Below are 57,671 nucleotides of genomic sequence, written 5' to 3' on the forward strand. Positions count from 1 at the left end.
TAACCTTGTTTTCGAAGGTAAAGCAGTAATGTTCGAAAAAACCGTCTTCCCTAGTATTAATATAACCCAAATAGATGAAACCTTTAGACCAGACCAATGGGCAAAAATAGAAGGAGACCTCTCCAATACCGATGACACAAGAGCATTGCTCATCCTAAGAGGTAGCAAAGAAGGTTTCCCTAAACAATATGGATACAGCGAAGGATATAAAATGGTCCAAGCATACCTCGATGTTAATCCAGATGCTACTGTTGAAGAGTGGACAGGAAAGTCCGCGGATGAAATTTTTGAAGAAGGTAATTATCAAGCAAACTATCAATAATAGATAAATAGGATAGAAAAAGCGCTATTGAAAAGGGGCTGGGACAAAAGAATATTTTTTTAGTTTGGTTGTTTAAGTCTGATTTTTAGATAACCTAGCTGTTGATTGGAGCACAAGGCGAAGACTCCTGCGGGAGATAGCGTTTTGTGGAGACCCCACAGGCAAAGCCGAGGAGGCTCCACAAGCGCCCCGCGGAAAGCGAAGCCTAGTGCGGAAATCAACAGCGGTGTTTAACAGATCCTTTATAGTAAGGCTCTCTTTAGGTTAAATTCGTAAATGAAGCTGGGAATTTAATTTATGTCCCAGCCTCTTTTCCTTTTTTATAGCTAAATAACTATAGTTAAAATCCCTTTTATACAAATCCCTCCACTAAAAACAATTCCAGCAGATAAATAAATGTACGCCTCTGTTTTGTTTTTTAATTGCAAGTTATTAATTCCAAATAAAGCCATCGATATTCCTAAAATAAATATAGCAATATTGTAATTAATAAACACTGCCCCGATTGAAATTATGGCAGTTAACAGCCCCAAAAGTCTCATATAGTGTTTATACCTCTTCTCTTTAAAAGCTATAATACTACGATTTTACCATCTAAATCCATTATAGTATTCTCTTCTTTCACTAAACTTCCCGTTTCAACAGGATCAATTACTTAATCAGTCTTAGAAACTTAAAATCAAATACAAAAAAACCTTAGGATAAATTATTCCTAAGGTTTGGACAGTACATTTATATTTATACAATAAGACGAACTACCTTTAAAAATAGACAAAAAAAATACGAAACACATTGTTTCGTTGTAATAAAAATGGCGGTCCCGACCGGGATCGAACCGGCGATCTCCTGCGTGACAGGCAGGCATGTTAACCGCTACACCACGGGACCTATTTGGTTGCGGGGACAGGATTTGAACCTGCGACCTTCGGGTTATGAGCCCGACGAGCTACCAGACTGCTCCACCCCGCGATAATAATAACTAACCTTTGATTCTTATGCTCTTTTATACCGACTGTCCCGACCTCTGAAAGCATATTCATAGGTGTGAATCGATCGGTACAACTCGAAGTGATTACAAGAAGCTTGTGCTCGTTGCTCCACCCCGCGACAATAATATATATAGATTTTAGAAAAACTATATGCCTGGCAACGTCCTACTCTCACAGGGGGACAGCCCCCAACTACCATTGGCGCTGAAGAGCTTAACTTCCGTGTTCGGTATGGGAACGGGTGTGACCTCTTCGCTATCGCCACCAGACAAATATTATTATACTATAGTTTTTAGAAAAAAACAAGCATTTTTTGCTATATTCTTTCAAAACTAGATAACGTATTTTCATATCAAGATTCACTAAGTATCGTTCATTGTTTTTGGGTTAAGTCCTCGATCGATTAGTATTCGTCAGCTACACATGTCGCCACGCTTCCACCTCGAACCTATCTACCTGATCATCTTTCAGGGATCTTACTAGCCGAAGCTAAAGGAAATCTCATCTTGAGGGGGGCTTCATGCTTAGATGCTTTCAGCACTTATCCCGTCCGCACGTAGCTACCCAGCTATGCCTTTGGCAAGACAACTGGTACACCAGAGGTGCGTCCATCCCGGTCCTCTCGTACTAAGGACAGCTCCTCTCAAATTTCCTGCGCCCACGACGGATAGGGACCGAACTGTCTCACGACGTTCTGAACCCAGCTCGCGTACCGCTTTAATGGGCGAACAGCCCAACCCTTGGGACCGACTACAGCCCCAGGATGCGATGAGCCGACATCGAGGTGCCAAACCTCCCCGTCGATGTGGACTCTTGGGGGAGATAAGCCTGTTATCCCCGGGGTAGCTTTTATCCGTTGAGCGATGGCCCTTCCATGCGGAACCACCGGATCACTAAGCCCGACTTTCGTCCCTGCTCGACTTGTAGGTCTCGCAGTCAAGCTCCCTTGTGCCTTTACACTCTACGAATGATTTCCAACCATTCTGAGGGAACCTTTGGGCGCCTCCGTTACTCTTTAGGAGGCGACCGCCCCAGTCAAACTGCCCACCTGACACTGTCTCCCAGCCCGATAAGGGCTGCGGGTTAGAATTTCAATACAGCCAGGGTAGTATCCCACCGACGCCTCCACCGAAGCTAGCGCTCCGGCTTCTCAGGCTCCTACCTATCCTGTACAAGCTGTACCAAAATTCAATATCAGGCTACAGTAAAGCTCCACGGGGTCTTTCCGTCCTGTCGCGGGTAACCTGCATCTTCACAGGTACTATAATTTCACCGAGTCTCTGGTTGAGACAGTGCCCAGATCGTTACGCCTTTCGTGCGGGTCGGAACTTACCCGACAAGGAATTTCGCTACCTTAGGACCGTTATAGTTACGGCCGCCGTTTACTGGGGCTTCGGTTCAAAGCTTCGCTTGCGCTAACCTCTCCCCTTAACCTTCCAGCACCGGGCAGGCGTCAGCCCCTATACTTCGCCTTACGGCTTCGCAGAGACCTGTGTTTTTGCTAAACAGTCGCCTGGGCCTATTCACTGCGGCTCTCTCGGGCTTTAACACCCTAACAGAGCACCCCTTCTCCCGAAGTTACGGGGTCATTTTGCCGAGTTCCTTAACCAGAGTTCTCTCGCTCACCTTAGGATTCTCTCCTCGCCTACCTGTGTCGGTTTGCGGTACGGGCACCATACTCCTCGCTAGAGGCTTTTCTTGGCAGTGTGAAATCAGGAACTTCGGTACTATATTTCCCTCGCCATCACAGCTCAGCCTTATATGAGAAGCGGATTTGCCTACTTCTCAGCCTTGCTGCTTGGACGCGCATATCCAACAGCGCGCTTACCCTATCCTTCTGCGTCCCCCCATTGCTCAAACGGAGTGGAGGTGGTACAGGAATATCAACCTGTTATCCATCGCCTACGCCTTTCGGCCTCGGCTTAGGTCCCGACTAACCCTGAGCGGACGAGCCTTCCTCAGGAAACCTTAGGCATTCGGTGGAAGGGATTCTCACCCTTCTTTCGCTACTCATACCGGCATTCTCACTTCTAAGCGCTCCACCAGTCCTTCCGGTCTAGCTTCAACGCCCTTAGAACGCTCTCCTACCACTGTTCAAAGAACAGTCCGCAGCTTCGGTGATACGTTTAGCCCCGGTACATTTTCGGCGCAGAGTCACTCGACCAGTGAGCTATTACGCACTCTTTAAATGGTGGCTGCTTCTAAGCCAACATCCTGGTTGTCTAAGCAACTCCACATCCTTTTCCACTTAACGTATACTTTGGGACCTTAGCTGGCGGTCTGGGCTGTTTCCCTCTTGACTACGGATCTTATCACTCGCAGTCTGACTCCCATAGATAAGTCTTTGGCATTCGGAGTTTGACTGAATTCGGTAATCCGATGAGGACCCCTAGTCCAATCAGTGCTCTACCTCCAAGACTCTAACATATGAGGCTAGCCCTAAAGCTATTTCGGAGAGAACCAGCTATCTCCAGGTTCGATTGGCATTTCACCCCTACCCACACCTCATCCGCTCACTTTTCAACGTGAGTCGGTTCGGGCCTCCATTCAGTGTTACCTGAACTTCACCCTGGACATGGGTAGATCACCTGGTTTCGGGTCTACGACCACGTACTCATTCGCCCTATTCAGACTCGCTTTCGCTACGGCTCCGTCTCATCGACTTAACCTTGCACGGGATCGTAACTCGCCGGTTCATTCTACAAAAGGCACGCTATCACCCATTAACGGGCTCTAACTACTTGTAGGCACACGGTTTCAGGATCTATTTCACTCCCCTTCCGGGGTGCTTTTCACCTTTCCCTCACGGTACTGGTTCACTATCGGTCACTAGGGAGTATTTAGCCTTGGGAGATGGTCCTCCCTGCTTCCGACGGGATTTCTCGTGTCCCGCCGTACTCAGGATCCACTCAGGAGGGAACGAAGTTTCAACTACAGGGTTTTTACCTTCTACGACGGACCTTTCCAGGTCGCTTCATTTACCCCGTTCCTTTGTAACTCCATGTTGAGTGTCCTACAACCCCAAGAGGCAAGCCTCTTGGTTTGGGCTAATTCCGTTTCGCTCGCCGCTACTCAGGAAATCGCATTTGCTTTCTCTTCCTCCGGGTACTAAGATGTTTCAGTTCCCCGGGTCTGCCTTCAGTACCCTATGTATTCAGGTAAAGATACTACTCCATTACGAGTAGTGGGTTTCCCCATTCGGAAATCTCCGGATCAAAGCTTACTTACAGCTCCCCGAAGCATATCGGTGTTAGTCCCGTCCTTCATCGGCTCCTAGTGCCAAGGCATCCACCGTGCGCCCTTAATAACTTAACCGTTGACAAACTTAATTGTCGTGTTTTTCGATAACAGCGATGTTATCTAAAAGAAAATTACTAAGATGAACGATACTTGTGAATGTATCTTGATATTACTTACGTTATCTAGTTTTCAAAGAACATACATAGCGACTGATTTCCATCATATTAAGGAGGAATTTCAGTGCGTATATAATCATTTGAGAGAATGCTCTCTCAAAACTAAACAAAACAAACAGCGTCTTTTTCCTTAGAAAGGAGGTGATCCAGCCGCACCTTCCGATACGGCTACCTTGTTACGACTTCACCCCAATCATCTGTCCCACCTTAGGCGGCTGGCTCCAAAAGGTTACCCCACCGACTTCGGGTGTTACAAACTCTCGTGGTGTGACGGGCGGTGTGTACAAGGCCCGGGAACGTATTCACCGCGGCATGCTGATCCGCGATTACTAGCGATTCCGGCTTCATGCAGGCGAGTTGCAGCCTGCAATCCGAACTGAGAACGGTTTTCTGGGATTGGCTCGACCTCGCGGTTTTGCTGCCCTTTGTACCGTCCATTGTAGCACGTGTGTAGCCCAGGTCATAAGGGGCATGATGATTTGACGTCATCCCCACCTTCCTCCGGTTTGTCACCGGCAGTCACCTTAGAGTGCCCAACTGAATGCTGGCAACTAAGATCAAGGGTTGCGCTCGTTGCGGGACTTAACCCAACATCTCACGACACGAGCTGACGACAACCATGCACCACCTGTCACTCTGTCCCCCGAAGGGGAACGCCCTATCTCTAGGGTTGGCAGAGGATGTCAAGACCTGGTAAGGTTCTTCGCGTTGCTTCGAATTAAACCACATGCTCCACCGCTTGTGCGGGCCCCCGTCAATTCCTTTGAGTTTCAGTCTTGCGACCGTACTCCCCAGGCGGAGTGCTTAATGCGTTAGCTGCAGCACTAAAGGGCGGAAACCCTCTAACACTTAGCACTCATCGTTTACGGCGTGGACTACCAGGGTATCTAATCCTGTTTGCTCCCCACGCTTTCGCGCCTCAGTGTCAGTTACAGACCAGAAAGTCGCCTTCGCCACTGGTGTTCCTCCAAATCTCTACGCATTTCACCGCTACACTTGGAATTCCACTTTCCTCTTCTGCACTCAAGTTCCCCAGTTTCCAATGACCCTCCACGGTTGAGCCGTGGGCTTTCACATCAGACTTAAGAAACCACCTGCGCGCGCTTTACGCCCAATAATTCCGGACAACGCTTGCCACCTACGTATTACCGCGGCTGCTGGCACGTAGTTAGCCGTGGCTTTCTGGTTAGGTACCGTCAAGGTGCGAGCAGTTACTCTCGCACTTGTTCTTCCCTAACAACAGAGCTTTACGACCCGAAGGCCTTCATCACTCACGCGGCGTTGCTCCATCAGACTTTCGTCCATTGTGGAAGATTCCCTACTGCTGCCTCCCGTAGGAGTCTGGGCCGTGTCTCAGTCCCAGTGTGGCCGATCACCCTCTCAGGTCGGCTACGCATCGTTGCCTTGGTGAGCCGTTACCTCACCAACTAGCTAATGCGCCGCGGGCCCATCCATAAGCGATAGCCGAAACCATCTTTCAATAAAGAACCAGGAGGTTCTTTATATTATCCGGTATTAGCTCCGGTTTCCCGAAGTTATCCCAGTCTTAAGGGCAGGTTGCCCACGTGTTACTCACCCGTCCGCCGCTAACTTACAAAAGCAAGCTTTTGTAAGTCCGCTCGACTTGCATGTATTAGGCACGCCGCCAGCGTTCGTCCTGAGCCAGGATCAAACTCTCCAATAAAGAGTTTGAGCATTTGCTCAAAATTTAACTAGCTTGTGTTACTTTTTCGTTCTTTGTTAATCATTATAGATTAACGTGGACGCTGTTGTTTTGTTTAGTTTTCAAAGATCATTCGTAAATGTTTTATGGAGCGGGTGATGGGAATCGAACCCACGACATCAGCTTGGAAGGCTGAGGTTTTACCATTAAACTACACCCGCAATATTTCAAATCGGGAAGACAGGATTCGAACCTGCGACCCCTTGGTCCCAAACCAAGTGCTCTACCAAGCTGAGCTACTCCCCGTTCAATTTATATATTGGCGCGCCCGAGAGGACTCGAACCCCTAACCTTTTGATCCGTAGTCAAACGCTCTATCCAATTGAGCTACGGGCGCTAATTAAGTTTTTGTTGTTCGTCGTTGTTTAACAGCGACTCAACTATCATATCAAGTGTTCAACTTCATGTCAACACTTTTTTTATTTTTTTGAATTACATTTGAGAGGGTTGGAGATTTCACGGAATTAACCTTCCGTTTATCCTTGTCCTACTCGGATGAAAATTCTCAAGCGAAATCTACTGCTCAATGGCTTATCCGATTTCGTTAATCGCTACTTACTAACGGCGACTAGACTTATATTAAAGCATGAGGCTTAGTATGTCAACATTATATTTAAAAAAAGTTAAAACTTATTATAAAATACTCTTCCTACATAAGAAAACAAGGTTATTGCTCAGCAAGACCTACAATGAACCAGTAGTAATCAAGCGGTCGCAACCTCACTAATCCACTAAATAATCTGCATCAATGGTCTTCCTACTATTCATTCCTCTATGCAAAAGCTCTTTTTTAATCCCCCGTTCTAATTCACTTTTTTTAAACATACTTTACATATTTCTATTCTTATATACAGGCTTCTTTGTAGACAGTTAGAATTTCCACTTCATTAATTATTTTCATATATAATAGATAAGCCTTTAATTAAAACACCTCTTTCTTTTGGAGTTAACTCCTCATTCCATATTCCCGCCCAATTAGATCCCTTTATCAAAGCAAAGTAACCACCCTAAAAAAAACACATCCTAAGCAATAAAGTTTATATTCACTAGAAAAGAACAAACTTTGATTGTGCTCTCTTTCTGGGTTTTTAGCGATTCGAGGACTTTAATATTTTCTAGACAACAAAAAAGACCTCTACAAATGTAGAAGTCTTGAATTATATGTATTTGGTGCGGCCGAGAAGAGTCGAACTTCCACGGGGTTGCCCCCACTAGGCCCTCAACCTAGCGCGTCTGCCATTCCGCCACGACCGCATATATCGACTAAATATTGTATGGTGCGGGTGAAGGGACTCGAACCCCCACGTCAAGGACACTAGATCCTAAGTCTAGCGCGTCTGCCAATTCCGCCACACCCGCATTATATTAAATAGTAAGAATAAAATTGGCTGGGCTAGCTGGATTCGAACCAACGCATGTCGCAGTCAAAGTGCGATGCCTTACCGCTTGGCTATAGCCCAATGAATAATCATCATGAAGCTTCTTCCGTGAAATCACTTCATGAAATCACACCGCAGACATTATTTTGACTATTTCAGAAGGAAATAGACGAAATAATATCGACTCCGAAATTCCTGAAGAAAGTTTTAAATGCAGTACACATATAAATACATGCTACCATTTCAACTTCCCACAAAACCCTTTCCACCTAAAATTAGATGAACATAGGACCGAAGTCTCTATACGTAATAAACGAAATAAAATCGACTCCAAAATCTCAGAAGAAAGTTCTCGATAAAAAGGAAATCAATAGTTCTTTCTGGTGGAGGATGACGGGATCGAACCGCCGACCCCCTGCTTGTAAGGCAGGTGCTCTCCCAGCTGAGCTAATCCTCCAGGATAGAAATGGGAAGCAAAACAATATGTTCTGCATCCCACTTTGTAGTGACCCATACGGGATTCGAACCCGTGTTACCGCCGTGAAAGGGCGGTGTCTTAACCGCTTGACCAATGGGCCTTATTTATATGGCGGAGAAGGAGGGATTTGAACCCTCGCGCCGCTTACACGACCTACACCCTTAGCAGGGGCGCCTCTTCAGCCACTTGAGTACTTCCCCGAATATGGCTCCACCAGTAGGATTCGAACCTACGACCCTTCGGTTAACAGCCGAATGCTCTACCGCTGAGCTATGGTGGATTAATAATATAATATCCCTAACGTATTTTTCTGCACGGGTATATGAACGTCCCGATTTCAGAAGGAATACTCGAGATGCGGCTCAATCGGTACGCTGTAGATAAATCGAAGTTGATTATTCGATCGTGCTCTACCGCTGAGCTATGGTGGAATAATGTTACCGACTGTTTTAATTTTAATAAGCTTGTATTAAAAAGTCAAGTATTTTTATAATGATAAAAGATATAGCATATTGCCACTTCGTAAAACAGCGACTTTAATAAATTAACACAGATGTCAACAAACTGTCAATACGGTTCATCGACTTCCTTTAGTTCCCCTCTACATTTCCCACAACGGTATTTTTTCAAATTAACCCTTCTTACTCTTTTATACAGTAGGTGACAATCCTTACATTTGTAGAAACGGTAGCTACTTGGAGAACTAGCAGGCTTTTTAATAGGTGAACAAAATCTAGGTGCCCCTACTTTTTTTAATAATATTTTAAAATCTTGGTCTCTATGCTTGTACCCTAGACCTCTTTGATGAAGGTGGTAATGGCACAATTCATGTTTGACGATACCTAATAATTCATCCATCCCAAATACATCGTAGTATTTTTTATTTATCTCAATGTTTCCTGTGAAGGTTAAGTATCTTCCACCTGTAGTTTTTAGTCGAGGGTTAAAAGTAGCCCTATGGACAAAGGGAAGTTGAAAATAAGTTAACGAGATATCTTCAATTAATTGCTGCAACTGTTTGTCATCCATTTACTCATCTTCCTTTCCTTCGAACCAACACAAGTATACTGCATAAACTAGATACAAATAAACCTAAAGTTAGCTAATTAAGTCCAAAAGGAGGTATGATGTGTGCCCTCTTGGTTTAAAAAACAAATACAACGTGCTTATCTAGAAAAAGACAGATATCAAATTAAAATGCTCAATCAGTGTTGGTTTTTTTATTATAAAAGGAATGTGTAGCAACGATTAGTTTTATTATTAGCAGATCTAGAAAAAACTTAGATATACAAAAACCCCCTAGTTTTCAACCAAGCAAAACTAGGGGGTTCTTCTATTATACTTCTTGTTTTTCTGGAGTTAACATCGTGAGAGAGACTCTCCCTTTGTTCACTTCCACACCTTCTACCCACACAGTAACAATGTCTCCAACAGAGACAACATCGAGTGGATGTTTCACGAAACGGTTGCTTAGTTTAGATATATGTACTAGGCCGTCTTGTTTGACTCCAATATCAACAAATGCACCAAAGTCAACGACATTTCGGACCGTTCCTTCTAATTCCATTCCTTTTTTCAAGTCTTCTAGCTGTAAGACATCTTGCTTTAGTAATGGAGTTGGCATGTTATCTCGAGGATCTCGTTCGGGACGAATTAACGAACTGATAATATCCTGTAATGTTAGATCCCCAATACTTAGGTCTGCCGATAGCGTTTCTACGTTGACACCTTTTAAAGCCTCTTGCAGTTTTTCGCTACCAATTTCTTTTTCAGATACTCCGAGTTGTTTTAACAACTTTTTCACATCTGGATATGTTTCTGGGTGAATATCAGTACGGTCAAGTGGTTGTTTCCCGTCAATGATACGCAAGAAACCGATACACTGTTCATACGTTTTAGCACCTAATCTTGGAATTCCCTTTAATTCTGATCGACTTGTAAACTTCCCTTGTTCTTCCCGTTTTTTCACGATGTTATTAGCTACAGTTTTGGATAAACCTGCAACATATTGAAGAAGGGAGGACGAAGCTGTATTTACGTTCACTCCTACTTGGTTTACTACTGTTTCGACAACGAAATTAAGGGATTCTGCTAATCTTTTCTGCGTCACATCATGCTGATATTGACCAACACCTACTGATTTCGGATCTATTTTCACAAGCTCAGCAAGTGGATCTTGTAGTCGACGTGCAATAGAAACTGCACTTCTCTCTTCAACTTGAAGATTAGGAAACTCTTCTCTCGCTAGATCGGATGCAGAATATACACTTGCACCAGCCTCATTTACAATTAAGTAAGAGATACTTTGTCCACATTGCTGGATTACTTCGGCAATTAATTGCTCAGTTTCTCTTGAAGCTGTACCATTCCCTACCGCTACTACCTCGATCTTATATGTTTTAAGAACATCTAGTAACTTTTGAACAGCATCGGTTTTTTTATTGACTGGAGCATGCGGATAAATAACCCCGATGTATAAAACCTTTCCAATTTCATCAACCACTGCTAATTTACAGCCTGTTCGGTAGGCAGGATCGACTCCTAGAACTACCTTGCCTTTTAATGGTGGTTGCAGCAAAAGATTACGTAGATTCTCGGAAAAAATATGGATAGCTTGCTCTTCGGCCTTCTCCGTTAATTCTTTTCTTAATTCACGTTCGATTGCTGGTTCAATTAATCGTTTATAGCTATCTTCTACCGCTTCTTTAATAATCGCAGTTACTTGTGATTGTTCTTTTTTTATTAGTTGTCGGTTTAAATAAGTGATTATTTTATCTACAGGTGCTTTTATTGCAGCACGCAAGATTTCTTCTTTTTCTCCACGATTTACAGCAAGAATTCTATGAGGCAATACCTTATTAATTGGCTCTTCGTACTCATAATACATCGCATAAACTTGTTTTTCGTCTTTTTCTTCATTTTTAACAGTGGAGACGATTTGTCCCTGTTTAAATGTAAGCTCTCGGATATATTGACGATATGCCGCTTCATCAGAAATTGTCTCAGCGATGATATCATTAGCCCCTTCGATAACTTCTTCTATTGTTGCGACTTCTTTCTCTTCCGACAAGAACTCTTGAGCTTTCTCTTCTAATGTAGGGGATGCCGGAAAGCTTAATAACCATAATGCAAACGGCTCTAATCCTTTTTCCTTTGCTATGGTCGCTTTTGTACGGCGTTTTTGTTTATAAGGTCGATAGAGGTCCTCGACTTGTTGTAGCTTCGTTGATTTTAAGAGACTTGCTCGTAGCTCTTCTGTTAACTTACCTTGTTCCTCTATTAATCTAATGACTTCTTCTTTTCTATTTTCAAGGTTTTGTATGTATTGCCATTTTTCCATGATTGCTCTAATTTGAACTTCATCTAATGACCCTGTTTGTTCTTTTCGGTACCTTGCGATAAAAGGAACTGTATTCCCCTCTTCCAAAAGTGAAATTACCTTTTTGGCTTGTACCTTTGTGACTTCCACATCTTTTATAAGCAAATTGACTAACTGTTCGTTTTTTTCATTCCATTCCACGATCTTTTGCCTCCCAACATAAAGTCCCATCTTCTATTTTACCAAAGTTTATCAAAAAAAAGAAAAGGACCAACGATAATTCTCGTTAGCCCTTTTAAACTATTTTATGTTATTTCACCCGAAATGATTGTTACATCATCCATCCCAGCTGTAAAAATTGCTGCAATTTCTAGCAAGGAATTTGCAGATGGAATATCCTTAATGTATTTTCGTACAGAAGGAATATTCAACCCGTCAGAGTATACGAAAAACTTCATATTAGACGTAAAGGGAAATCGATGAGTTTTTATAATTTGAGGTTTACCAGATAAATAACCTTTTACCGGAAGGGGATAAATCAGCTTTTCTGACGGAGGGTAGAGGAAAAAGCGGATATTTCCTACACAACTGTACACTACCTCTTGATTATCATAGTCCACTTTTAGAACTGACACTGCAGCTCCCCGCTTATTTTTCATGGCTTCGTTACAAGCCTTCATAATCACTGAAACATCTTCCTTTTCGCTGACTTTAGCAGCAGAGATTACTGCTTGTGAAGCATCATGAGCAAATTCCCCACTACCTAAGCCGTCAGCTACCACACATATAAAATACTCATCTGTTGCATTAACATAATAGCTATCTCCACAAAAATACATTCCATTTTTCGGATTTTGATAGGCATTCACTTGCACTTTCTCATGCTTGAATTGTTCAATCATGAAAATATCTCCGCGCTAGAGTTGTCCGCTAGAAAGGCTTGTTTTAATTTCGTTAACGCTTTTCTTTGTAGCCTTGATACATGCATTTGTGAAATACCTAGCTTTTCGCCTGTTTCCTTCTGACTCATATTATGAAAGAATGTGCATTCTATTATTTGTTTTTCTCTCTCAGATAGCACATGGAAAATTTTCTTTAATAAAAGTTGCTGATCCACCTGTTCGAAACCGGAATCTTTATTTCCGACGATGTCCAGAATCGTTACCGTACTCCCATCCGAATCTGCCTCAATTGCATTATCAACAGATAGGGCTTGGTAGTTCTGACTCATCTCCATCGCTTCTAATACTTCTTCTTCTGTCACTTCAAGAAATTCGGCAATTTCAAATACTTTAGGTGAGCGCTGAAGTTCATTTGTCAGTTCTTCTACTGCCGATTTAATTTTCGGACCAATTTCTTTAATCCTGCGGGGAACATGGACGCTCCATGTCTTGTCCCTTAAGAATCTTTTAATCTCACCTATAATAGTCGGAACAGCAAATGCTTCGAAACTTCTTCCAAAGCTTGGGTCAAAACGCCTCATGGCCCCGAGCAATCCAATCATCCCTACTTGAGATAGATCTTCATGAAAGGCCTTTCCTCGTGAATACTTACGAGCGATGGATTCAACAAGTGCAGTATAATGCTCGACTAATTGCGATTGCGATACTTTACAGTTTTCAAGCTGGTACCGCTCTAATAGCATATTAACATCCAATTTATTGGACGGAGATTGATTCTGCATCCCTTTCCACCTGCTCTCCTTGTACATACTTTGTCATGAAGACTGTTACGCCTTGGTTACTATGCACTTTCACATCATCCATTAGCGTTTGGATTAAAAATAATCCTAATCCTCCTTCCGGCAAAGTCTCTACTGGTTGTGATTCTGTATAAGGGCCAAGCTCTTCTTTTACTTTATCGAAATCGAAACTTTTCCCATTATCGGCTACAACTAGTTCAAGTCGATCTTTGTAAATTCCAAATCCGATTCTAATATTTCCTTCTTCATCTTGCTTATAAGCATGGTCAACTGCATTTGTACATGCTTCACTGATAGCGATTTTTATGTCTTCTATTTCATCATAAGAAAATCCCATTCGATTTGCTACTCCAGATAAGGTAAGTCGAATTACTCCAACATATTCAGCCTTAGCTGGGAAAGCCATTTCTATATAATCATAAGCCCGGTTCATTGTTCCCCCACCTTTAGTGAACTTATTTAATTTCCATTATTCCTGCTAAACCAGTAATATCAAACAATCTTTTTAATCGATCAGAAAGTCCAATTAACCGAAAGACCCCATTATTTGTTTTTACTGTTTTAAAGAAACCTACAAACATCCCTAAACCTGTACTATCCATATAATTAACGTTCGTTAGATCAAACACGATTTCTCCACTGAAACCTTCTAGCATCGGGGCAACCTGTTCCTTAACCTTTGGAGCAGTATAGGCATCGATTTCCCCCTCTAATACAACTATCGTTTGGTTTAAATCTTCTTTTATTTGAATTTCCATATCCATAAACATCTTCACCTCAACATGAATTAGAATTCCATTTTTGGTTATCCCATTACTTAATACCCGATTTTCAAACTATTAAACATTTCTTTTTAAAATTATTAATGTAAAATCATCTCTTAATTGAAAATCTTGAATTTTTTCTAAATCCCGAAATACTAATTCCACTATCGCTTGTGGAGGTAAGTGGATATACGATCTAATTAAGTCAATTATTTTATCCACCTCAATAAACCCATCTTCTGTTCGGCATTCTGTTACACCATCCGAGAACAGAATAATCATATCGTTGACACAAATCTGCTTCTCGTACTGTTCGTATGTCGCATGTCGATCAATCCCCAGTACAAGCCCTCTTGCATCAAGCTCGTAGAATTCATCTGATTGAGCATCGTAATACAATGGCGGCTCATGACCTGCTGATGCAAAAGAAAATAGATGCTTCGTTAAATCATACATGCCGTAGAACATTGTGATAAACATACTAGCATCTACGTTCTGTTCCACCACTCTATTTAAATTACCAAGCACATAACTTGGTGCCACTCTTATATCCGGCAAACTATCCATCGCATATTTTATCATAGACATACACATAGCAGCCGGAATGCCTTTCCCTATGACATCCGCGATAGCAACACTAAACGAGTCATTTTCACTATGTACAAAATGATAATAATCTCCACTCATATGTTTAGCAGGTACACTTATAGCACCTATTTCCACACAATCCGTTTCTGGTATTTTTGTTTCTAACAGTGTTTGCTGCACATTAGCCGCAATTTCAATTTCTGTTTGAATTTCTTGTTGACGGTGACGCAAACTTTGATGTTCTCGATAAGCAATGCCGTATCCAATCATTACTTCAAGCAAAAAATCAAGTGAATGCAAAATATCTTCCGGAATATCTGGAGATAAATGTTGAAGCATCCCTTTATGAACACTTATTATTTCTTCTGGAGAGACCTTTTCTGCAAGTAATTTACGACTAAATTCTTGCCCCTTATACAGGGCTTCTTCCGATTGTCGGTTTAAATAAGCCGACAAAATCTCTTTATATTTTGTTTCTAGTTCCTCATAATTCATGGGTTACCCTCCCTTTAACGAACCCACTTTACAGCATCGATAGTCGTCCCTCGACCAGATTCCGAGTCGATTTGGAATGAATCCATTAACCGCTTCACACCAGGTAATCCAGCTCCTAGTCCACCTGATGTGGAAAATCCATCTTCCATCACTTGCCTTATATCGGTAATTCCAGGTCCATCATCTGTAGCAATAACTCTCAGTCCTGTTTTTCCATATTCTCTCATCTCTTCGATGCAAATTTGACCTGTGCCTGCATATAAATATATATTTCTCGCCAATTCCGAAATAGCTGTCGTAATTCTTGCTTGGTCTACTGTTCCGAAACCTAATTCTTTGGCAACATTCCTGCCCATTTGTCTGGCAGCTACAATGTCCCATTCGTTTCTTATTTTTACACAGGATTGGACAGTCATTTTTTACTCCCCCAGTTCCTGTTGTAATTTCTCCAGACCTTTTTCTAAATCTAGTGCTGTAAAAACCTCGTCCAACTGAATACCTAATTCAACTAACGTTATGGCCACAGCAGGTTGGATTCCAGTTAATACAACTTGTGCACCCATTAGTTTTGACATACTGATTACATCCCCAAGGACTTTAGCAATGAACGAGTCAATCATATCAACAGACGTTAAGTCAATTACCACTCCATTTGCCCCTGTTTCATGGATTCGATTTAGAAGATCTTCTTGAAATTGTAAGGCTGTTTGGTCATCTAATTCCCATTGAATAGAAATAAGAAGACAGTTATAAAGCTTTAATATTGGAATTCTCACTCAGGATCCCCCACAGTCACAATTTTTCTATTCGTAATTTCTAATGCAGTTTCAATACCTTTTTTCAAGGAGTTCTTCGTAATAATCTGATCAAGATTAATACCTAAGTTGACAATGGTTTGCGCAATCTCTGGTCGGATACCTACTAGTAAACATCTTGCTCCTACTAAACGAACAGCTTCTGCAGCTTGAATAATGTGGTGTGCAACCATCGTGTCTACAACAGGAACTCCTGTAATGTCAATTAGAACTACTTCTGCACGATGCTTTACGACACCTTGCAATAAATTTTCCATGATTTGTCTAGCGCGTTCCGTATCAATCGTTCCCACTAGTGGCATCACTGAAATCTTGTCAAACACAGGAATTAAAGGTGCAGCTAATTCTTGAAGGGCAATTTTTTGCATCGATACCGTATGCTCCCAAGTACCTGTATACGTCTTTACAATCTCATTATTAACAGGACGGAGCCATTTATCAAATTCATACATTAAAGCCAGTTTCTGCGTATCATTTTTATCTTCTGCCATGCTTTCAAAAACTAATTTTCCGAACAACGTAAGGCCTTCGGTTACATATAGAAGCGGCCAGCCAAAACGAACGATTTTTTCAGCAAAATCTGTTAACTTTGTAGACAGGTCATCAATATCGATGCTGATATTATTAAGCAATAAATTAATGTATTCACGACTTGTGCTTAAATAGACCTTGTCAGAAATTGCCTTATACTCTTTCTTCTCACCAATTTTGTCCATACCTTCAATCCAATCATTGAAGATAGATTCTCGATTTTTTTCAATGTAACTAAGTATATCTCGATTCATTTTCCTGGCTCCTTTTTAGGTGAATAATTAATAAATTCGACAATAAAATAATAATTCCGCTATTTATATCATAAATTTATATAATTTCCCCTGTCAAATATGTTCCATTACGCCTTATTTAAAATCGCGGTTTCATTTACCTATAATTCGTGGTATTAAAGAAGGAAGTTAACGCTAAGAAGAATTTTAGAAGTCTTATGGTAATAATACATAAAATAGAAATTAAAAAAGCTACTCACTCTTTTGTGAATAGCTTTTAATAAGAATCTCTTCTTAAACTTTACTGGATTAAATTAAATGATCTTAAGATGGGATGCTTCGAAATACGGGATAATTCGCGTATAAACAATAGTTCGAAAATAACCCTCAAACGAAAAAATACAAAATATTAGAAGTCAATAAGTCCTAAACTTATTTGAAGCGCCTCATCCACTTTGTCCATCATTTCCTCATCAAGATGAGTTATTTTGTCCGTCAATCTCTGTTTATCAATTGTTCTAATTTGTTCGAGCAAGATAACCGAGTCACGTTCAAAACCATAGCGCTTTGCATCGATTTCTACATGGGTAGGAAGTTTGGCTTTCTGAATTTGAGCAGTAATTGCAGCTACAATAACGGTCGGGCTAAAGCGATTTCCTATATCATTTTGGATGACAAGTACTGGTCGAACGCCTCCTTGCTCAGACCCAACTACCGGGGATAAATCAGCAAAATAAACGTCACCGCGTTTGACAATCAAATGATTACCCCCCGCTAACTAAGCGTTCAACCGTATGCTCCGCCTCATATTCTGCAAGAAAAGCTTCAGATGCAATGTTTAAATTAATTTTAGACATTTCCATGTAGCCACGTCTCATGGACTCGCGAATTTGACGCTTTTTTCGCTCGCGAAGATACATCTTTGTTGCTTGATAGATTAATTCGTTTCGATTGCCGTTTTCTTGTTTTACCAAACCATCTAACTCCGATACTAAGTTTTGAGGTAATCGAATTAAGATTTCAGTTGTTGCGCTGGATTCAGACACAGCATACACCTCCAAGAACTACAGACACATATAATACTATTCCATATTCCATAATACCATCAATGCTAGAAATTGCAAAGTCAATTTGCTGAATTCCTCTCTATTATCACATCAATTAAACTTTTTTATGCAGAATCTTACCTTTTATCCATTATTAGTTTGTCTTGCAAATAATTTCTCACTTCCATTATACTCCTGTTTCTTAAAAACATGCGTGGAACCCTGTAACTTATCATACAAGGGATTTCATAGTTTATTGTCTCTAACCTTTTGGCAACGTCATTAGAACTAATTTCTAACCCTTTTTGCTTTCCTATTAGTGTAACGACCGTTCCCAAAGGAAGTTCATAAGGTAACTTAATCATAAATTGATCCATGCAAACTCTACCAACTATTGGCGCAAGCTTACCATCAACAAGAACATCCATTCCTTGTAGCTTACGAATCCACCCATCAGCGTATCCAACTGGCACAGTACCTATCCATTCTTCCTCATTTGTTTTATAGGTTCCTCCATAACTAACCTGTTCCCCTTTTGGTAATTTTTTTACATGCACAAGTTTCGTATGGAGAGAAAAAGCCTCCTTTAGTTTAAATGGTAAGGTTGGAATCATTTCAGGAGAAGGTGTCAGCCCATACATCGCAATCCCTAGTCGAACCGCATTAAATATTCTTCCTGGAAACCTTAATGTGGTAGCGCTATTACCACAGTGTATCATTGGAGGAGAAATCAACTGTTGAATCTCATGTAATAATTCAGAAAACCGCTCAAACTGCGTTTCTACATACCTTGATTGTAATTCATCCGCTGTTGCAAAATGAGTATAAACCCCCTCAAGCAAGAAGCAATCTGACTTCATTATTAGGCTAACTACATCTAATACCTCATTTTTTGTTCGAGCTCCAATTCTCCCCATACCCGTGTCTAACTTTAAGTGTAAACGGACTTGTTTATTCCCTTTATATATTCTTTCCGCTTCTTGCAACCACTCTTTTTGAAAGACAGTTAACGTAATATTCTCCTTCGCAGCAAGCCCAACATCACTCATCCGCGAAGCACCCATTACTAAAATAGGCGCCTTGATACCTTGCCTTCTCAAAGAAATTGCCTCATCCAAAAAGGAAACAGCTAAATAACTTGCACCCGCTTCTAGCGCCACATTCGCAACTTGAGCATCCCCATGACCATATGCATTCGCCTTCACCACAGCTATAACCGAAACATCCTCAGTTACATGCTTTTGTATCGCACTAACATTCTCATAAATACAATCTAAATCAACCTCGACCCAAGTATCACGATGAAAGCTCTCCATATCCCAAAGCACTCCCCTAACCAATATCAAAATTCTCCCTATATCATAGCGAAAAACACCCGAAATGTCATGAAACACTACTCCTAAAACAAAAAAATACAGGCCCCCTAAGAGCCTGCTTTCCTCATGAACATATGCTATTTAACTGCAGCACCCTGTACAGAACGTGCAACCATCATCATTTCATCTTGGGATAAATCTTGTGAAGCTAAAGTGAAATCTACCCCTTGGTAGTGCCAAGTGAGTGTATTTTCTGTTAAAGCACCTACTGTAAATCCTAAATCCACTGGCTCACCACTAATAAAGGAGGATGTACTAACATCTGAATAGCGAGCCCTTTCTTGGACAAGAGTGAAAGATTTATCTCCACTAAACGTCGTAACAACTCGTTTACCGTTCTCTGTCGCCACTTCTTTTTGTTCCTTCATTTCACTACCTGCTGGAATATCACCAGGAATCATTACACTAAATGCATTATCTTTCTCATCGCTTACTTGGCCAGATGTCGGAAGCTCCAACTGAGCACCTGTCATGTTTTTCTTCACATCAAACGCATCTCCGTCAAAGCTAGCGTCGAATTTAAAACCCGAAAATTCAACTAATACCAAAGGCTTTTTATCTGGATCCATTACTTTCACACTGACAGGAGATAAGTCCTTTTTATTTAAGGTGATTTCTTGTGTAGGCAATAGCTTATTGTTTTGATAATTTGTTTTCGTCTCAAACACATAGTGCTCTTCTGTCGCCGTAAACGTGGCGTCTGGATCTTTATTAATATCATTAATTAATGATTCATAAAGATACGCTTGGCTACTATTTTGTGGCCACTCACTATGAAAACGGAAACTTTTATTAAGTGCTGGCGTTAAAACAAACACACCTTCTTCGTTACGAATGATAATTTGACTCTGATCCTTTTGTGCATTTTTCAGATTAACTCGATAAAGTGCAGGTTTTTTATGACCGATTTGCACTTCATACACTTGTGGCTCCGCACCTGTTTGTAGCGTCATTTTCGCATTAGATTCATAGCTCTTCATCTCTTCTACCTTTTTACCTAATGCTGTTGTTACATCTTCTTTCGATTTTGTGCCGCACCCAGCAAGAACAAGGATACTCACAATACTCACCATTAACAAAAGCCATGCTTTTCTCAATTTTTTCATCCCCTTTGCCTTAATTACATGATTGTTTTAGAGAAAAGTGAGAATGTAGAGATAACAGTTGATACCTCTTACTTGTACACCTTGTCTCCTTTCTGAACTATGTATATGAGGCAAGCTTTGGGAATATGCAGACTAGCTTTCTAAGCTTTCAATAATTACGTGAGCAATTGCATAGTGCTCGCTATGTGAAATCGATAAATGGACATTGCTAGAAATAGGTCTTGTGAAAAACGGTTTCCCCTTCTCAGTAGTAGCAATATTCATATCTTGAAAACTTAAATCTTTGCCAATTCCTGTACCGTACGCCTTAGAAAATGCTTCTTTCGCTGAGAAACGTCCAGCAAGATACTCTACTTTTCTTTTATCACCTAAAACTTCAAATTGTGTTTTCTCCTCTGGAGTCAGCACACGATCCACAAAACTAGACTGTCGATTCATTAACTTTCCGATGCGCTCTATTTCAACTATGTCGATTCCTGTTCCAATAATCATACAATGACCAACCTTTCACATATACTATTTAAAAACACCAAACTCATAATTAGATCTAGCATGATAATTTTAGATACCCCTACCTCTGCAAAAGACTTTTATAAACCGTCATGGTACTCTTACATTAGAAGGAGTGAGAAACATGTTTGTCCGAACGGAAAATTTTCGTACTTTCACAAAATTATATCCTATTATTACCACAATCGCGGCGATACATCTAGTCTTATGGACGAGCGTCCAATTCACTGATTTTTTCAGAGATCTAACTATTGGAAACAACTATCTCATCTGGAATGGGGAATATTGGAGACTTATTACACCGATTTTCTTACACGTTTCCCTGACCCACTTACTTTTCAACACTCTTTCCCTCGTACTCTTCGGCCCCGGTCTTGAAAGAATGCTTGGAAGGGGAAAATTCATCCTTATCTATCTACTCGGAGGAATTTTAGCCAATATCGCCACTCTTTTATTAGCACCAGTATTATATTCACATTTAGGAGCTTCCGGCGCAATCTTTGCCCTATTTGGTGTTTATTTGTATATGGTATTCTTCCGTCCTGACTTGATAAGTAATGCTAATTCTCAAATCATCCTTATAATCCTAGGTATTTCGCTAGTGATGACCTTTTTCACACACAACGTTAATATTTATGCCCATTTATTTGGTTTCTTGGCTGGGACTATTTTAGCTCCATTTTTCTTAGGAAAAGGAAATAAAACTTTCAACCGTTCTCTAAGTCAAATTTTCCCGAATATTAGACGTACCACACACCAAACCAGCAAAGGGCAATCGATTATCTGGGTAGTCCTTATAGCACTTGTTCTAATAGGTATTATTTCTAGATTTGTATAAAAAATAAAATGGAGGTACTCAATATGATTCTATTGAGTACCTCCATTTTATTTAAACTAACGACACTGGGTTCGCTGATTTTTTTGTTTCTCCTAAAAACTGAACTTCTAACTGAAATTAGTTGATCTTACTTTTTTGATGCGTGTACCAATTAAAGATTTCATGCCCATCTTGCCTCTCGACATCCGCAACCCGGAAATTCTTGGAAGATATACTCGATTTTATTGCAGCATTGATGGTTTGCAAAGCCTGCCGACGTTGAAATCTAGATTCCTTCCATTCAAAAGACTGCACTCGCTTTTTATGAATCATCACGATATTTTTGTTTACGAACCGATAGGATAATTGCAATTGTGATCCAGTAATATCCCAACCACCAGCTTTAAATTGCCCATATGCTAAAGCTATAGCAATCCCCACTAGAATAAAGGAAAAAGATCCATACGGTTGAAAAAGGTATGTCACTGTTGACGACACTAAGATAGCAGGCACCACTAGCCTTAACATATAGCGAATCAAGGATCGTTTTGGCAATACATGAGTCAATTGTTGCATGCTATATGCAGGTGTAAATTCTTTCATCAACCTTTTTATTTCCTTCATTTTCACTAACGGAAATAGAATAGTCGCAAAATCCGCTTCTTTCCCACCGGCACCCCCAGCAATTTCCACATAGACAGTAGCCAGTCCAAACGGCTGTCTTAATAGATTTTGGGAGATGCGAATCGCTTGAATTCTCGCTAGCGGAATAGTCAGTTGTCTCTTTTCAATAATGCCGCGGGAAATCAACAACTCGTCTCCTTGTTTAACAACAGTAAAATTCCCATACTTAAACATTGTCATCGCAATGGAAATAAGCCAAGACAATAAAAGGACCAGAAATACAATGGAAGCTATAAAATATACACTTGTTTGTAGAACAAGCCCGAAACGATCTACTACATCCTCATACGGAATAAACTGGTCAAATTGCGAAGCAAACGCAACTACAGCGGATAATACGACTCCAATTCCACCAGAGGTTGTCCCAACGACAAATAAATACTTCCAAGAAATCGTATAGGTTGGTCTCACTTCATCTTTTTCTTTAGAAATAATGCGCTCATCTATCATCGTGTCTTGCTCTACCTCAGAAAGAACAGATGCTTCCTTATACAGCAGGGCATTTCTTAGACGTTGCGCCTCATCTTTTGTAACAGCCGATAACACCGCTTCTGCCTCTGTTCCTCCACCAGCGGTCTCAACCTGAACCTTAACCAGTCCAAATATCCGCTGAATAATACCTTCAGATGTATCGATAGTTTGGATTCTCTCCTGCGGAATAAAACGTCGTTTCTTTACAAAAACACCACTTTCTATCCGCAATTCCTCTTCTTCAATCCAATAGTAAAAGCGATACCAAACTGCAACGCTGTATCCAATCAAAGCGGTTACAAGAACCAATAAGGCACCATAAAAAATAAAACTAAAGATACCACCGTCTCTAAAACCAACAACGACAAAAATGATTAATGGGAAAAAGAACTCTCGCAAATGTTTTAAAACGGTTACCACAATGGATGCTGGATGTAATCTAGTACGTTCATACATCATCTTCGGACACCCTTGCTAATTTTGAAATGTAATCCCTTAATTGATCCGCCTGCTCTGCATCCAATGCCGGTATTTCATGAACTGTAGCAGCTGTGGAAATGATAACGGTCGATAAATGATACCGTTGCAAAATAGGACCTTGCTTCGTATCGACGTGTTGTACTCTAACCATCGGTACAAGTGTACGTTTTTTAATAAATATTCCGCGTTGTATATCAATTTCATGCTCATGCACTTCAAATCGCCAACGCTTCCACTGCATCGCAGGTACAATAAAAATAGACATAATAATCATCACTACAACCAATGAAATTGCAAGAGCAATGACCCACCATGGTATGTCAAAAAATCTTTGAACAAACCAAAATGCTCCTAACATCGCTAAGTAGAAAAGGGCATTTAAGCCAGCTGATATTCTCCATACAGATAATGCTTTTCGATCAATCCGTTGTCTAGGCTCAGGCCTCATTCTTTTCCCCTCCAGTATTCTCCCTATTCGCTTTATATGTAATTTTGTCCACAATAATAATTTCAGCTGCAACTCTTCACCCAGAGGCTTGCGCTTTTATTAGTATACTATGTATAGAGAGAATATGGAAAAATTTAATGAATAATAAAGGAAGCTCCATCCACTATTTCTATTTCACCCACCGCCTGCAAATCGCTCATTAATCGAAACAACGCCCCATCCTTTTTCTTCGCTTCAATCATGCAATGAATTTCAGCCACACTACCTTTAACCTTCGATAAAAAATCTATAAACATGTTCGAATCAATATAATCAGCGTGCGCACGGAAATTCTTCCCCTCTCTCGGACTTGAAATGTGCATTTTAATCGGCAAGGGAGAATACTCCCAGGTATTCACAACTCTACTCCAATCCTCTTCCCATTTTTCATTATTAAAATAAGCAAGGTGGTGATGATAATCAAACACTAACGGCACATTTAACTTTTCGCACACATATAAGGCATCCTGTAAATGAAACGTAGTATCATCATTTTCTAAAATTAACATCTCTTGTAAAGCTTGAGGAACAAGGGCATAGTTATGAATAAATTGCTCTAACGCTAATTCTTTATCTCCGTATCCACCACCGATATGAAGTACACAACGATGCTTTTGAGGAATACCCATCCCCATTAAAATAGAACGATGCATACTCAATGTTTTGATGGATTGATTTAAAATATCTTTATCTTTTGAGTTCAACAATACAAAATGATTCGGATGAAAGTCCACCCTCATAGGATTTTCTTTAATATAAGCTCCAATTTCTTGAAGAATACCTTTTAGTGGTCGCATATACTTCCAATCCTTTAACTCCTCATGGTCGGCAAGCGGTATTAACTTAGAACTAAATCTAAAAAAACGAATATCATTGGCAATATTATGGCGAAGTAAACGCAAGCAGTTTTCCAAATTCGTTACTGCAATTCGTTCTAACTTATCAATGGCCGCTTCTCTATTTTTAATCTTATTAAATTGAGCAAGCGTCATCGTTTGAGATGGAGAAGCATTAGCTAATTGAATACTCATTGCCACATACCCTAACTTCACAAGAGTCATTTTGTTTCGTCCCCTTCCTCATTTATTTAGAAGTAGTATGCCCTTTTTAAAAGAAGCTCTTCTAATATAACTTCATTTCTGGGTTTTCTTAAAAACGGACTACGTTGATTGGAGAGGCGGGCGCCTGAAACAGAGTTACGGGGTTGGGACACCTTGGGGCTACTTAAATTAGAGGTCCTGCTTTTCCTTTCTTTCAAAATCCATGACCACAGACTCTCACTCTGAGGTAAATTACACGTTCAGTTTATAAACAAAGGTTATGTTCAGGGCAGTCTAAAATAAAATAAAAAAAAGCAAAAGAGATATCTCCTTTGCTTTTTATCAATCTATATAGTCAATTATACGCGTTCTTTACGAGAAGAGCGCTGGAAGCCTTGACGTTTTGAATTAGAACCAGATCCAGAACCTGATCCAGATTTGTTGTTAGGACGCTTCGACCAGTTGCTTCCTTTGCCTTGCCCACCTTGTTTAGAACGATTGCGGTCACCGCCACCACCACGGTTTCCACCACGGTCTCTTCTAGAGTGAAGAGGCGCTTCGTCTGTTAAACGGATTGGTGTTTCATCCGGCTCTTTTGTGAACAATTTTAAAGCTGCAGATACAAGTGTTATTGCATCATGGTCTTCTAATAATTGTTCAGCTGCATTACGGTAGAAACCAAGGTTTTCAGCTTCTACAGCTTGCGTTAATTTTTCCATGGACATTTTTTGTTGGCCTTCTAACGCTTCATCTAGCGTAGGGGCTTTCATACGATCCATTTTACGTTTTGTAACTTTTTCTACATGGTGTAGGTAGCTAACTTCACGAGGGCTAACGAAAGTAATCGCTAAACCGCTTTTACCTGCACGACCTGTACGTCCAATACGGTGAACATAGCTTTCAGGATCTTGAGGAATATCAAAGTTATAAACATGTGTTACACCAGAAATATCTAACCCACGAGCTGCAACATCTGTTGCTACTAGAACTTCAATAGCTCCTTCTTTAAACTTACGAAGAACAGACATACGCTTCGCTTGAGAAAGATCTCCATGAATACCTTCTGCAGAGTATCCACGTACATTTAGAGCATCAGATAATTCATCTACACGACGCTTTGTACGACCAAAAATAATCGCAAGCTCTGGAGATTGAATATCTAAAAGACGAGTTAATGTATCGAATTTTTTCTTTTCAGGAACTTCTACATAGAATTGTTGGATATTAGAAACTGTTACTTCCTTAGTCTTAACTTTAACACTTACCGGCTCGCTCATGAAACGCTCTGCAATTGCACGGATTGGTGCTGGCATTGTTGCTGAGAAAAGTAAAGTTTGTTTTTTCGCTGGAGTTTCTGCTAAGATTTTTTCGATATCTTCAATGAATCCCATGTTCAGCATTTCATCTGCTTCATCAAGAACCACTGTGTTTACTCCTTGAAGACGAAGTGTTTTTCTATTGATGTGGTCTAATAAACGACCTGGAGTTCCTACTACGATATGAGGGTTCTTTTTCAATGAACGGATTTGTCTGCTGATGTCTTGACCACCAAATACAGATAAAACACGTGCACGTTTATGGTAAGAAGCTTTGTAAATTTCCTCAGCAACTTGAATAGCTAATTCACGAGTTGGTGCGATTACGATACCTTGGATAGAATCGTTTTTCACATCCACATTTTCAAGTAATGGTAAACCAAACGCAATAGTTTTACCTGTTCCCGTTTGTGCTTGACCGATTACGTCTTTTCCTTCTAATGCAACAGGAATCGTTTCCGATTGGATTGGGGTAGCTTCTTCAAACCCCATTCTGTTGATTGATTGCATAAGTTCTTCTGATAAACCTAAATCTTTAAAAAACGCCAAATTATTCCTACTCCTTTATCTATACAAATTAATAAATTAGGCAGACGTCAAAGCGCTAGCCTAATCCTTATAAGTAGACATTATTAAACACATTAACTGTTATCATAACACTTCAGCTAATAAATAGCAATAAACGTTAATGCCAACTTATAGGAGATTCCTCTTCAGTTACTGTTCTTTTTCCATAAGAACACCGTGCATTTTATAAATCGTTTTTGTTCTGAGACGATCTCTTTCTTTTATTAAGCATACGTTGCTTTTCTACATTTCACAAGCATTTTTGCATTTTGGCTATTCTGAAAATACGATGGCCTCTTTAAACACCCTGTTGTTTTCCGTGCCAGGTGGCAGCGATCGCGGTCGGTCCGGGAGCCCCCTCGGCGAAGGCGCCTGTGGTTTCTCCCTCGGCTCGCATTTCCTGCAGGAGTCTCGCACCTTGCACTACAATCATCAGGGGGAACGGGGATACTTAATGGTCCACTTTTCATCATCCATGGTGCAAATTTTGTTTGCATTGAGATTTTTCACTTAAATGGATTTAAAATGTCAAGTTGTGCAGCAACAGGTTTTTCATTCTGTTTACTTCTATTTTTCTCTTTTGGCACTGTTTGTATTCAATGGTTTATTACCGAATATAACTTTTATATTGGAACTTTTTAAAGTCACAATACCAAATGTTGATGCTTTATTTCCACCGTTGTTTTTAAAGAAGTTATACATCTTCAGATTCGATTTCAAATAATTGGAATAGCCCTATAAATTTTCAGATAAAAGGACCGATGTTCCTCATTTTACTCTATTCCTTGTACAACCTCTTCTAGTTTCATTCCACGTGAACCTTTTACAACAACGACATCATTCGGTTGAATGATACCAAGCAAGTCATTAATCAGTTCCTTTTTATCCATATACGCTTTTACTTTAAGTGGACCTAAAGCCTCAATAGCTCCCTTAGCAATTTCATTCCCCAAATCTCCATACGTGTAAACATAATCAATATTCTTTTCTTGAATATACTTCCCAACTTCTTGGTGATAAGACTTCTCTTGATCACCTAATTCCAACATATCTCCTAGAACAGCAATTTTCTTTTCAAAACCAGTTAAGCTACCAAGCAAATCTATAGCTGCACGCATCGATGTAGGACTTGCGTTATAAGCATCATTAATAATGGTCCATCCACCTTTGGCTTCCACTATTTCATTTCTCATGGCTGTTAAGGTTACTTTTTCTAACCCTTTTTTCCTATTTTCCTGATTTACCCCAAAAACATCTCCTACCACTATAGCTGCTAGGGCATTAGTCACGTTATGCGTACCTAAAACAGGAATCATGTAAGCAGTTTCTTCTATTATAAAATGTGTCCCATTTCCCTTTAATAAAACATCTTTCGCAACATAATCATTTTCGTCACTTAATCCAAAAGTAATCACGTCACACATTATATTACTTAGTTTGTTCCGTAGAAGGGGTTCATCACCATTGATAATCAATTTCCCACCTTGCTTAATTCCTGCTGCAATTTCTAGTTTAGCCTCTGCTATCCCTTCTCTAGAACCTAGTTCTTGCATATGAGATTCACCAATATTGGTAATAATGGCTGCGTCAGGTTTCGCAATTTGAGATAATAACTCTATTTCTCCTCGTCCACTCATTCCCATCTCCAGTACTGCTACTTCAGTGTCTTCTTCCATAGACAATATTGTTAGCGGCAAACCAATGTGATTGTTATAGTTTCCTGCTGTTTTATGTACTTTAAATGTCGTTTGCAAAAGAGAGGTAACCATATCTTTTGTTGTCGTTTTTCCATTACTACCTGTTATTCCAATTACTTTCATACCAATTTGATCGCGGTAACTTCCTGCTAAATGCTGCAGTGCTACTATCGTGTCTTCTACAAAAATCAACTTTACTCCTGCTGGTGGTTCTGGTTGATCCTTCTGCCAGAGAGAAGCGACTGCGCCTTTTTCTATGATTGCTTGTTTAACAAATTGATGACCGTTAAAATTCTCTCCAATTATCGGAATATATAGCTTGCCACTCATGTCTTCTCTTGTATCTTTTGCAACACCCTCAACAATAATTGCATGATGCTCAGGCGATATCACCTCGCCTTTTGTCATTTCTTGAATTTCTTTCAGCGTTCTTCTAATCAACTTTCTTCACTCTCCTCGTCACTCTGGCATAGAGAAGGGGCTGACACCCTCGTTTTAATTTCTAAAACAGTAAATGTCATCCCCTACCTGTATACTTAAAATGTGTGTTTGATTTTTTGTTTTTCCGCATGTCTTTCTTGAGCATACTTTACAAGCTTTTCTATTAATTCTGGATAAGATACATCTGTATGCTGCCATAAGAGTGGAAACATACTAAATGGAGTAAAGCCAGGCATAGTATTTACTTCATTGATGTAAAGCTTTCCTTCTTTCGTTAAGAAAAAGTCAGCACGTACTAATCCAGAGCTATCAATTGCTTTAAAAGCTGTGATTGCCATTTCCCTTACTTGCTCATAAATGCCTTCCTCAACTTCTGCAGGGATAATCATTGCTGTATCCCCATCTTCGTACTTGGCTTTGTAATCGTAGAACTCTTTCTTAGGAGCAATTTCACCAACTACCGAGCATTCCGGATTGTCATTTCCAAGTACTCCGATTTCTATTTCTCGAGCGCCCTCTAGTCCTTGCTCGACAATTATTTTACGGTCATATGCAAATGCCTCACGGAAAGCAGTTGCTAACTCTTCACGGTTTTTACATTTGCTGATTCCGACACTTGATCCTAAGTTAGCCGGCTTTACGAAACAAGGAAACCCTAGCTCTTCTTCTACTTTCACGTATGTTGCATCAGCTGCTTTTTCCCATTCAGAACGCAAGAAATGGACATACCCTACCTGCGGAAGACCTGCTTGAGCGAATAGATTTTTCATAATGACTTTATCCATACCAGCCGAGGAAGCCAATACACCATTCCCAACGTACGGTAGGTTTAATAGTTCTAACATCCCCTGCACCGTTCCATCTTCTCCATTAGGCCCGTGTAAAAGTGGAAACACCACCGTCTCCTGTTGTAAACCTTTTTCAGCGGAAGGTAAAGCTAATGGTGCAATAGTTGTTCCACCATCTTCTAATTTTAATTGTTGTACATTTTCAGCTGGGCCGGATAGTAAATCACCACTTCTCCACTCGCCCTGTTCGGTTATGTATAATGGATAAACATCGAATTTTTCTGTATCTAATGCTTTTGTAACCGCAAGTGCAGTTTGTAATGACACTTGGTGTTCTGCTGATTTTCCACCATACAATAAGTGTAATTTCGTTTTCATTTTGCTCCCCCTTACGTGAGTCATCAAATATATTTTTAGTGATAGATTATATATCCCTTAATTGTTCTATTATAGCACTTACATATAAGAATTCGAAACTGGTTGAGTTATTTAAGTACGTTAGAAAAAAATCTTTTCCTAATATATGAGTCCCTTTCCACCTACATGTTAAAGACAAACTTAATTGTCTCGTTTTAATTCGACAAAATGCTTACCCGGGAAATAAATTTGTGGAAATGAGTCGTAATTTATAAGATGACCTCTTTGAATACCCTGATGATTTTCCGCGCTAGTTGAAAGTCAACAATAAGTATTAACGATGCATGTTTATAAAATTAAGAAGAAAAAGAGAGCTTTGGGGGCTCTCTTCTTACCATGTGATTTTACTTGCTGTTATTTGTTTTGGGGAAATTGCATATAAATGATCATTTATTTGAATGACTCGTTGTATCGAATTCTCCCAATCCTCATAAGGTGTATTTTCCTTTTGGTGAGTCATTTTTGTATGAAGTGTAAAACCTTTATCTAGATCGATTCCGTATACAAGGGCACCTTCAAATTCAAAGCGGTAATCGTGTTTATCTTTTTCTGAATAGACAACGATAGGAAAAGCGAATATATCTTTTTCTTTATTAGATAAAAGCGCTTTGTGATCATGATTTAGTGGAGAGTAAGTTGCTTGACCGCCAATTATTTCTGTGAATTTCTCTAGCGGATTGGTTGGGTCACTGACATCGAATAAGGAAATTTTCACTCCATTGGTTACAACCCTTGTTCCAAATTGGTCTTTCTCTACCTTAGTATCCTGGCCGAAGCCGATAAGATGATTTTCATCATATGGATGAAGATAACTACTAAATCCAGGTATCTTAAGCTCCCCAAGAACCTTAGGATCGTTAGGATTACTTAGGTCAAACACAAAGAGCGGGTCTACTTCTTTAAAAGTAACAACATAGGCTTTCTCTTGCATAAAGCGCACGGAATAAATTCGTTCCCCACGTGCTAGTCCCTCCACACTACTTACTACATTTAACTGCTCATCCATGATAAAAAGATTGTTGCTAGAAGGAGATTGTTCATCCCAAGCTTGACCTTTTGTAGCTGCCACTCGGAAATAACCATTATACTCATCCATGGAAAATTGATTAAGCAAATATCCAGGGATGGAACCTGTACCGCTATACTCTACATGAAGGCCATCTACAGAAAATTTATAGAAGTCGGTATTTTCGTTTGCAAACCAATTACGTCCATTGGAATGTGAGTAACTCGGAACGGCAACATATAGATTTTCTTTTGACATGTAGATTTGTTGTCCGCTTCCTAGATAGGTAAAAATCGTTGCATCATCAGTGGGATTCTTTAAATCAAAAGAAGCAATTGTCATGAAATTATCTTCTGATGAGTCTGGAAAATAACGAATGTCAGAGTAGTCAACACGTTTCATTGACTTCTCAGTTCCATCTGATTCCTCCGAATCTTCTAAAGTCTCTAATATTCTTGGACGAAGATCAACTTCCGGATTCTCTTGTAGCAGCCAATAGTTTGGATATTGATTTGAAATAATATAAACATGTTCTTCTATTTTTCGACTAGACACATAACTCCCTTCTAAGGTAAGTGTTTTTTCCACAACTGGATTAGTACGGTCGGAAATATCATACACAATTACTCTCGTCGCATCGTACATAGGCATGATAAAGGAGCGGTCTTGCCCCTCCTGATAGGGTTCATATGTTTCTTTCCAATAATGGCCGATTAATACAAGTTGATCTTCATCGACAAACATTTGAAAAGGGGCAAAATCTTTGTAGTTAATTTCCGCGACAGTTTCCATCTCATCTACTGGTAAAGCCTTTGTTATTTTCAGCTTATGATCTATTGCTTGAAAAATATATTCTCCATCGTTTTTTACGATATCTGCTTCATCCACACCTTGCACTTGCACATTTGTTTCGGAAAAACTGGAACTCTCTTTACTACCACTTGAGCTATCTGCTACTGTAGAACTCTCTGCCTCTGCATTATCAGAGTCCTCCATTACCTCACTGGAAAAGCGCCCACTTCGTCCGAATTGATTCTCTACTTTGACTAATCTATCATTGAACAACTTATTAAGCTCTTTTTTTGAACTGATAGTAGGTAAATCTTCTTTTGCATGGAATTTAAATTTCTCTCCACTTTGTAGGGTTCTCCCATCAATCGATTCAATAGCAGTGCCAACATGTAGTTCAAATGGAGATTTATTAGGGGGGTAGCCTTCCTCGGGAGGGATGACTAGCACGTTATCTCCGGCGAAAGAAAGCGAAATTGCAACTCTTTCCCCATCTTTGTTTGTTACATAAATGGTATCCTCGGTGACACTTTCCTTTTTGAATTCTTCAGAAAATGATAGTACCCACTTTTTATTCGATAAGACTGTATACATTTTACTCGAGTCGACTGTGCTATTTACGACAAATGGGTGATAATTGAACTGAATTATTCCAATTAGGATAGCTAAACTCGATAGCAAAAGCACAAAAATAATTGCCCTCTTTTTCATCTGTCATCCCCCTTTTAATCAGTTAGACGAGGGCATTTGTAAAAAGTTGCAAGTCATAACAATAATTTTCAATAACGAGAAAAAACCATGTTTTCGCACTTAATAAGCACGAGAGAACATGGATTTTTCCTTTCAATTATTAGACAGCTTTTATTCCTGCTATTAACTTTTCTAATCCGTATCTATGGACAAACTTTCCAAACTGTTCACGCTTTTTTCCATTAGAAGCATACGTATCAATTAAATAATCGATCATCATATATAACTCAGCTTCCGTAACTTCTTTTGCAAATAAATCTCCCGTTTTTGCATCCAACCCTTTTGCCTTACCACCTACATATAAATCATAGCGGTCATTATGCCGCTTTATGACACCAATATCATTCACTAAAGGCTCACCACAGGCAGTAGGACATCCCGTATAGGCTGGTCTTAATGTGAAGGGTACTGCTTTGCCAGCGATAAGCCGGTTTATTTCCTTGGCTACTGGCATTCCTTCCTCTAGTTCACCCTTGCAAAAGTTACAGGTACGTAAGCTTTTCACAAAGTTTCCTACAGGATAGTGCGCCAACCCTACTCGTTCAAAAGCTAACTTCGCTTCTTCTAATTTACTCGCTGGTATATCTATATATAGTTGTTGAAAGGTGGTAACTTCCAGTTCATCCTCTTCATTCATGTACTGTGCAAGAACGAGTAACTGCTTGCTGGTTAGTTTTGAACCGAATCCGATACCACCATTAATCGCAAGCTTTATCGTTTTCTCCCCTACCATCTTCATACCCCTTTTATTCGGTTATTTCTATTACATATGGAAAAGCATATACCTTACCCTCTAGTTTAAATTCAGCCCAAAGCTTATACATCCCAGGCTCGCTAAAATGCGCCTCAAATACTGGTTTCTCATCACTTGCAGGATGAACATGGATAAATTGGTCTAATTCCTCATTCACAATAACGACATGACCTAGTGCGCCGAGATAGTTTTCTGGTGTCGCACCCTCAATTTCAAATGATAGAACAACATTCTTTTTCATCGAAAAACTTGCAACGTCTAAAGTCACTAGGTATTCATCAATCTCTTTCTGCCAATTAGTTTCAGGCTTGAGGTGCACATGCTCACCACCGTGCTCTTCATGCCCACCGATCATTACAGGCTTTGGCTCAACCATGTATTCTAAATTACTAGGCTTGATATCTACAAATGCCTGGTACATTCCATCCTCCAAGTCTGCTTGAACCGTGAATTCCCCTGGTCCTTGCTTTTCTGGGTGGAGATGGTAGAAATTCTCCAAATCTTCACTAATAACGATCAAATGCAATAATTTCTCATGATTTACCTCTAGTTCATCCATCGGTTTACCTTGTTTATCCTCTAAAGAAACCGTGATTACTCCATCCTTTAACTCTACATTGGTTGTCACTTCACTAGCTGATTCACCATCATGCTCTCCGTGGTTTCCATGCTCATTATTTTTCTCATCTTCTTCATGAGCATGATTTCCTGTTTCAGATTGATGCTCCTCATGATCAGCTGTATTATCCCCTATGAAAAAGGAATAAACTGTGTAAGCTCCAACAACGATTAACAAATATAGGAGAGCAGAAAATATCCATTTTTTCATACTAATTCACCTCTTTAAAATTTAATTCTTTGTAATCGTAAAGCGTTTAAGACAACGGAAACTGAGCTAAATGCCATCGCTGCCCCTGCTACCCATGGTGCTAAGAAACCGAGAGCCGCAATAGGAATCCCCATGGAATTGTAAGCAAATGCCCAGAATAGATTTTGCTTAATATTTTTTATTGTTTTTTTACTCATTGTAATCGCGTCAGCAATACTGTTAAGATCGCCTCGCATTAAGGTAATGTCGGCTGCTTCCATCGCTACATCTGTACCAGTTCCGATTGCCATTCCGATATCTGCTGTTACAAGAGCAGGAGCATCATTAATTCCATCTCCCACCATTGCTACCTTTTTTCCTTCAGCTTGAAGTCTAGCTATTTCATCTGCTTTTTGTTCGGGAAGAACTTCCGCTATGACTTGGTCGATTCCAGCTAGACTTGCTATAGCTTGTGCTGTACGCTCATTATCACCAGTCATCATTACTACTTCTAAACCCATATCCTTCAGGCGTTTAATCGCAGCAGCCGAGGTACTCTTGATGGTATCAGCAACCGCTATAATCCCTTTGTATTCTTGATTAATCGCGATCATCATCGCAGTTTTCCCATCAGATTCAAGCGCTTGGATTGTTGCTTCTGCCTGCTCTAAGTCGATTTCATACTTCTTCATTAATTTCCGAGTTCCTACCGCTACTTTTTTCTCATTTACAATAGCTTCAATTCCATAACCAGGAATCGCTTCAAAGGACGAAACTTCACCAAGCTCGACCCCTTTTTCTTTTATTCCCTCAACGATTGCTTGGGCAAGTGGATGCTCAGATTGTTTTTCTGCAGTTCCTACTAAAAGTAACAGTTCATTCAACTCTGTTTCATCCGTTAAAAGCACATCTGTCAACACAGGCTTTCCGTTAGTAACAGTACCTGTTTTATCAAGAACCACTGTTGTTAATCGATGTGTTTGTTCTAGATGTTCGCCACCTTTAAAAAGAACTCCTAACTCAGCGGAACGTCCAGAACCTGCCATTATCGAAGTTGGAGTAGCAAGCCCTAGGGCACAAGGACAAGCAATCACAAGCACCGCAATAAGTTTTACTAACGCACCAGCAAAATTTCCTGGATCCACAATGAAAAACCAAACAAGAAATGTGAGAAGGGCAATAACAACAACAATTGGTACAAAAATACCTGAAATCTTATCTGCCAGCCTTTGGATTGGCGCCTTAGAACCCTGTGCTTGCTCAACTATTTTAATGATTTGTGCAAGAGCAGTCTCCCTACCAACCTTTGTTGCCTTAATCTTTAAAAAGCCATTCTTATTAATAGTTGAGCCGTATACAGCTTCACCAGTTTGTTTGTCAACTGGAATGCTTTCTCCAGTCAACATTGATTCATCAACAGCTGATTGTCCTTCCATAACCTCACCGTCTACAGGTATTTTCTCTCCTGGTTTCACGGAAAGGACATCTCCGACGATTACTTCTTCTAAAGGAACTTCCAGCTCTTTTCCATCACGTAATACTAAAGCAGTTTTTGCCTGTAAGCCCATCAGCTTTTTAATCGCCTCAGAGGAACGTCCCTTGGCTTTCACTTCAAAAAGTTTTCCTAAAATAATTAACGTGATAATAACAGCACTTGTTTCAAAATAAAGTTCTACCATATGTGAATTTGATCCAATAGACTCGATAGAAAGATAGATGCTATACACATAAGCTGCTGTTGTTCCTAAAGCAACGAGTACATCCATGTTTGCACTTTTGTTCTTCAGTGCCTTATAAGAACCTTTATAAAACTGCCATCCGATAAAAAACTGCACGGGGGTTGCTAGCGCCAATTGTACCCATGGATTCATTAGCATTTCTGGTAAATAGATAAAGGAAGTAAACGAAAAGTGACTTACCATAGCCCATAATAATGGCAGAGTTAAAATCAGAGAAAAAATAAATTTCCCTTGTTGTTTTTCAAGCTCCTTTTGACGGAAGTTTTCCGCTTTTTCATTTTTCTCTACCTTGACGGTTGCACCATATCCAGCTTTTTCAATTCGAGCAATAATATCAGAGGGGGTAAGCTTGGATGGGTTGTATTCAACGGACCCTGTTTCTAGTGCTAAATTAACCGTTGCCGTCTCGATTCCATCTAACTTATTTAATGCGCGTTCTATTCTATTGGAGCAGGCTGCACATGTCATTCCAGTGATGAGAAATTCTGCCTTTTCTTTTACCACATAGCCTAGATCCTGAATTTTTTTCTCGATTTCTTTTGGTGAAACAAGCTCTGGATTATAGGAAATAGATGCATTTTCTAGTGCAAGGTTCACATTAGCTGCTTCTATCCCAGGTAACTTATTTAAGCCTTTCTCAATCCTCGTAGAGCAAGCTGCACATGTCATCCCAACAATTTGAAGCTGTGTTTCTTTTGATTGTTTATTCATCTTTAGACCTCCTATATACCCAATAGGGGTATATTAAACTTGTAAGAAAACGTGCTTTTTAGAAAGCACGTTATTCTACTTCATATCCTTCTTCATCAATTGTTTCTTTAATTTGCTCTAATGATACATTTTCGCTCTTATATTCTACTGCCACTGTACCTGTAGCTAAATCTACTTTAACAGTACTAACTCCGGCTAATTCTCCAACGCTACCTTCTACCGCTTTGACACAATGTCCACAAGACATACCATTTACTTTTAATGTTACCTGTTCCATCGTCTATCACTCCTCTATGATTATTTCATTAATCGCTTGACAGTTACTAAAAGTTCGTCAATAACTTCTGTGTCTCCCTCTTGAATTCTCTCTACAATACATGATTTCATGTGTCCTTCAAGAAGTAGCTTTCCTACACTATTCAACGCGGACTGAATCGCAGAAATTTGGGTGAGGACATCATCACAATACGTATCTTGTTCAATTAAACGTTTTACTCCTCTAACTTGCCCTTCTACACGGTTCAGTCGCGAAATAAGATTTTTCTTCACTACCTCCGAATGATGGCTTTTACGCTCCTCATTACCTGAGTGGCAGCATTCTTTATCTGTAAGCTCTGTATTTTGATTAATAATTGGTGGTTCCGGAAGGTTTTCCATAGGTGTATTGACCTCCTCTCGTTATTAATGTAACATACCCCTATACGGTATGTAAACTCTAAATTAAAAATAAATTTTGTGAGGGTTAAATTAATGTGGGAATCTTTTTTTCTTGATTGGCTTCAAGCTGCGGGACCATTTGCTATTTTACTTAGTATTATCTTCAATACCTTCATAAGCATTCTAGCGTTTATTCCCAGCTTTTTTATTACTGCAGCTAATATTATCTTTTTTGGATTTTGGATGGGAACATTGATTTCTTTTTTAGGAGAATCAATAGGTGCTATCGTCAGTTTTTTTCTTTATAGAAAAGGAATTAAAGCTTTTTCACCAAACGTACTAAAACGTTATAAATGGTTGCTACGTTTACAGCAAACAGAAGGTGGACGAGCTTTCTGTCTTATACTCGCCTTACGTCTTTTTCCATTTGCTCCCTCTGGTCTCGTTACCTTAGCTGGTGCAACAAGCAAGATCAAATGGCTACACTTCGCCATTGCCAGCACCTTAGGAAAAATCCCAGCCCTTCTACTCGAAGCCTACTCCGTCTACCAAGTGCTCGAATGGAACCTCACAGGAAAAATCATCCTCACCATGTTCTCTATACTGGTAGTGGGTATATTAATTATAAGAAAAAGGTAAATGGTGCCAGACACCGTTTACCTTTTTCTTCCTCATCCTATTTTTTCTTGTTGTACGTGCTCGAGTAGGAATACGGATCTTTTTTTCCCATAGAAACTTAGATGGTGTAATGGTCTTGTCATCGCAACGTAGAGGAGTTTCACATCGATTTCGGTTACCGTGTACACCTCATCAAGCGCACATAACAATACCACGTCGAATTCTAGTCCTTTTGCTAATTGAGCATGAACAATAACGACATCCTCTTGATTAATTTCCTCGTTTTCCTGTAGCAACTGAACCTTTAAACTCGTATGTTTCCTAAACAGCGCTTCAATTTTTTGGCACTCTTTTTCTGTTTTTCCGATGATGGCAATCGTTTTCCGCCCATTAGCATATAAATCGACAATATGCTCTTCCATTACCTTTACCGCATCGGCATCATTATTTCCCCATTCAACAAATAACGGCTTCCCCCCGTGCCTTACTACTGGTTCTACCTGTGGAAGCTCAAATGGAAGTAATGTTAAAATATCGTTCGCTGCTTGCATAATCTCAACAGTTGTACGATAGCTTTTCTGCAATGTAGTATAGGCAGCCCGCGGGAATATCTCCTCTTTGACTTTATTCCAATCCTGTATTCCCCGGTAAGAGTGAATACCTTGAGCTAAATCTCCTACTATCGTAAACATGTCCGTCTCTAAAGCACTTTTTAAAGCCGCTAACTGAAAATAACTATAATCCTGCGCCTCATCTATTACCACATTTCGTGCTCGTAAATCCTTATCAATTCCGTACAAATGATGTTGCAAATAAAGTAACGCCGCAAGATCTTCCAGTTCATAGTTTTTTTGTTTATGTAATTTCACTTGATCGTTCACGAAATACCTAATCTGATAATCATCCAAAAATTCTCTCGCATATTTTGTAAACAGTTCTCGATCCGTAACCAACTGCTCATAATAATAGAAAAGTGTTTTTTTAGGAAGCTTTCGAATAAAGGCATTTACTGCTGTTCGTGATTCTTTCATAATCTCTTTTGTTATCTCTTCTTTTTTATCCATCGCTTTGGTAACATAGCTTTTTCTTTTTGCAGGATCCAAATTCGAATTAAAAAGTGCCTTATCTAGCTTATGATCATAAAATCTCGCTACCTTTTCTATCAAAACTTTTTTCTCGGTTCGTACGTAGTTTTGCAACACTTCTTTTACCTTTTCAATTCGTCGATAATACGGGAGGTAGGTATATTCTCTTGTAATTAATTGTTTCATTCTCTCCGCGGTATAAAGTTTAATTTTAGCCGTTAAATAAAAATCTTCTGTTGGAATTAAGGTCTCGAGAATATCCACTAAATACCGATCCATTATTTCTCTATACTCAAGTGACCCTTTAAAACTAGCAAGCCATTGGACTATTTCTGGATCTTCATACTCGTGGTTAATAAAGCCCATTAACTTTTCTGATGGTTGACGTAGCTTTATTTTCTTACCAATACAACTTTTCACATAATCAATGAAAGTGGTCTGTAAAATACGGTCTACACCGAGTTCAGGGAGAACTTCAGATATATAATCAATGAATAAATTATTGGGAGCTAAGATCATCAGCTGTTCTGGGCGAAACTGCTCTTGATACGTATAGATAAAATAAGAAATACGGTGCAACGCAATGGTAGTTTTTCCACTTCCTGCCGCCCCTTGTACGATTATTGGCTTATTTAAATCTGCCCGGATAATTCTATTTTGCTCTTCTTGAATCGTTGAAACAATATCTGTTAACCGGTTACTAGAGCTGCCAGACAACGACTCCTGTAGCAATTCGTCCGTTGTCGTTAAATCAACATCTCGAATCTCCTGCAGTTCTCCCTCTTCCATGATGTATTGCCGTTTTAACGAAAGGTAACCATCATAGACCTCACCCTCTGCTTCATAGGTGACATCTCCTAATCGTCCATCATAGTATAGGTTCGCGATTGGAGAACGCCAATCCACAATAATCGGGTCCTGCGTCTCTCGATCAAATAGAGAAGCTTTCCCAAAATATAAGATCTCCTCCTGGTCCTTTCCTTTTCGCTTATAATCTACTCTTGCAAAATAGGGCTTATGTTGAATTTTCTTTAAGTTCCGAATCTCCTCCGCTGTTCTTTGTAAGAGATTCGCATTCGTTAACATGTTCATATAGCTTAAACTACTATCCTTAAAATCCATTCCATCTAACGCTTCTTTAAAGCTGGTTCGAAAGGACTCCTCATCCATTTCTGACGCCTTTATAACAATATCCATATACTTCTTCGTAAATAAAAGCCGTTCCATTTCCTGTTCAAAATCAGGATGCTTCTTCTTGTTTTCTCCCAACCTCTTCACACTCCTTACTTGTTTTGGAGACGCAAAAAACCATGAACTAGAGAAGTCTCCATTCATGGTACAATCCTTGGGTTACATTTTTCAAAGTACGCAACGCTCTTATGTTCTTTTAGCCGGAAAAATAATTATAAACGCTTACATGATAATTTGCAATTTTCTTTCATATTTTTATTTTAGGCTAGATTCCATCCCTATGGAAAATTAACCCTTGTCTATCATTCATTTAATATGTAAACTTAAAATGAATTTAAGTTTACATAAGGAGTGGAGACAGATGACTTGGAAACAGCTTGCTGAAAAAGTAATAAAAGGCTATTCCCTTACCACAGAAGAAGCATTACGAATTCTCAATGAAAATGATGAGAATGTATTAGAGCTTGTTCAAGCAGCCTATCAAATTAGAAAGTACTATTATAGCAATAAAGTAAAACTTAACTTAATCATTAATGCAAAAAGTGGTCTATGTCCGGAAGACTGTGGCTATTGCTCCCAATCTATGAAAGCCAACACTGAAATCGAAAGCTACCCTCTCGTTAGCAAACAAATCATTGTAGAAGGGGCAAAGGAAGCGAAGAAAAACAAAATCGGTACATACTGTATTGTAATGAGCGGTAGAAAACCAACGAATCGTGATGTAAATACTGTTGTAGCTGCTGTTCAAGATATCAAAACAAATATTGATAACATCAAGATTTGTGCCTGTTTAGGACTTGTAAATGATGAGCAAGCACGACTACTGAAGGAAGCAGGTGTCGATCGCTTTAATCACAATATCAACACTAGCAAAGGACATCATAGTGAAATAACTACGACACATGAATACGACGATCGTATTAAAACGCTAGAAACCTTGAAAAATGCGGGAATCTCCCCTTGCTCCGGCGTCATTTGTGGAATGGGCGAAACTCACGCAGATATTGTAGAGATGGCCTTTTCCCTTAAGGATTTACAGGTAGATTCTATTCCAGTTAATTTTCTGCATCCTATTGAAGGTACCAAGCTTGAAGGCCTTGATGAGCTAACCCCTTTAAAATGTTTGAAAATCCTTGCTATGTTCCGTTTTGTTAATCCTACAAAAGAAATTCGAATCTCTGGCGGACGGGAATATAACTTGCGTACTCTTCAAAGTTTAGGGCTATATATGGCCAATTCCATTTTCGTTGGGGACTACTTAACAACAAGCGGTCAAGCTTCAGACCAAGACTATCAAATGATCAAGGACTTAGGGTTTGAAATAGAAGAAAACGCATTTGAAACAGAAAGTCAGCATTTTGCTACTACTGGAGAAAAAGCATAATTAACAGAAGCCTTGCAGTAGTCACCGCAAGGCTTCTGTTCTAATTTGAAACGAATAAATCATTTAAATCTCTCAAAATAATTTTCTTCTCTTTCCAAAAAGTGTATAATTTGATTTGAATATTTAGAAATTTGTGTAAATTATATGTTTTTGGGGGGAATTCACATGGTTAATTATGAGAAAAAACATCTTTTTATTATGAGTGCGATTGGCTTATTGATATTAATGCCTCTCTTCTTACTAACTGGGCCTTTTATTTTCCAAGGGATATTGTTTGATGATCCAAGTGTTTGGTTGATTCAGACACCAACTCAATCCTATTGGTTATATGCTATATCTATCTTCCTGCTTGCTTTAAGCTTATTCTTATCTTATTTCTACACAAAATTTTCCATTTTCATTACTATACTTGGTATTATCCTAGCAGGTGTTTTTTTCACGATGGGTACCTTTACTTTTAAATCATTAAGTACAGAGGAAATTACTTGGGGTGAACCACTTGCATTTAAGACTCATGTGTACTCATGGGAAGATGTGAAAGAGGTTATCTTAGTTTCTCCGCCTAATAAAGAGGAAAAACACACGATGGTATTTTACTTTAAGGATGGAAATGAAGTAACATTTATTCGCAATATTGCTTTTCAAACTGAATTCTCCAACTTTAATACTGCAAGAAGACAGTACAATTTTCCTTTTACAGCAAGTGAATAGAATGTTGAACTAGCCTAATAGTACGATTTCCTCCAAACAAACAGGATACTACACTACATGTGGAGAAACCTATAATACCAATATTAATTGGAAGATTGGAACTTCACTTGACTGAACTGAGGGGGATTTAGAAAATGGATATACTATTTGGATTAGTAATACAACTATTCATCGGTGGAATTATGACATTCTGTGTTTTTGCATTTATTCAGTTTCTTTTACCAAAGTTTAATTTACTATATTTGCTTGGTGGCCTATATGTGATTGGTTGCTTAGTTGTCATTTTTAATAGTTGGACTCAAGAATGGCTACTCTTTACCATTCTATCCATAATCGCTCTATTCGCCATCCTCACCGTAAGATTTTACCGATATATATATCAACTCACGGAACAAAAAGCAAACGAGTGGAAAGAGATTAATTTATAGAAACAAAAGGCCATTTTCTATATCTGAACGGAAATGGCCTTTTTATTTTTGCTCTGTTAAATGCCGCTGTTGATTTCCGCAGGAGTCTACGTCTTTCGCTCCAATCAACAGCTTAGTTAGTAAATATCAACCCTAAACTTTAGCTTTTCTTTTAAATTTAAAACTATCCGTTCACCACTGTTCCGCCATTAACATGAAGCATTTGTCCAGACACATACGTTGAATCATCTGAAGCTAAATATACATAAGCAGGTGCTAGCTCTGCTGGTTGCCCCGGTCGTCCCATTGGGGTATCCGTTCCGAACTCTTCCACATTTTCTGCTGGGAAGGATGCAGGGATTAACGGAGTCCATATCGGTCCTGGAGCAACCCCGTTGACCCTAATTCCACTGCCAACAATATTTGCTGATAAAGAGCGGGTAAGCGCTACAATTGCTCCTTTAGTAGCAGCATAATCCATTAAGACTGGCTGACCTTTATAAGAAACAATAGAAGCGGTATTAATGATAGAGCTGCCCTCTTTCAGGAATGGCATCGCAGCTTGGATAAAATAAAAATAGGAAAATATATTGGTTTGAAAAGTACGTAATAATTGATCGGAAGAAATATCCTCTATTCTTTTTTGATAGTGTTGTTCTGCAGCATTATTCACTAGCACTTGGAGACTACCGAACTCTTCCACTGTTTGCTTTACCACATCGGTACAGAAATCCTTTTGACCGACATCTCCAGAGTAAAGTAAGCATCTTACCCCATATTCTTCTACTAACTTCTTTGTTTCCTTGGCATCATTATGCTCATCTAAGTAAACGATACTAACATTTGCTCCTTCTTTCGCAAATGCAATAGCTGTTGCTCGTCCAATTCCACTATCCCCACCAGTAATAATGGCATTCTTCCCTTCTAGCTTTCCACTTCCTTTATAGGCAGGATTATTGTAAATGGGTTCTGGCACCATTTTATTTTCTATTCCAGGCTGCTTTACTTGTTCCTGTGCTGGTTGTCCTTCTGTTTGTTGCTTTGAAAAATCTCTTTCTGTCAATTAAATTCCTCTCCTTTTATGAATCAAATATTATGAAAGAAGCTCCAAATCCTAAGTTCTATTTTTTGAGACTATTGCACTGACATTACTATCTAAATTCCACGTTAAAGATTTTTTAAAACCTTTCACAAGAAATTTAGTCCGTGTGCCTTCCCCTCCTATATCAAATTAGAATATTTGTTTAACCTTGCTTCGTTGCGGGAATTACCTTCTGTGTAGACGCAAAAAGAAACACTAAAATATAGAGGAGGAATTTTACTATGTTATGGACCATATTTGCTGTTTTGATTGTACTTTGGTTAGTTGGCTTCGCAATGGAAATTGGTGGAGGGCTAATCCATATCCTATTAGTTCTCGCTCTTCTTTCCATCGTATTTAACCTTTTTGGCAGAAGACGAGCATGAATTAAAATCACCAATAAAAACTTTGTTTAATAATAATTCTTTAGGGAAAACCAAGCATAAGCTTAAAATAAATTTAGTAGGAGGGAACCTATATGTTATGGACAGTTTTTGCAGTCTTACTAATACTATGGTTACTCGGATTCTCATTTGATATCGCAGGAAATCTGATTCATATCATCCTTGTATTAGCACTTATCTCTTTAGTCTTTAACTTATTTGCAGGGCGAAGACGGCCATAAAAAGAAAGATGAGTTAGCTAGAGCATACACAATCTTGTAAAATTGGTTTCTTGCGTAATAAAAAAGCTAGCAAGCTCAGTATTTATGAGGCTTGCTAGCTTTTTTATTTATGTGGTTCTCTTAGGCTTTAGTTCTAATTTAAAAATCCCCTGCGTTGTTTATTTCGTTAAAGTATCTGTTAACACTGGTACAACTTGCTTCTTACGAGAAACTACACCTTTAAGCACAGCTGTATTATTTTCAAGCGTTACGTTATATGCTTTTTCAACCGCAGCAGTTTCTTTACCTAATGTTAATGCAACAGAATCATTTGTTAGAATGTCTGTTACAACAAATACAAACAAGTCTAAGCCTTTCGTTTCTACTACATGAGTAATTGCCGCTTCTAGTTCTGCTTGCAACTTTAATACATCAGACGTATCTACTGTATTTACTTGCGCAATCTCTACTTTATAGTCGCCCATTTGAAATTCTTTTGCATCTAATGTGATTAACTGTTCTACTGTTTTATCGCTTAGATCAGCACCAGCTTTTAGCATGTCTAAGCCATAGCTATCTGCGTCCACTCCAGCAATTTCCGCTAATTCCTTAGCTGCTTGTACATCCTGCTCTGTACAAGTTGGAGATTTAAATAATAGTGAGTCAGAAATAATGGCAGAAAGCATTAAACCTGCAACAGGTTTTGATATTTCAACTCCATTTTCTTTGTATAATTTATTTAAAATAGTTGCGGTACAACCAACTGGCTCCGCACGATAATATAAAGGGTCACTTGTCTCAAAGTTTGCGATACGATGATGATCAATTACTTCCAATACACGAACTTGATCAATATCACTTACACTTTGTTGACGTTCATTATGATCAACTAGGATAACTTCTTGCACTTCGTTACTAACCGCTTCTACTAAACGAGGCACCTCTGCATTAAAATGCTTTAACGCATATTCTGTTTCTCCGTTCAACTCTCCTAAACGAACCGGTTCTGCATCCATTCCTAATTGTTTCTTCAGCTCTGCGTACGCAATTGCAGAACAAATCGAGTCTGTATCTGGGTTTTTATGTCCTAGTACTAATACTTTTGCCATTTGTATTCTCCTTACCACATTTTCATTTATTAAGAGCTATCCTCTTAACTTCCGATAGCTTTTCCTCTGTAAATTTTACCTTAAACTTGGGATTATTTCAAAACACAATCTTAGTTTGTTTGGCACAGAAGCGGAAATATAATTTAGCTAACTTAGATAAAGGAAGCCACTCAAGGTTTTAAAAAGCTATAAACTTTATGAAAAGAGACATGTGTAAACAAAAAAAGGATGCTTACTTTTAAAGTAAACACCCTTTTATATAATTCTTCAAAATTTATTCAAATTTACTTTTCTTTCGGCATCTTCTATAGAATCAACATTTGACCCTGATCGAACTACTTTGGTCTCCTCATCTATACCAGTAAATGGATTGGAATCCAACTCATCAGCGGTAAAAGCGTTACCTCCCAATGTATCTTCATTCGCTGGCGAAGTAGTTACAATTGTTGTCTCGCTTTGAGCTGCTGCGTCTACTAGGACCACTATTCTTCCATTTTCTACGTCCGTTGCATAGACTGGAGCATCTCTATCTGATACTCCAAGTTCTACTAGTCTATTTCCGACACCTTCTGATGTACGGGCCTCTTCGGGCAAAAGTGTATTCTTTAATTTGTCAACAACCGATTCCTCGTTATCCAGACTAATTTTCTCTACCTGTGTACCTCTTGGAAATGCAGATGTGATATGGTGATCTTGTGCAATCACACAAATCTCTTTCTCCTGGTAACCTTGAACAATTAATCCTTCCACTACATTTTTCGCTTGTAGCTCAGATTCATAGACACCAAATATATTTCTATTCATTTCTATTGCCTCCTAAGGTTCTTTTACTTTATACATTCCCTAGAGAAACAAAATGAAACTACTTTCACAAAAGCATCTACTGGAAAAATCACCCGAATTGTGCGTAATGAAGCCTACTATAAATCCCTTCTGCTTCAATCAATTCTTCATGTCTCCCTTGTTCTGCTATTCCTTCTTTTGTTACGACCATAATTCGATCTGCGTTTTTAATCGTAGCGAGACGATGTGCAATCACTAGCGTAGTACGGTCCTTAGAAAGTTCTGTTAACGATTCTTGAATAGCGCGTTCTGTTTCAGTATCCAAGGCTGAAGTAGCTTCATCTAAAATAAGAATTGGTGGGTTCTTCAAGAAAATACGTGAAATAGCCAATCGTTGCTTTTGACCACCAGATAGTTTTACACCACGTTCTCCAATCACCGTGTCTAAGCCAAAAGGCTGAGATGCAATAAATTCATCTAATTGTGAACGTCTTGCGGCTTCCATAATTTCCCCATCGTTTGCATCTAATTTTCCATAAGCTATATTTTCGCGAATCGTTCCTGAGAATAGGAATACGTCCTGCTGCACAATACCGATTTGGCTACGCAACGATTCGAGTGTTAATTCGCGAGTATCGTAGCCATCGATAATGATGCTACCTTCCTCTAGCTCATAAAAGCGTGGTAACAAGCTACATAGCGTTGTTTTCCCTGCCCCAGAAGGCCCAACAATTGCAACAGTTTCTCCAGCTCGTACCGATAAATTAATATTTTTTAATACTTGCTCGTGCCCTTCATATCCAAAGGAAACATTTCGATAGTGAATCTCACCATCTAACTCTGCATGAACAGCCCCAGGAGCATCCGCGATATCAGGCTCAGTATCCATAATTTCTACATACCGCTTAAATCCAGCGATTCCTTTAGGATAACTCTCAATAACGGCATTAATTTTTTGAATTGGCCCTAATAATATATTGGCAAGTAAAATAAACGCTACGAACTGGCCATAACTTAAATCGCCTGAAATGACGAAGAATGTACCAAATAATAAAGTAAAAAGCGTAACTAAGCGCATTAACATATAGTTTGCTGTTATGTTTTGCGCCATAATTTTATAGGATGATAACTTTGTATTTCGATAGTTTTCATTGTTTACCGCAAATTGCTTCTGTTCATGTTTCTCATTGGCAAATGCCTGAACAACACGAATCCCGCCAATGCTATCCTCTACACGTGCATTAATATCCGCAACATCTGAAAACATTCTGTGAAACGTTCGAGTCATCTTTTTGTTAAAATGAATTGCGAGTATCATTAGTAGCGGAATAACTAAGAATGAAAGAATCGCAAGCTTCCAATTAATCGTTAGCATTAAAATAAATGCACCCACTAATGTCATCACTGCAACAAAGACATCCTCCGGTCCATGGTGAGCAACCTCACCAATTTCCTCCAAATCCTTTGTTAATCTAGAAATAGAGTGCCCTGTTTTGTTGTTATCATAATAACCAAAGGACAGCTTTTGCATATGTTGAAAAAGCTTTCTACGCATGTCGGTTTCAATATTGATCCCAAGCATATGACCCCAGTATGTAACGATATAATGCAATCCAGTATTAATTAAATAAATAGCCAGCAATCCAAGACAAGCCCAGACAATAATTGTCCAATTTCCCTCTGGCAAAAGTCGATCAATGACCTGATTCACCGCTAATGGAAAGGCAAGCTCAAGCAACCCAACTAAAATCGCACAAGAAAAATCTAAAATAAAAAGCCATTTATAAGGCCTATAATATGAAAAAAAACGTCGTACCACACTTCCCACTCCCTTTTAATAACTTTGTTAAAGCGTATTATTGATATTTGACTAATCCTATTCGATGATTAAGCGAAAGTCGTGTACTCCCTACTTTGATAAGGCGAGACTAGCACTGAAATCAACAGCTGCGTTTAAAAGACACACCAATGCAAAGAAAAATCGCACCATGGATAATGAAAAAGTTGCCCATCAAGTATCCCCCGTACCCCCCTGTAGATTGAAGTGGAAGGTGTGAGACTCCTGCGGGAAGTAGCGTTTTGTGGAGACCCCGCAGGCATGAAGTGCCGAGGAGGCTCCACAAGCGCCCCGCGGAAAGCGAACACCTGCAACGGAGATCAACAGGGAGTTTAACAGGCAACCTACTTATTTTCAAGGTAGCATTTTAATATATGTAAATAGACAAAAACTCCCCATTCTCACATTGTACCGTTTAATCTTTTAACCTAGTAGTATTTATTTCGCCACACTAATGATAATGATTTTCATTTATCAACTAACTATACTACTTCTCATTTCATTACGTCAATGACTCTTTCTAGGAAATCACAACTAAATTGTGATATAAAGAATACAACATAAGAAACAAAATCCTATTTTTACAGAACAGGAGAAAATAGTGATGATACGGATATTAATTATTGAAGATGAAAAGAAAATCGCGAGGATACTCCAGCTTGAGCTTGAACATGAGGGCTACGAAACGGATGCAGCATTTACTGGTTTAACTGGGTTAGAAAAGTTTAGTGCTGGTAACTGGGATTTAGTATTGCTCGATGTCATGCTGCCTGAGCTTAGTGGCTTAGAGGTGTTACGGCGCATTCGTGCGACTGGTTCCCACACACCTGTCATCCTTCTAACAGCAAGGAACTCTATTCCAGATAAAGTAAGCGGTTTAGATCTTGGAGCTAATGATTATATGACAAAGCCTTTTGAAATAGAAGAGCTTCTAGCAAGAGTAAGAGCTTGCATTCGAACCGCTCAATCTCGTCTTGAGCAAGATGATTTACTAACTATTCAAGACTTGACCGTTAACGAAAAAACAAGAGAAATCAAACGGAATGAAGAAAACATCGAATTAACTCCAAAGGAATTTGAATTATTCGTATTTTTTATCCAGAATAAAAACCAAGCATTAAACCGTGAGCAAATTTTAACTAATGTATGGGGCTTTGATTACTACGGCGACACCAATATTGTCGATGTGTATGTGCGCCATTTGCGTAAAAAACTATCCATCGCAGATTCACTCCAGACAATTCGAGGCGTTGGTTACCGTTTAAAGGAGTAAAATCATGAAGATTAAAAGTAAGATTTTGTTGCTATCAAGCGTATGGTTAGTACTGATACTACTGCTTATTAATGGTTCTATCTATTTTTTGTTTCAGAAGATTATTTTTAATAACGAAACAAACCGGGTAACTGAACATACTAAGGCCGTTGTAACAGCAGCAAACGAGGCGATTGCAGCAGACGTAATACATGAAGATTTACGCCTGTTATTTCGCGCTTACCTCCCTACTAACGGGATGATTCGTATAATTACAGAAGAAACTAGTTCTTCTCTTACCATTTCAAAAAAAGCCTATATGAAACAGCTTCCGACCAAATATGAAAACCAACAATCTATTGCTCTTCGGACATTTGACGATATCCCATATGCCGTTGTTTCGTTCCCTATTATCTGGACTGATGGGAGCGTTGTAATGCTTGAAGTAACGGAGAGTCTCGAGGATTCACAGAAAACCTTACGAACGTTATTCATTGTGCTTTCTACCGCTTCCTTTATCGTACTAATTCCCGCCTTATTTTTTGGAAGTATGTTAAGTCGATTAATTGTGACACCGATTAACGCCTTAACCAATACGATGAAACAAATTCAAACAACAGGTGCTTTTCAGAAAATCCAACTAGAATCGTCCTCCAAAGATGAGCTCTATACGATGGGAATGACCTTTAATCAAATGATTGATATTTTAGAAAGAAACTACCAAAAGCAACAACAGTTTGTTTCAGATGCCTCTCATGAATTAAAGACTCCACTGACCGTCATTGAAAGCTATGCTAGTATGCTTAAACGCTGGGGGAAACAGAAACCAGAACTTTTTGATGAGTCGATTAATGCTATCTATTCAGAAGCAATTCGAATGAAAGAAATGACCGAACAAATGCTTCAACTAGCTAATGCAGATTCTCACTTGACCTTAGAAAAAACGAATATAGACTTACTTTCCATCAGCAAGCAAGCTAGCCAGCATATTCAAGTATCTTTTCATCGAGACATCCATCTATATGAAAACGGATCGGATTTTCATCTGTGGGCTGACGAAAATAAATTGAAGCAAGTCATCTATATTTTATTAGACAATGCTCGGAAATATAGTCAGGGAAGTATTACATTAAAACTTTCCGAAACGAACAGTATCTGTGCCTTTTCAATCATAGATCAAGGCGAGGGAATACCGACCGAAGATTTAGATAAGATATTTGATCGCTTTTATCGTGTGGATAAGGCGAGAAATCGCGAAACAGGTGGGGCTGGATTAGGCTTGGCGATTGCAAAAAAAATAGTCGAAGCGCATGATGGATCAATTACCATTACGAGCACAGAAGGTAAAGGAACTACTGTCACTGTTACTTTACCAAAACAAGAAGAAAGGGATGTGATTAATCATGAAGCGTAAGAAACTACTACTCCTTTTATCACCAATCCTAATTCTTGTGGTTGCTCTCTTATTCATTCTTTTTTTCAAACAAGATTCTACACTCGCTTCCGAGGAAGAAATTGTAGGAATTGTTCAAACGCACTATACAACTAGTGAGATTCAATCTATTTCACAACAAAACACTGAATATACGGTTGTTGTTCAACATAATTTTGGAGAGTATCAACTAATAATTGATGGAGAATCTCGTGAAATAATCTCACTTAAACAAATAAGTTCTAACACCGAAGATGGTTCTACTACAGGAGAACCAAGGGAAGAACCCGAACAAGAATCGGCACCTAGTATGTTAACGGAACTACAAGCGATTGAGATTGCCCTTCAAGAGGTTTCCGGTACATTAGATGATATTGAATTGGAAGAAGAAAATGGGATAAAAGTATATGAGGTAGAGATTAATGTGGATGATGAGACAGAGGCTTTGGTTATTATTAATGCGTATACAGGGAAGATACTCTCTGTCACATTAGATTGATCCTTACATTAAAATTTTTTAATGTTTTACTCCTTTTCTATTAATGTTGAGCACTTATGATGAATGTGTAGCAAAGATAAGTGAAACAAATTAAAGGAGGAAACAATCATGAAACTATTCACAGCAGTATTGGCAGGCGCCGTATTAATCGGTGGCGTAAGTGTTGGAGCGGAAGCATTAAAAAAGAACGACCCAGAAAAGAATTTACAACAGGTTCAAAATATAGAACCACCTTCAGATGAGGCGAATACAGGAATTACTTTATCAGAAGCAGCTGACATCGCATTGGGGAAGGTAGAAAACGGAGTGGTTACAGATGCTGAAAAAGACCGTGAAAATGGACGATTAGTTTTTGAAATTGAAGTAAAAGATGACGAATTCGAATATGACTTTAAAATTGATCAACAAAACGGCGACATTATAAAAGAAAAGAAAAAAGCTAGAAAAGGAAAAAAATATCGTAATGACACTTCTTTATCCCCTAGCAATGAAGCATTGATTTCTATTGCCAAAGCGAAAGATGTAGCCTTAAAAGAAGTACAGGGTATAGTCGACGATATTGAGTTGGAAAGAGAAAATGGAGCTTATGTATACGAAGTAGAAATCGAACCAGAAAATCAGGGAACTGACGATGATGATGTAACAGTATACGTGGATGCAGTTACTGGGAAAGTGTTGTATGTAGAGTGGGATGATTAATAACATGAAGAAAGCGAAGGGAATTGACTCCTTCGCTTTTTTCATGAGAAATTTTCATGATTAGATTCATTTTTAACGGGTATTTGTTTAAGGGTATACGTTAGGGTTAGGGTGAACAAACCCACTTAAAAGGAGAGAAAAGTATTTTGAGTATGTCTCCAGAAGTTATCGGATTCAGTCTAATAATTTTAGGTGTTCTTTTAATAATAGGGAAATGGCTACGCGTCTCTCTTCCATTTCTGCAAAAACTCTTTGTTCCAAGCTCTATTATGGCTGGCCTACTTGGACTTTTTTTAGGTCCAGAAATACTTGGGAAGTTAGGTGTAGAACTATTTGATACTGGAGGCTTATTTCCAGAAAGTATGTTGGAAGTTTGGGAGGAGCTTCCTGGGTTACTCATCAGTGTTATTTTTGCTTCCTTTTTTATTAGTAAGACCATTCCCTCTCTAAAAAAAATGTGGCAAGTCTCTGGACCACAAATAGCGTTTTCCCATTTTATTTCATGGGGACAATATGTGGTTGGAATTTCTTTAGCCCTCTTTGTCCTCACTCCGTTTTTCGACCTTAACCCAGCGGCAGGAGCCTTGCTTGAAATTAGCTTTATTGGAGGACATGGAACGGCAGCCGGTTTATCAGGAACCTTTTCAAGTGTAGACTTTGAAGAAGGAAAAGATTTGGCAGTAGGACTAGCTACTGTTGGAGTTTTGACAGGAGTTCTATTTGGAATATTCCTTGTTAACTGGGGAGCACGGAATGGAAAAACAGAGATTTTATCCAGTCCAAATGATATATCCGAAGAGCAGTTAAAAGGAATCATCTCCGAAGAAAACCAACAAGATGAGCCAGTAGGTCAAAAGACAACCCGCTCAGAATTTATCGAGACATTCACTGTGCACTTTGCATACATAGGAGTGGCAATTGGAATAGGGTACGTCCTATTAGAAGGCTTGATTTATCTAGAAGAAGCTCTTTGGAGTGATACCCTTGAATTATTTACCCACTTACCATTATTCCCTCTAGCAATGGTCGGCGCAATTATTGTGCAACTCTTTATGAGTAAATGTGTGAAGCATAATATTCTGGATACTGGAATTGTTAATAGAATTCAAGGATTTTCCCTTGATATTCTCATAGCTTCTGCAATCGCTACCCTTTCTCTTACTGTTATTGGTGAGTACTGGCTTCCATTCTTACTTATGTCCGTTGTCGCAATCTCTTGGAATATGCTTGCCTTCTTTTTTATCGCCCCTCGAATCATGCCCGATTATTGGTTTGAGCGAGGTGTTGGAGATCTAGGGCAAGCAATGGGAATGAGTGCGGCTGGAATGATGTTGATCAATTTAGCAGACCCTAATGCGGAAACTCCCGCTAAGAAAGGTTTTAGTTATAAACAGTTATTTCTCGACTTAATTGTAGGTGGAGGAATAGTAACCGCTGCTTCCGTCCCTTTAATTATCGCCCTCGGTTCGGTGCCAACCCTCATTATTGCTAGCGTTGTTATGACTGGATGGTTGCTATTAGGACTCTTTCACTTTGGTGGAAATAAGAAGAAAAACAACTAGGTAGTAGCTTGGGGAATCTGAGCTTCTACCTAGTTGTTTATAGCAATACTTCTCTTTATTCAAGAGGTCACCGTTTATTCGGCAATCCCTCCATTACATAAATACACTCTTCTCAATTTGCTTCATTTCATAAAAATAGCCTTTTTGCGCCATGAGCATCTCAAAAGTTCCTACTTCCACGACTTTCCCTTGCTCCATTACAATAATCTGATCCATTTTTTCCAAGCCAGTTAATCGATGGCTTACTAAGACGAGGGTATCATTCTTTGCTTGTTCCAATAGGTGCTGAAATATCACTTGTTCGGTTAAGGCGTCAACTGAGGATGTTGGTTCATCGAGTAACCACAAGCGACCACCTTTCAACATCGCACGCGCAATCGCCAAACGCTGCTTTTCTCCTCCTGAGAGATTCTCGCCTTTTTCTTGAACGGTATTATCTAATGACAAATAGTCTAGTCTTACTTTTGCAAGCATCTCTTGCAATTCGGAGTCCAGTAAATCCTCCCTAGCAAGCAAGAGGTTATCCCTAATCGTGCCATAGAAAAAGTGATTTTCCTGTAGAACTACGTTGGTCTTTTTCCATAAATCCTCTTGTGAAACTACTGTAATCGGTGTCCCACTCACCTGAATGGAACCTTTGTCGGCTGAACGTATTTTTAATATCAGCTGCAACAATGTTGATTTTCCAGAACCACTTGGGCCAACAATCGCTGTTTTGGTTCCCAAAGATAAATTTAAGCTGACATGATCAAGTGCAACTCTAGATTCTCCTGGGAAAGTAAAGCTTACCCTTTCAAACTCTACTGATAAAGAACAATCATCAGGCAATTCCACAACCGTCTCTTGCTGAACTGGTTCATCCTTTACCACAGAATAGAGCCGTGTAGCTGCTCTCCTACTATCCTCCAAGTGACTGGGGAGAACGGCCATCGGAGTCGCATTTTCAAAAACGGTCAAGGAGATCATTACGAGCATCGCAAGGAACAAACCATTCAATTCACCATCTGCTACTAAATAGGCTCCAAGTCCAAGTACCAGCCAAGATATAACGAGCGTCACGAACGTATTCACGGACTGATTAAACATTGCCTGGCTGCCTTCTCTTTCTTGCTCTTTCAAATAGGCGTCAGCAGCTTGTGTTAAATACTCCTCTTTGTCCGCCAGCTTTTGATAGATTTTTAAATCTCGAAAGCCATATAAAAGCTCTGTCACTTCTGTTGATAGCTCGCCACGCTCGTCTCTCACTCTACTTTGTAACTTGCGTTGACTCCATGCAAATAACGCTGGAACTACAAATCCTGTTAATAAAAGACCGACAAATATAACGAGTGCGATATAAACAGCATAGAATGATAGGAAGAAAATCGTGCTTAGAAAGACAAGGACAAGCACAATCGGTGGGTAGACGACACGTAAAAAGAAGTTTTGTAAACTCTCTACATCTCCAACAATTCTCGCTAACAGATCGCCACTACGGTATTGTTGAAAAATTCTAGGTGCCAATGGCTCTAGCTTTTCAAAAAATGATACACGTAAGTTGCTCAAAATAGTAAAGGTAGCTCGGTGCGAGAAATATCTCTCCCCATAACGGCTTAGTGCTCTAGCAAACCCAAACAGTTTCAAAAGGGCTATCATCACAGTAAGTGCATAAATAGGTGGTTCAAGTGCAGCCTTTGAGATTAAGTACCCACTCGAAGCAAATAGTCCCACCGCCGCTATTCCTGCCGTGAAACCCAGGAGAATGGAGTATAAAATGTCCTTTTTTTCCTTCATCATTAGCTTTAGTACGGTTGCTAAATCCTTCATTGCGCTCCACCTCCTTGCTGAACAGAAACCATCTCTCGATATTCTGGAACAGAAGCTTGAAGCTCCTCATGAGATCCTTGTGCTAAAAGCTTGCCATTTTCTAAAAGGAGAATGCTGTCTGCCTTCTTAATGGTGTGTAAACGATGTGCAACGGTAATCACTGTTGATGATTTCGCCAATTCTTTAATAGAAGCTTGAAGGATCCGCTCCGTTTGGAGATCTAGTCCCGTTGTCGGCTCATCAAAAAGAATAACAGTCGGCTTCTTCAAAAATGCTCTTGCCAACGCAATTCGTTGCTTTTCTCCTCCTGAAAGTCCTCTTCCTGCTTCTCCAATTTTCGTATCAAAGCCCTTTTCAAGTGACGCAATTAGTGGCAGAATACCAGCTTTATCTGCTGCCACCTCAATTTCCTTTCGTGTGGCATTAGCCTTTCCTCCAATTGAAATATTGTCTGCAATCGTTCCTGAAAAGAGATAGGGATTTTGAGAAATATAGCTCAACTGATCAAACCAGTCTTTCTCTTTATAGGTCAACTGCAACTGGCCATCCACGAGCACTTCTCCTTCTGTCGGCTTAGCTAATCCCGCAATTATATTGAGCAACGTCGATTTACCTGCCCCACTTCGACCTACAATCGCGATTTGATGATAGGACGGAATCTTTGTATCGATGTTCTTTAACGAAAAACTGTTTTCATCATAATGAAAGCCAACATTCTTAAGATTGATGACAGGAGGTGTAGCACCATTTTCTAATTGCTCTTTTCCCCATTCAAGCGGTTCTTCCTCAGTTGCTAGTTCATCCGTCACTTTTTTCGCTGCCCCCATACTTCCACGGCCTGTGTGGAAGGCACTCCCTAATTCTTTCAAGTACAAATAAAACTCAGGAGCCAAAACTAAAACGAAAAACGCCGGAAAGAATGTGACATTCTTAAAGACTACCAGTTGTAGGCCTACCTCCAATGCAATGAGTCCAATCGCAAGCATCGAGATGAACTCGAGCATTAACGATGAAAGAAAGGCAATTTTCAACACGTCCATTGTGGCATCACGAAAAGATAAACTACTATGTTGAATGGCTTGTTTTTGTTGCGCTGAACGACCGAACAATTTTAGTGTTGTTAATCCTTGAAGGGTATCAAGGAACTTCCCTGAAAAAGCTGCAAGCTTATCCATTTGTTCTTCAGATTTTTTCTTTGTCTTTAATCCCACTACAATCATGAAAATCGGAATGAAAGGTGCGGTAACTAAGATGATTAAGCCTGAATTAACATGCTGACTAAATATTGCAATCAAAATTATTATTGGAATTATAGAAGATTGGATCATTTGTGGAATATAGCGACTGAAATACGGATCGATTTCATCCACGGCATCCATCATGACACTGACCTTTTGTCCTGATTGCCCCTTCAATGAAGCTTGAATAGGACTTTTGGAAAATTTATTTAATAGCGCCCTTCGGAAGTCACGCTTTACTCTTGTTGCCATCTTCACTCCTGCTACCCCATTCAGATAGGTAAGCAACGCTCTTGCAGCAAGAACGAGAATAAGGCCACCTAAAAACGGGATAAGCTCTTGAAATGAGTGCCCTCGTAAAAATACGCGGTCCACAATCGTCACAAAGAAGTAAGCCTGCCCGATGACTGTTATTCCAGTCAAAATAGCAAGGATGATAAGGGTGATCCTTGTACCTCTATGTGCTTTTGCTATCTCTTTCAGATCCTTCATACACTCCCTCTTCTCTACTTCAAGTTAGGTTTACTTATTTATGCAAAACGGAATTCATTAGTTCGTGAATCATTTCACATAGTTATTCTATTATAAATCAAAAATAAGCAAAATGTTTACTTGGAGATTGACCTTTTCATGACAATTATGTTCCCCGATTACAGAGGAGTTAATCTTTGAAGAGGTTTACTGTTTTCTTAATAGGCTCTGTTTAAAGAAGCGTGTTGATTTTCAGGTCCCTAGCTGTCGATTGGAGCACAAGGCGAAGACCCCTGGTTAGAGATAGCGTTTTGTGGAGATCCCCCGAGGAGGCTTTCGTAAGCCCCGCGGAAAGCGAAGCCTAGTGCGGAAATCAACAGCGGTGCTGAACAGTGACTCTTATTAAAAAAACAATTCTAAATTTACCTACTCCTCGCATAAATTAAAACAATTCAGAAAAAAACATTGCATTTCACAGACGTCTGTTGTAAATTAGTTAAATAATCAAATGATCTGATAATTTAATAGCGAACTTTCTTATCCAGAGAGGTCGAGGGAAATGGCCCGAAGACACCTCAGCAACCAGCAGCGTCACATTTGACGACTGAAAAGGTGCTAATTCCAGCAAGTTGTTTCATCAACTTGCGCAGATGAGAAGAATGAACTTTTCTAAAAAAGTCTTCTTCTTACA

49 protein-coding genes, 12 tRNA genes, 3 rRNA genes and 1 riboswitch (1 of these 65 running past the window's edge) are annotated in these 57,671 nt (G+C 39.4%); of the genes, 14 read left to right on the plus strand and 50 right to left on the minus strand.

Annotated features, from left to right (window positions below; genetic code table 11):
- On the plus strand, nt 1–322 hold the 3' portion of the coding sequence (locus tag BK580_RS21890; protein WP_078382384.1) for a DUF2268 domain-containing putative Zn-dependent protease. The gene continues 617 nt to the left of window position 1, outside the view; only the last 322 of its 939 coding nucleotides appear in the window; the start codon falls outside the window, past its left edge; it ends in the stop codon at nt 320–322.
- Nucleotides 323–648: 326 nt separating this feature from the next.
- Here BK580_RS21890 and BK580_RS21895 read toward each other — a convergent pair whose 3' ends face one another.
- From BK580_RS21895 to BK580_RS21975, 17 genes are all read right to left on the minus strand, one after another.
- Nucleotides 649–864, minus strand: coding sequence for a hypothetical protein (locus BK580_RS21895; RefSeq protein WP_078382385.1), 216 nt, complete (start codon nt 862–864; stop codon nt 649–651).
- A 270-nt stretch (nt 865–1,134) separates the two neighbouring features.
- Nucleotides 1,135–1,210, minus strand: a tRNA-Asp gene (locus BK580_RS21900).
- Between the two features lie 4 nt (nt 1,211–1,214).
- Nucleotides 1,215–1,291: transfer RNA gene (locus BK580_RS21905), tRNA-Met, on the minus strand.
- A gap of 172 nt (nt 1,292–1,463) precedes the next feature.
- Nucleotides 1,464–1,580 (minus strand): 5S ribosomal RNA (gene rrf, locus BK580_RS21910).
- Nucleotides 1,581–1,694: 114 nt separating this feature from the next.
- A 23S ribosomal RNA gene (locus BK580_RS21915) occupies nt 1,695–4,626 on the minus strand.
- Between the two features lie 235 nt (nt 4,627–4,861).
- Nucleotides 4,862–6,411, minus strand: a 16S ribosomal RNA gene (locus tag BK580_RS21920).
- Together the 16S, 23S and 5S rRNA genes with 5 tRNA genes alongside form the textbook arrangement of a ribosomal RNA operon.
- Before the next feature lie 126 nt (nt 6,412–6,537).
- Nucleotides 6,538–6,611: transfer RNA gene (locus BK580_RS21925), tRNA-Gly, on the minus strand.
- 11 nt (nt 6,612–6,622) lie between these two features.
- Nucleotides 6,623–6,696, minus strand: a tRNA-Pro gene (locus BK580_RS21930).
- Between the two features lie 14 nt (nt 6,697–6,710).
- Nucleotides 6,711–6,787: transfer RNA gene (locus BK580_RS21935), tRNA-Arg, on the minus strand.
- 831 nt (nt 6,788–7,618) lie between these two features.
- Nucleotides 7,619–7,704 (minus strand) — tRNA-Leu (locus BK580_RS21940).
- 21 nt (nt 7,705–7,725) lie between these two features.
- Nucleotides 7,726–7,809 (minus strand) — tRNA-Leu (locus BK580_RS21945).
- A gap of 26 nt (nt 7,810–7,835) precedes the next feature.
- A tRNA-Gln gene (locus BK580_RS21950) sits at nt 7,836–7,910 on the minus strand.
- A gap of 300 nt (nt 7,911–8,210) precedes the next feature.
- A tRNA-Val gene (locus BK580_RS21955) sits at nt 8,211–8,286 on the minus strand.
- Nucleotides 8,287–8,335: 49 nt separating this feature from the next.
- A tRNA-Glu gene (locus BK580_RS21960) sits at nt 8,336–8,407 on the minus strand.
- Nucleotides 8,408–8,416: 9 nt separating this feature from the next.
- Nucleotides 8,417–8,507: transfer RNA gene (locus BK580_RS21965), tRNA-Ser, on the minus strand.
- Between the two features lie 5 nt (nt 8,508–8,512).
- Nucleotides 8,513–8,587 (minus strand) — tRNA-Asn (locus tag BK580_RS21970).
- Between the two features lie 287 nt (nt 8,588–8,874).
- Nucleotides 8,875–9,336 (minus strand): SprT family protein, encoded by a 462-nt coding sequence (locus BK580_RS21975; RefSeq protein ID WP_078382386.1) that lies wholly within the window; start codon nt 9,334–9,336, stop codon nt 8,875–8,877.
- Between the two features lie 102 nt (nt 9,337–9,438).
- Between BK580_RS21975 and cmpA the strand changes: the two genes are divergently transcribed.
- Nucleotides 9,439–9,549, plus strand: coding sequence for a cortex morphogenetic protein CmpA (gene cmpA, locus BK580_RS23430; RefSeq protein ID WP_139364950.1), 111 nt, complete (start codon nt 9,439–9,441; stop codon nt 9,547–9,549).
- Between the two features lie 94 nt (nt 9,550–9,643).
- On the opposite strand, the gene BK580_RS21980 is transcribed toward cmpA, so the two are convergent.
- The 14 genes from BK580_RS21980 to acpS all read right to left on the minus strand — a co-directional run bounded on the left by BK580_RS21980 (nt 9,644) and on the right by acpS (nt 20,774).
- Nucleotides 9,644–11,857 (minus strand): Tex family protein, encoded by a 2,214-nt coding sequence (locus tag BK580_RS21980; RefSeq protein WP_211279059.1) that lies wholly within the window; start codon nt 11,855–11,857, stop codon nt 9,644–9,646.
- A 74-nt stretch (nt 11,858–11,931) separates the two neighbouring features.
- Nucleotides 11,932–12,528, minus strand: a complete 597-nt coding sequence (locus tag BK580_RS21985) for a PP2C family serine/threonine-protein phosphatase (protein WP_078382387.1) — start codon at nt 12,526–12,528, stop codon at nt 11,932–11,934.
- On the minus strand, nt 12,525–13,310 hold the full coding sequence (sigB, locus tag BK580_RS21990) for an RNA polymerase sigma factor SigB (RefSeq protein WP_078382388.1): 786 nt from the start codon (nt 13,308–13,310) through the stop codon (nt 12,525–12,527). The genes BK580_RS21985 and sigB overlap by 4 nt, the downstream gene beginning before the upstream one ends.
- Nucleotides 13,285–13,761 carry an anti-sigma B factor RsbW gene (gene rsbW / locus BK580_RS21995; protein WP_078382389.1) on the minus strand — a complete coding sequence of 159 codons (477 nt, stop codon included), beginning with the start codon at nt 13,759–13,761 and terminating at the stop codon, nt 13,285–13,287. The genes sigB and rsbW overlap by 26 nt, the downstream gene beginning before the upstream one ends.
- A gap of 22 nt (nt 13,762–13,783) precedes the next feature.
- Entirely contained in the window at nt 13,784–14,092 is a 309-nt protein-coding gene (locus BK580_RS22000) for an STAS domain-containing protein (RefSeq protein ID WP_078382390.1), read from the minus strand.
- A 75-nt stretch (nt 14,093–14,167) separates the two neighbouring features.
- Nucleotides 14,168–15,175 carry a PP2C family protein-serine/threonine phosphatase gene (locus BK580_RS22005; RefSeq protein WP_078382391.1) on the minus strand — a complete coding sequence of 336 codons (1,008 nt, stop codon included), beginning with the start codon at nt 15,173–15,175 and terminating at the stop codon, nt 14,168–14,170.
- A 14-nt stretch (nt 15,176–15,189) separates the two neighbouring features.
- Nucleotides 15,190–15,591 (minus strand): anti-sigma regulatory factor, encoded by a 402-nt coding sequence (locus BK580_RS22010; RefSeq protein WP_078382392.1) that lies wholly within the window; start codon nt 15,589–15,591, stop codon nt 15,190–15,192.
- 3 nt (nt 15,592–15,594) lie between these two features.
- Entirely contained in the window at nt 15,595–15,951 is a 357-nt protein-coding gene (locus tag BK580_RS22015) for an STAS domain-containing protein (RefSeq protein WP_078382393.1), read from the minus strand.
- Nucleotides 15,948–16,775 (minus strand): RsbT co-antagonist protein RsbRA, encoded by an 828-nt coding sequence (locus tag BK580_RS22020; protein WP_078382394.1) that lies wholly within the window; start codon nt 16,773–16,775, stop codon nt 15,948–15,950. The genes BK580_RS22015 and BK580_RS22020 overlap by 4 nt, the downstream gene beginning before the upstream one ends.
- A gap of 388 nt (nt 16,776–17,163) precedes the next feature.
- Nucleotides 17,164–17,514, minus strand: a complete 351-nt coding sequence (ndoA, locus tag BK580_RS22025; protein ID WP_010195163.1) for a type II toxin-antitoxin system endoribonuclease NdoA — start codon at nt 17,512–17,514, stop codon at nt 17,164–17,166.
- Between the two features lie 4 nt (nt 17,515–17,518).
- Entirely contained in the window at nt 17,519–17,800 is a 282-nt protein-coding gene (locus BK580_RS22030) for a CopG family ribbon-helix-helix protein (RefSeq protein WP_078382395.1), read from the minus strand.
- A gap of 137 nt (nt 17,801–17,937) precedes the next feature.
- Nucleotides 17,938–19,116, minus strand: coding sequence for an alanine racemase (gene alr, locus BK580_RS22035; RefSeq protein ID WP_078382872.1), 1,179 nt, complete (start codon nt 19,114–19,116; stop codon nt 17,938–17,940).
- 137 nt (nt 19,117–19,253) lie between these two features.
- Nucleotides 19,254–20,273 (minus strand): outer membrane lipoprotein-sorting protein, encoded by a 1,020-nt coding sequence (locus BK580_RS22040; RefSeq protein ID WP_078382396.1) that lies wholly within the window; start codon nt 20,271–20,273, stop codon nt 19,254–19,256.
- 141 nt (nt 20,274–20,414) lie between these two features.
- Nucleotides 20,415–20,774: a holo-ACP synthase gene (gene acpS / locus BK580_RS22045; protein WP_078382397.1), complete on the minus strand. Its 360-nt coding sequence runs from the start codon at nt 20,772–20,774 to the stop codon at nt 20,415–20,417.
- Nucleotides 20,775–20,916: 142 nt separating this feature from the next.
- Between acpS and BK580_RS22050 the strand changes: the two genes are divergently transcribed.
- Entirely contained in the window at nt 20,917–21,630 is a 714-nt protein-coding gene (locus tag BK580_RS22050) for a rhomboid family intramembrane serine protease (RefSeq protein ID WP_078382398.1), read from the plus strand.
- A gap of 117 nt (nt 21,631–21,747) precedes the next feature.
- On the opposite strand, the gene BK580_RS22055 is transcribed toward BK580_RS22050, so the two are convergent.
- The 12 genes from BK580_RS22055 to BK580_RS22110 all read right to left on the minus strand — a co-directional run bounded on the left by BK580_RS22055 (nt 21,748) and on the right by BK580_RS22110 (nt 37,211).
- The gene (locus tag BK580_RS22055) at nt 21,748–23,223 is read right to left on the minus strand and encodes a PH domain-containing protein (RefSeq protein WP_078382399.1); all 1,476 of its coding nucleotides are present in this window, start codon (nt 23,221–23,223) and stop codon (nt 21,748–21,750) included.
- Entirely contained in the window at nt 23,213–23,692 is a 480-nt protein-coding gene (locus tag BK580_RS22060) for a PH domain-containing protein (RefSeq protein WP_078382400.1), read from the minus strand. The genes BK580_RS22055 and BK580_RS22060 overlap by 11 nt, the downstream gene beginning before the upstream one ends.
- Nucleotides 23,693–23,826: 134 nt before the next feature.
- Entirely contained in the window at nt 23,827–24,792 is a 966-nt protein-coding gene (gene uvsE / locus BK580_RS22065) for a UV DNA damage repair endonuclease UvsE (protein ID WP_078382401.1), read from the minus strand.
- Between the two features lie 338 nt (nt 24,793–25,130).
- Nucleotides 25,131–26,636: a degradosome RNA helicase CshA gene (locus tag BK580_RS22070; RefSeq protein WP_328589081.1), complete on the minus strand. Its 1,506-nt coding sequence runs from the start codon at nt 26,634–26,636 to the stop codon at nt 25,131–25,133.
- A gap of 791 nt (nt 26,637–27,427) precedes the next feature.
- Nucleotides 27,428–28,792 (minus strand): UDP-N-acetylmuramoyl-tripeptide--D-alanyl-D-alanine ligase, encoded by a 1,365-nt coding sequence (locus BK580_RS22075; RefSeq protein WP_078382402.1) that lies wholly within the window; start codon nt 28,790–28,792, stop codon nt 27,428–27,430.
- A 95-nt stretch (nt 28,793–28,887) separates the two neighbouring features.
- The gene (locus BK580_RS22080; RefSeq protein ID WP_078382403.1) at nt 28,888–29,958 is read right to left on the minus strand and encodes a D-alanine--D-alanine ligase; all 1,071 of its coding nucleotides are present in this window, start codon (nt 29,956–29,958) and stop codon (nt 28,888–28,890) included.
- Between the two features lie 370 nt (nt 29,959–30,328).
- Nucleotides 30,329–32,503 carry a beta-propeller domain-containing protein gene (locus BK580_RS22085; RefSeq protein ID WP_078382404.1) on the minus strand — a complete coding sequence of 725 codons (2,175 nt, stop codon included), beginning with the start codon at nt 32,501–32,503 and terminating at the stop codon, nt 30,329–30,331.
- A gap of 139 nt (nt 32,504–32,642) precedes the next feature.
- The gene (locus tag BK580_RS22090; protein WP_078382405.1) at nt 32,643–33,275 is read right to left on the minus strand and encodes a nitrite reductase; all 633 of its coding nucleotides are present in this window, start codon (nt 33,273–33,275) and stop codon (nt 32,643–32,645) included.
- A gap of 13 nt (nt 33,276–33,288) precedes the next feature.
- Nucleotides 33,289–34,125 carry a hypothetical protein gene (locus BK580_RS22095; RefSeq protein ID WP_139364951.1) on the minus strand — a complete coding sequence of 279 codons (837 nt, stop codon included), beginning with the start codon at nt 34,123–34,125 and terminating at the stop codon, nt 33,289–33,291.
- A 14-nt stretch (nt 34,126–34,139) separates the two neighbouring features.
- Nucleotides 34,140–36,554 (minus strand): heavy metal translocating P-type ATPase, encoded by a 2,415-nt coding sequence (locus BK580_RS22100; protein ID WP_078382406.1) that lies wholly within the window; start codon nt 36,552–36,554, stop codon nt 34,140–34,142.
- 70 nt (nt 36,555–36,624) lie between these two features.
- The gene (copZ, locus tag BK580_RS22105; RefSeq protein WP_078382407.1) at nt 36,625–36,831 is read right to left on the minus strand and encodes a copper chaperone CopZ; all 207 of its coding nucleotides are present in this window, start codon (nt 36,829–36,831) and stop codon (nt 36,625–36,627) included.
- A 20-nt stretch (nt 36,832–36,851) separates the two neighbouring features.
- Entirely contained in the window at nt 36,852–37,211 is a 360-nt protein-coding gene (locus BK580_RS22110; protein WP_078382408.1) for a metal-sensitive transcriptional regulator, read from the minus strand.
- Between the two features lie 93 nt (nt 37,212–37,304).
- Between BK580_RS22110 and BK580_RS22115 the strand changes: the two genes are divergently transcribed.
- Nucleotides 37,305–37,850 carry a TVP38/TMEM64 family protein gene (locus tag BK580_RS22115; protein WP_078382409.1) on the plus strand — a complete coding sequence of 182 codons (546 nt, stop codon included), beginning with the start codon at nt 37,305–37,307 and terminating at the stop codon, nt 37,848–37,850.
- A gap of 32 nt (nt 37,851–37,882) precedes the next feature.
- Here BK580_RS22115 and helD read toward each other — a convergent pair whose 3' ends face one another.
- Entirely contained in the window at nt 37,883–40,141 is a 2,259-nt protein-coding gene (helD, locus tag BK580_RS22120; RefSeq protein ID WP_235864149.1) for an RNA polymerase recycling motor HelD, read from the minus strand.
- 325 nt (nt 40,142–40,466) lie between these two features.
- Between helD and bioB the strand changes: the two genes are divergently transcribed.
- The 3 genes from bioB (at nt 40,467) to BK580_RS22135 (ending at nt 42,628) form a co-directional block, all read left to right on the plus strand.
- Nucleotides 40,467–41,489 carry a biotin synthase BioB gene (gene bioB / locus BK580_RS22125; protein ID WP_078382411.1) on the plus strand — a complete coding sequence of 341 codons (1,023 nt, stop codon included), beginning with the start codon at nt 40,467–40,469 and terminating at the stop codon, nt 41,487–41,489.
- Nucleotides 41,490–41,654: 165 nt separating this feature from the next.
- Nucleotides 41,655–42,200: a hypothetical protein gene (locus BK580_RS22130; protein WP_078382412.1), complete on the plus strand. Its 546-nt coding sequence runs from the start codon at nt 41,655–41,657 to the stop codon at nt 42,198–42,200.
- A gap of 134 nt (nt 42,201–42,334) precedes the next feature.
- Complete coding sequence (locus BK580_RS22135; RefSeq protein ID WP_078382413.1) at nt 42,335–42,628, plus strand: hypothetical protein; 294 nt, start codon at nt 42,335–42,337, stop codon at nt 42,626–42,628.
- A gap of 163 nt (nt 42,629–42,791) precedes the next feature.
- On the opposite strand, the gene BK580_RS22140 is transcribed toward BK580_RS22135, so the two are convergent.
- Nucleotides 42,792–43,670, minus strand: a complete 879-nt coding sequence (locus BK580_RS22140) for an SDR family oxidoreductase (RefSeq protein ID WP_078382414.1) — start codon at nt 43,668–43,670, stop codon at nt 42,792–42,794.
- 260 nt (nt 43,671–43,930) lie between these two features.
- On the opposite strand from BK580_RS22140, the gene BK580_RS23435 reads away from it, so the two are divergent.
- Both BK580_RS23435 and BK580_RS23440 read left to right on the plus strand, forming a co-directional pair.
- Nucleotides 43,931–44,074, plus strand: a complete 144-nt coding sequence (locus tag BK580_RS23435; protein WP_139364952.1) for a lmo0937 family membrane protein — start codon at nt 43,931–43,933, stop codon at nt 44,072–44,074.
- Between the two features lie 92 nt (nt 44,075–44,166).
- Complete coding sequence (locus BK580_RS23440) at nt 44,167–44,313, plus strand: lmo0937 family membrane protein (RefSeq protein ID WP_139364953.1); 147 nt, start codon at nt 44,167–44,169, stop codon at nt 44,311–44,313.
- 158 nt (nt 44,314–44,471) lie between these two features.
- Here the strand turns inward: BK580_RS23440 and BK580_RS22145 are convergent, their stop codons facing one another.
- The 3 genes from BK580_RS22145 to BK580_RS22155 form a co-directional block, all read right to left on the minus strand.
- On the minus strand, nt 44,472–45,401 hold the full coding sequence (locus BK580_RS22145) for a manganese-dependent inorganic pyrophosphatase (RefSeq protein ID WP_078382415.1): 930 nt from the start codon (nt 45,399–45,401) through the stop codon (nt 44,472–44,474).
- A gap of 267 nt (nt 45,402–45,668) precedes the next feature.
- Entirely contained in the window at nt 45,669–46,205 is a 537-nt protein-coding gene (locus BK580_RS22150; protein WP_078382416.1) for a general stress protein, read from the minus strand.
- A gap of 88 nt (nt 46,206–46,293) precedes the next feature.
- Complete coding sequence (locus BK580_RS22155) at nt 46,294–48,003, minus strand: ABC transporter ATP-binding protein (RefSeq protein WP_078382417.1); 1,710 nt, start codon at nt 48,001–48,003, stop codon at nt 46,294–46,296.
- A 622-nt stretch (nt 48,004–48,625) separates the two neighbouring features.
- Here BK580_RS22155 and BK580_RS22160 point away from each other — a divergent pair.
- The 5 genes from BK580_RS22160 to BK580_RS22180 all read left to right on the plus strand — a co-directional run bounded on the left by BK580_RS22160 (nt 48,626) and on the right by BK580_RS22180 (nt 53,465).
- Nucleotides 48,626–49,294 carry a response regulator transcription factor gene (locus BK580_RS22160; protein ID WP_078382418.1) on the plus strand — a complete coding sequence of 223 codons (669 nt, stop codon included), beginning with the start codon at nt 48,626–48,628 and terminating at the stop codon, nt 49,292–49,294.
- A 4-nt stretch (nt 49,295–49,298) separates the two neighbouring features.
- Complete coding sequence (locus BK580_RS22165) at nt 49,299–50,687, plus strand: sensor histidine kinase (protein ID WP_078382419.1); 1,389 nt, start codon at nt 49,299–49,301, stop codon at nt 50,685–50,687.
- The gene (locus BK580_RS22170; protein WP_078382420.1) at nt 50,677–51,204 is read left to right on the plus strand and encodes a PepSY domain-containing protein; all 528 of its coding nucleotides are present in this window, start codon (nt 50,677–50,679) and stop codon (nt 51,202–51,204) included. Before BK580_RS22165 ends, BK580_RS22170 begins: the two co-directional genes overlap by 11 nt.
- Nucleotides 51,205–51,312: 108 nt before the next feature.
- Nucleotides 51,313–51,903 carry a PepSY domain-containing protein gene (locus tag BK580_RS22175; RefSeq protein WP_078382421.1) on the plus strand — a complete coding sequence of 197 codons (591 nt, stop codon included), beginning with the start codon at nt 51,313–51,315 and terminating at the stop codon, nt 51,901–51,903.
- 152 nt (nt 51,904–52,055) lie between these two features.
- Nucleotides 52,056–53,465: a sodium/glutamate symporter gene (locus BK580_RS22180; RefSeq protein ID WP_078382875.1), complete on the plus strand. Its 1,410-nt coding sequence runs from the start codon at nt 52,056–52,058 to the stop codon at nt 53,463–53,465.
- A gap of 93 nt (nt 53,466–53,558) precedes the next feature.
- Here the strand turns inward: BK580_RS22180 and cydC are convergent, their stop codons facing one another.
- Nucleotides 53,559–55,271 (minus strand): thiol reductant ABC exporter subunit CydC, encoded by a 1,713-nt coding sequence (cydC, locus tag BK580_RS22185; protein WP_078382422.1) that lies wholly within the window; start codon nt 55,269–55,271, stop codon nt 53,559–53,561.
- The gene (gene cydD / locus BK580_RS22190) at nt 55,268–57,001 is read right to left on the minus strand and encodes a thiol reductant ABC exporter subunit CydD (protein ID WP_078382423.1); all 1,734 of its coding nucleotides are present in this window, start codon (nt 56,999–57,001) and stop codon (nt 55,268–55,270) included. Before cydD ends, cydC begins: the two co-directional genes overlap by 4 nt.
- Nucleotides 57,002–57,514: 513 nt before the next feature.
- Nucleotides 57,515–57,637, plus strand: a riboswitch (SAM riboswitch).
- The last annotated feature ends 34 nt before the right edge of the window (nt 57,638–57,671 follow it).

This window comes from Sutcliffiella halmapala (genome assembly GCF_002019665.1).
Classification (GTDB): domain Bacteria; phylum Bacillota; class Bacilli; order Bacillales; family Bacillaceae_I; genus Sutcliffiella_A; species Sutcliffiella_A halmapala.

What these genes read in the sequence shown, in the direction of transcription:
- BK580_RS21895 (WP_078382385.1), bottom strand. Translation starts at nt 864, where the DNA reads ATGAGACTTTTGGGGCTGTTAACTGCCATAATTTCAATCGGGGCAGTG.
- BK580_RS21975 (WP_078382386.1), bottom strand. Translation starts at nt 9,336, where the DNA reads ATGGATGACAAACAGTTGCAGCAATTAATTGAAGATATCTCGTTAACT.
- BK580_RS21980 (WP_211279059.1), bottom strand. Translation starts at nt 11,857, where the DNA reads ATGGGACTTTATGTTGGGAGGCAAAAGATCGTGGAATGGAATGAAAAA.
- BK580_RS21985 (WP_078382387.1), bottom strand. Translation starts at nt 12,528, where the DNA reads ATGATTGAACAATTCAAGCATGAGAAAGTGCAAGTGAATGCCTATCAA.
- sigB (WP_078382388.1), bottom strand. Translation starts at nt 13,310, where the DNA reads ATGCAGAATCAATCTCCGTCCAATAAATTGGATGTTAATATGCTATTA.
- rsbW (WP_078382389.1), bottom strand. Translation starts at nt 13,761, where the DNA reads ATGAACCGGGCTTATGATTATATAGAAATGGCTTTCCCAGCTAAGGCT.
- BK580_RS22000 (WP_078382390.1), bottom strand. Translation starts at nt 14,092, where the DNA reads ATGGATATGGAAATTCAAATAAAAGAAGATTTAAACCAAACGATAGTT.
- BK580_RS22005 (WP_078382391.1), bottom strand. Translation starts at nt 15,175, where the DNA reads ATGAATTATGAGGAACTAGAAACAAAATATAAAGAGATTTTGTCGGCT.
- BK580_RS22010 (WP_078382392.1), bottom strand. Translation starts at nt 15,591, where the DNA reads ATGACTGTCCAATCCTGTGTAAAAATAAGAAACGAATGGGACATTGTA.
- BK580_RS22020 (WP_078382394.1), bottom strand. Translation starts at nt 16,775, where the DNA reads ATGAATCGAGATATACTTAGTTACATTGAAAAAAATCGAGAATCTATC.
- alr (WP_078382872.1), bottom strand. Translation starts at nt 19,116, where the DNA reads ATGGAGAGCTTTCATCGTGATACTTGGGTCGAGGTTGATTTAGATTGT.
- acpS (WP_078382397.1), bottom strand. Translation starts at nt 20,774, where the DNA reads ATGATTATTGGAACAGGAATCGACATAGTTGAAATAGAGCGCATCGGA.
- BK580_RS22050 (WP_078382398.1), top strand. Translation starts at nt 20,917, where the DNA reads ATGTTTGTCCGAACGGAAAATTTTCGTACTTTCACAAAATTATATCCT.
- BK580_RS22055 (WP_078382399.1), bottom strand. Translation starts at nt 23,223, where the DNA reads ATGATGTATGAACGTACTAGATTACATCCAGCATCCATTGTGGTAACC.
- BK580_RS22060 (WP_078382400.1), bottom strand. Translation starts at nt 23,692, where the DNA reads ATGAGGCCTGAGCCTAGACAACGGATTGATCGAAAAGCATTATCTGTA.
- uvsE (WP_078382401.1), bottom strand. Translation starts at nt 24,792, where the DNA reads ATGACTCTTGTGAAGTTAGGGTATGTGGCAATGAGTATTCAATTAGCT.
- BK580_RS22080 (WP_078382403.1), bottom strand. Translation starts at nt 29,958, where the DNA reads ATGAAAACGAAATTACACTTATTGTATGGTGGAAAATCAGCAGAACAC.
- BK580_RS22085 (WP_078382404.1), bottom strand. Translation starts at nt 32,503, where the DNA reads ATGAAAAAGAGGGCAATTATTTTTGTGCTTTTGCTATCGAGTTTAGCT.
- BK580_RS22090 (WP_078382405.1), bottom strand. Translation starts at nt 33,275, where the DNA reads ATGGTAGGGGAGAAAACGATAAAGCTTGCGATTAATGGTGGTATCGGA.
- BK580_RS22095 (WP_139364951.1), bottom strand. Translation starts at nt 34,125, where the DNA reads ATGAAAAAATGGATATTTTCTGCTCTCCTATATTTGTTAATCGTTGTT.
- BK580_RS22100 (WP_078382406.1), bottom strand. Translation starts at nt 36,554, where the DNA reads ATGAATAAACAATCAAAAGAAACACAGCTTCAAATTGTTGGGATGACA.
- copZ (WP_078382407.1), bottom strand. Translation starts at nt 36,831, where the DNA reads ATGGAACAGGTAACATTAAAAGTAAATGGTATGTCTTGTGGACATTGT.
- BK580_RS22110 (WP_078382408.1), bottom strand. Translation starts at nt 37,211, where the DNA reads ATGGAAAACCTTCCGGAACCACCAATTATTAATCAAAATACAGAGCTT.
- BK580_RS22115 (WP_078382409.1), top strand. Translation starts at nt 37,305, where the DNA reads ATGTGGGAATCTTTTTTTCTTGATTGGCTTCAAGCTGCGGGACCATTT.
- helD (WP_235864149.1), bottom strand. Translation starts at nt 40,141, where the DNA reads ATGGAACGGCTTTTATTTACGAAGAAGTATATGGATATTGTTATAAAG.
- bioB (WP_078382411.1), top strand. Translation starts at nt 40,467, where the DNA reads ATGACTTGGAAACAGCTTGCTGAAAAAGTAATAAAAGGCTATTCCCTT.
- BK580_RS22130 (WP_078382412.1), top strand. Translation starts at nt 41,655, where the DNA reads ATGGTTAATTATGAGAAAAAACATCTTTTTATTATGAGTGCGATTGGC.
- BK580_RS22135 (WP_078382413.1), top strand. Translation starts at nt 42,335, where the DNA reads ATGGATATACTATTTGGATTAGTAATACAACTATTCATCGGTGGAATT.
- BK580_RS23435 (WP_139364952.1), top strand. Translation starts at nt 43,931, where the DNA reads ATGTTATGGACCATATTTGCTGTTTTGATTGTACTTTGGTTAGTTGGC.
- BK580_RS23440 (WP_139364953.1), top strand. Translation starts at nt 44,167, where the DNA reads ATGTTATGGACAGTTTTTGCAGTCTTACTAATACTATGGTTACTCGGA.
- BK580_RS22145 (WP_078382415.1), bottom strand. Translation starts at nt 45,401, where the DNA reads ATGGCAAAAGTATTAGTACTAGGACATAAAAACCCAGATACAGACTCG.
- BK580_RS22150 (WP_078382416.1), bottom strand. Translation starts at nt 46,205, where the DNA reads ATGAATAGAAATATATTTGGTGTCTATGAATCTGAGCTACAAGCGAAA.
- BK580_RS22160 (WP_078382418.1), top strand. Translation starts at nt 48,626, where the DNA reads ATGATACGGATATTAATTATTGAAGATGAAAAGAAAATCGCGAGGATA.
- BK580_RS22165 (WP_078382419.1), top strand. Translation starts at nt 49,299, where the DNA reads ATGAAGATTAAAAGTAAGATTTTGTTGCTATCAAGCGTATGGTTAGTA.
- BK580_RS22170 (WP_078382420.1), top strand. Translation starts at nt 50,677, where the DNA reads ATGAAGCGTAAGAAACTACTACTCCTTTTATCACCAATCCTAATTCTT.
- BK580_RS22175 (WP_078382421.1), top strand. Translation starts at nt 51,313, where the DNA reads ATGAAACTATTCACAGCAGTATTGGCAGGCGCCGTATTAATCGGTGGC.
- BK580_RS22180 (WP_078382875.1), top strand. Translation starts at nt 52,056, where the DNA reads ATGTCTCCAGAAGTTATCGGATTCAGTCTAATAATTTTAGGTGTTCTT.
- cydC (WP_078382422.1), bottom strand. Translation starts at nt 55,271, where the DNA reads ATGAAGGATTTAGCAACCGTACTAAAGCTAATGATGAAGGAAAAAAAG.
- cydD (WP_078382423.1), bottom strand. Translation starts at nt 57,001, where the DNA reads ATGAAGGATCTGAAAGAGATAGCAAAAGCACATAGAGGTACAAGGATC.